We start from the raw sequence: 43,911 nt of genomic DNA on the forward strand, positions 1-43,911 counted from the left end.
CCGATCGCGCCGCCCAGCGACCCACCCGCCGCGAGACGAGCACCGAACTGGTCCTCGCCCGTGGCACCGCTTGCTGATCACACACCAGCCGAACTATGAGGCCAGCACGCCCAGATCTCAATTTCCCCCGAGGTCGTTAGCATCAGACGATGCCGCAGAATACGCCGTTAGACAGGATCTTCGACGATCTGGCCGATAGCTACGATCACCGCCACCACGAGGAGATAGCTCGGGCTCTGATCGCGTTGGTAGCCCCTGACGAAGACCACGTCATCGCTGATGTGGCGTGTGGAGCGGGAGCCGTTGCCCTACAACTCGCGCAGAGTCGGCCCGCCACTGCCCAGCCCATCCTGGCTATCGATCTCTCTCCCGAGATGGTCGCGGTGGGCAAGACCCAGGCCGCACGCCTTGGATGCGACACCGCGATCGACTGGCAAGTTGCCGACGCCGTTCCCTTGCCAGTCGCCGACCAGTCCCTCGACGTCGTGCTCTGCGCGTCCTCGCTCCACTTCCTGGGACGCCGAGCGCTTACCGATTGGCGGCGTGCCCTGCGCCAGGGGGGCCAGCTGGGTTTCACACTGCCGCTGGCCACGCGCTTCCATCCGTCAGAACTGTTCTCGGGCCACGTCGCTCGGGACGTGCCGCTGCCGAGCACCGCGCAGGAAGCGAGCGATTGGGCGACGGAATGCGGATTCGCTCAGGTCGAATCCCGTGTCCACGCTGTCGGTACGCGCGGCGTGATCGTGACCTCGGCGGTCGTTCGGGACTGAGGGCGCTGGCGGTACAACTCCCCCCAGAGTCCGGCCGGTTTACCGAAACGACGCTGTCCGCGCCTGGTTCGCCACCGCCGCCCGGGCCGCCGCCGAATCCGGCGACCCCCAGCTGCACGCGTGGGTCCTCGCCCGGGAGGCGATGGTGCCGCTCAACTACGGCGCTCCGAGGGCGGCAGCAGACCTCGCCGAAACCAAGCCCGGCAGGCGGCCGGCGCCAGGCCGACCGCCGCCGCGGTGCTGGCGGCCGGCGTTGTTGGGGAGAGCAGCTTTGCAATAAGGAGCCGCGTATCGGCGACGAGGTCGTGCGGCCGCCGAGAGGGTCGATTGCGATAGGCGCCGCGCTTGACCGATCACTGGGGGTGCAGACTCCTCGAGCGGGCCACCCGGCCGGGAGCACCCGATCCGGGGGTGGTCGTCGAGGACGAGGGACCCGAGTTCGGCGCCTTGGAGAACGCCGTCGAGGCCGCGCTGAAGAAGCCCGCCAAGCGGGCTCGCTACGTCCGCCCCGGGACCCCGGCGGACGCCCTGCCCGGCAGCTGCGACGGCTGCGCAGCAGGGAACCCCACCGCCGCCGCGGACCAGAGGTGTGACGTGTACACCTCTGGCCACTTGTTCAGCGGAGGCTGGGGCGACGGCCGCGGCTTCATGAACGCCGGATACGCCCCGCGCTTCGGCGCCAACCACAACCCGGCCGCCGTCGCCACCGCGCGCGCCAACGCCCCGGGCCTCTACGTGCGCGAGGCCGCGATCCAGACGATCGACATGCGCACCCTTCCCTACGCGGACGTCCTGGTCGGCTCTCAGATCTGCCGGGAAGCCACCCCTGCAGGCGGCAACTCCGGGCCCGCGTCCAGGAAGAGTTCGATGTCGGCGACGGCAAGGGGCCAAGCCGAGCCGGTGGGCGCAGACCCGGATGACGGCGTGGGAGCCGATCCGCTACGCCGACGTCCACGGACCGCTGGCCTACGTCGGTGAGAACGTGCCGGGTTTCTTCACCAACAATCCGAGGATGTTCGACGCCTGGTTGCGCGTGTGGGACGCCCTCGGGCCCCACGGCTACCACCCGACGATCGCCTGCGTGAACTCCGCGCACATCGGCGTCGACACGCCGGACGGCGTCCTCGGTCCGGTCCCGCAGTACCGCGACCGGCTCGTGTGGGTGATGGTCCGCAAAGACCTCGGCGTGGTGCCAGACCTTCGGCCAAGGCCGGATGCGCTCTGCCCGTCGTGCGGCCTGGTCAAGGGCATTCAGCATTGGCCCGGTGTCGAACGCGGCCGCCGCATCGGCGGGTACCTGCGCCGCAAGCCCGTATCCGGGCGCCCGTCCTCGGCGAAACAGTCGTACTACTACGTGTGCCCGACACCGCGCTGCCATGTGCGCGTGGAGCCGGTCATGCGCGGCATCGGCGAGGTCCTCGACATGGACGTGCGAGGCCACCGGTTCGGCGACGGTCGACAGGACCGCAAAGAGTTCGAGGCGTACTCGGCCGCGGCCCGCGCCCAGGTCGAGGAAAGACACAGGAAATTCGGCGGCAAGCCGTTCATCGTCACCCGCCGCAACCACGGTCGGCCAACCCCGCTCAACGAGCCGATCAGAACTGTCACCGCGCAGGGCGGCGCCCACCACTACCTCGCGCGCCCCGCCGCGAACTTGGACATCGACGAGTGCGAGTACCGGCCCCTGACCGTCGTGGAGAACGCCCGTGCCCAAGGCTTCCCCTCACACCACGTCTTCGCCGGCAGCGAGGGCGACCAGAAGCTCCAGGTCGGCGACGCTGTGCCGGTCACCGTCGCCACCTGGGCGGCACAGAAGACACTGAAGGTCCTGCCGTCGTCGGCGGCTGCGGCGTCGAAGGCGCGCACTTGGCTGTCCGGACCGATGCAGACGAGGGCTCGCGCGATCTCGGGCAGGCCGAAGCTGAGGGCATCGCAGTTCCCGGATCGGACGAGCTGCAGCAGGTCGATGGTGACGCGCTCCCAGTCGCCGACGGTCGGCCAGTCGGCGCAGCCGTTCAGTTCGTGGGTGAGGGTGGCGAGCGGGATGATCTCGCCCGGCTGGCGCCCCTGGGTGAGAAGGTCGTGGATCCGGGCGCCGTCGGGCTGGAGGACCTGCGGGTGGAGCAGGGTGTCGGCCGCCACTACTGTGGTGTTGATCTCCTGGGTGCCGGGACCGGGGTAGTACGGCTCGTGCGCGAAGAGCAGATAGACGCCGGTGGTGCGGACAGCCGGAGTGGGTTCGGGCTGGGTCATGACGGGTGTTCCCTTCAGCGGTGATGTGCCAGGCGTGTGCTGGGGCGTCGGGTGAGTTGGCGGCCGGACGCCGGGCGGGTAGGGGCCCAAGGGCCGCTCAGGTTCGCGGGTCTGGTCCGTGCCCGTTGTGCCGTCCTGGGCGGTGGTGCGCTTCAGGAGTTGAGCAACCTGGTCGGCGAGTTGGAGCATCAGCCGTTCGCGGGCGATGAGGTCGGCTGAGGCCGAACGGGGGTCCCGGGTCTGGAGCAGGTCCGCGGCGTCCCACATCAGGTGTTGGCCGATCTCGGCCGATCGGCGCACCTCGTAGCCGTCGCTGCCGGCGGCGGCCCGGACGAGCGAGGTGTGCAGGGCGGCGAGGCGTTGCATGTAGCGGACGGCGTCTTCGCCTTCGACGCTGCGCACGTGTTCGCGGGCCCGGGCGTCGAGTCGGCTGGTGAGGTGCTCGGCGAGTATCGGAGCGAGCAGCATCGCCGGGAGGGCGATGTCGACGGGGACGCCGTAGCCGATAGCGAACAGGCCGGCGATCAGGCTGAGGAGGGCGACCGCGGCGGCGGAGAGCCGCAGGGATCCGGGGACGGGGTCCAGGGTGATGCGCTGGGCGGGCCGCCTGGTCAGCCAGCGCAGGGCCAGCCGCTGGGTGCGGGTGGCGGCCGGGGGGAGCACCCCGATCTGGTGGGGAGTCTCGGGCGGGAGGCCGTCACCGGGGACGGTCCACGCGATCCAGCCCCAGGGAGTGTGTTCGTGGACGAGTACGAGTTCGCACGCGGCCGTGCAGGTGCTGTCGCGGACGTGGCCGGTCCGCAGGGCGCGGGCGTATTCCTTCTCCCACTGCCCCGGATCGCGGGTAAAGGGACGCGCGTGGTGCGCCGCGGTCGGGGGCCGGGTGTGGAGCGTGTCGGTCACGGGCTGCTTCCTTCCGGTTGGTCGGTCAAAGCGGAGGCGCACGTGGTGCAGCGGCCGTCACCGTCGGGGTGGGCTCGCCGGGGGGTGGGGCCCGGGCAGGTGCGGCACGACGGCCAGCCGAGGCAGGCCGGGCAGAGGTCCTCGCCGGGGGCCCTTCCGGGAACGCCGCAGCCGGCGCACTCGACGAGGGCCCGGTAGGTGAGGGCCTCGCTCACCGACCGCGCGGCGGCAGAGCTGGTCGACTGCGGCGGCGGGACGTCCCAGGCGGGTGTGTCGTGGTGGTCGGCCGCGATGGCGGGCGGCGGGTAGGCCTGGGCGGCGCGCAGGCGGGCGGCAATGATCGCGCCGACCGTGGTCCGCACCGGATTCGGCAGGGGCCGGGCAGCGATGACGTGCCGCAGCTGCTCGCGGCTCCAGCCGGACTCCAGCATCACCGTCACGACGCGGCCTTGATCGGTCAGCGCCTGCCCAGTCAGCAGCAGCTCGGGGCGAGCCGCCCCGAGTTGGAGCAGCAGCAGGATTCCCGGGTGCATCTCATCCGCCACGGGCGCGGCTGGCGGAGAAGTCGGCATGTCCGGCTGGCCCGTCCGTCCAGGTGTTCGCGACGGTTCGCCGCGGCACGGACGGAGGGGTCTGGTGTTCTGCTTGTTGGTCTTCTTTCTCTTGGTGTTCTTAGTGCCGGGATCAGCCAACGTAGGCTCAGCCAATCTTGGAAAACCCGACTCTGGTTGCGACCTGGGGTTTTGCAGGCCGGGCAGGTCGGTGATGAAGTACAGCGCCTGGCCGAGCGTGCCGTCGGGGTTCCGCTCGCGGGTGCGGTAGAGGAATCCGTGCCGCTCCAGCTGGTGAAGCCCGGTGGCGACCGCGTCGACGCCTTCGCGACCCCGGCGCACCAGTTCGGCCACCGTGACCTGCCAGCCGTCCCGGTGCGTGCTGACGTACCCGAAGATCCCCTTCGCTTTGAAGGACAGCCGACTGTCGCGGAACAGCCCATTGGCGATCTGGGTGAACTGGTCGGCCGCCATCACCCCCCGCCGGATCCCCGCCCCGAAGCCGACGTCGTGTTCGTCTTCGATCGCGAGGGTGGACGTAGCTTCCAGCAGGGCGACGTCGAGGGTGGCAGGGCGGTCGGTGATCGAGTAGACGACCTCGCCGAGCGTTCCGTTCGGGCGCCGCAGGCGTTCGCGGATGAGGTAGCCGTACCGTTCCAGGTCCTTCAGGCCGGCGCGGACCGCCTCCCGCCCGTCGGGCCCGACGGCAACGAGGTGGGCGAGGGTGACCTGCCAGCCGTCCTGGTGCGTGCTGACGTACCCGAAGATCCCCTTCGCTTTGAAGGACAGCCGACTGTCGCGGAACAGCCCATTGGCGATCTGGGTGAACTGGTCGGCCGCCATCACCCCCCGCCGGACGCCTGCCCCGAAGCGGCTCACCGCCGTGCCCCTGAAGCGGGCCGCGCGTGGTGGCCAAGGCAGCGCACCGGGCCCGCCGAGGTGGGGCGGTCGGCTGACCCGGGTGCGCGGGCATGCGTGTGTTCCATGTCGTCAGCTCACCCGCCGACCCCGACCAGGCCGACGGCCACGAGCCCCGACCATCGATCACGATCCAGCAACGGAGCCGCCCAGCTGCCGTGGTCGGGCTCATGGTCGGGCCGACCACGCACCTTCAACCCGGGCACTCAGCGACTGCGCAGCCCCGAACGGGCGTTGCGCAATCGGGCTGCGCAACCGGCCGAGGATCCTGCGCAGTCGAGTTGTGCCAGGGAGGCTGCGCAGTCCGCCCGAGGATTCCTGATCTTCTCGTGCGCAGGTCCGTCTGGCGCACTGCGCAGGCATCTGTCGCGGCCCGGTCGGCTTCCGTGTGCACATCGGTGTCCGGGTCCGGTGGGCGAGCGGCACGTGATCGCACAGCGGCCCCGGGTCCGGGGAACGTGCGCCGGGGGCGATGGCCTGTCGACAGCCGGCGCCTGATCCATGGTCGGGCCCGTGGTCGGGCCGACCATGACCCCGACCATGGACTTCGTGTCCCCATCGTGACCATGGTCGGGGGTTCGTGGTCGGTGGTCGGGTCGGGGTCGACGGGTTTTCTCGAGGTCAGCAACATCCGTTCTGACCTGGGAGTTTGACCATGTCCCCTGGCAAGCAGGCCTCACAGACCGAGGCCGCTGCTCCGATGGTGGCCGGCGCCCGGCTGGAGGCGATGCGCCGCCGCGTACGCCTCTCACGCGTGGCGGTCTGGACCGTCATCGCGGCAGGCCCCATCGCCCTGTGTGTCGCCGTCGCCTCCACCCCGACCACGGTCGCGGCGGCCCCCGCGACCAAGCCCACCGCCGTGCGCAGCGCGACGGCCGCCACCGACCCGGGCGGTTATGCGCAGGTGTTCGTCGGCGCGTGGCTGCGCAGCGACGCGAACGACGAGACGAGTGCGCAGGCGCGGCTTGCGCAGTCGATGGCGCCGGACGTCGAGCTGCCCGACCCGGCCGCCGATGCGCAATCGGCGCCTCAGTTGGTGACGGCGGTGCGCAGTGCGCAGCGCGCAGGCGGCGCGTGGTCGGTGACGGTGGCTGCGCAGTACGCCAACGGATCGGTGCGGTACTACACGTTGCCGGTGGCCTCCGACAGCACGGGCTCCTCGTTCGCGGTGACCGGTGCGCCCGCAGTGGTGGCCAGCCCGGCCCGGGCCGAGGTGGCGAAGTCGTCGTATGCCGTGACCGTCCCGGAGGGTGATCTGTCGTCCGCGGTCGGAGAGTTCCTCACCGCCTATCTGACAGGTGCCGGCGAGGTCGACCGCTACCTCGCGCCCGGTGTGAAGCTCACCGCCGTCTCCCCCGCCCCCTACACGGCGGTCGCCGTCCAGCAGGTGTCCTCCATCGAGGAGGCCGCGGCCGCCGAGCGGGTGCCGGCGGACGGCACCAAGGTGAGGGTCCTCGCCTCGGTGGAAGCCCGGGACGCCACCGGTCGGTGGCCGCTGGCGTATGAGCTCACGCTCAGGGCCCGCTCGGGCCGGTGGGAAGTCGCCGCGCTGGAGTCCGGGACTGCCCAGGACGGGGGTTCCCGATGAACACGGTGCACGGCCTGGTGCTCGCCGGGCAGCTGGACGACCTCGGCAACTCGTGGATCAACATGTTCAAGGAGTGGGCGACCAAGGGCCTGCAGGCCGGGCTGATCTGCCTCGTCGTCGTCATCATGATCCAGAAGTTCAGCCTCAAAGCGGGGATCGGTGCCCTGCTGCTGATGGTGATCGCGCTCGGTCTGTACAACTCGCGCAACGAGCTGGCGAACATGTTCACCGACGAGGTGAAAAACCCGTCCAAGGGCGCGCCCGCGGCTCCTGGGATCGTCCAGTCCGAGCTCCCGGCCTCTCGTGACCACTCGCCGGGCGCCGGGGGCTGGCTGTGACCGCGGCAGCGGCACGGGTGGGCCGCTTCTACACCGCTGCCCGCCGCCATCCCTGGGTACTGGGCAAGGTCGCCGACTGGAAGATCCCGCTCGGCCCGTACACGCCCGCGCAGATCGCGGTCGCTGTCAGCGGCGGCTTCCTCCTGATCAAGACCATCGGCTGGTGGTCGTGGATGGGGCCAGTCCCCATCGCCGCGTGGGTCCTGTTCATCTGGATGGTGCGCCGGCCGAAGATCCGGGGCCGTGCCCCGATGCAGGCCGCTTTGGGGTGGGTGCTGCTCGGCTGGCAGCCCCGCGGAGGGCGGATCGGCGGGCGGGCCGCCCGCGACCGCGCTCCCCACCCGCTGCTAGGCGGCTTCACCATCGAGGCCGCGCCCGCGACCGGCCCCACAGCGCAGACCGCACCCTCCCCTGGGGTTCAGCAGCGTCCAGCCCGGGCGCCGCACCCGAGCCCGCGCCCGGCCGCAGACCGCTCGTCCGCACGCCGCCGCACACAGCCAGGTGCTCCCGCCGTGGCGGCGGGGCCGGTGTCGGGTGTGCAGCAGCTGCTCGCGCTCGCCCAGCAAGGGGGTGTGCGGTGAGGGTTCCGATCCGTCACATCGCCGGGCACCTGGTGTGGTCGACGCAGGGCAGCGTGTGGGCCGTCTACCGCCTTCACCCGGGCCCGGACGCGCAGGGCCGTCGCGAGGAGACCGTCCAGGGCACCTACGTGCCCGCCGCCGTCCGCGACGAACAGCTGGCAAAGATCACCCACTTGGTGCGCTCGCTGTCCGGGGCCCCGCGCCTGTACGGCATGTGCGCCCAGGTCGACCCGGGCGAGGTGGCCCTGCGGATGATCGAGGGCATCGAGCCGGCCGAGCAGCCATCCGGTGCGGGCCGGCACCCGTGGGTGGAGAACGTCGAGACCACCCTCGACCTGCTGGACGACCAGGAGATGCACCGCCGCACCCTGTGGCTGGCCGTGCCCCTGCAGACCGAGACAGGCGGCCTGCAGGTGTCGGCGTCCCTCGGCGCGGCGTGGGCCGAGGTCGCGCCGATGCTGGGCATGCGCCCGGCGCCGGTGGCCCGGCGCGAGGTGAGCGCCTACCGCGAGCAGGCCTCCCGGGTGGAGACCGCGCTCGCCGGTGGCATCGCCTTCCGCCCGGCCCGTCCGGCGGAGATCGTGTGGATGATCCAGCACGCCCTCCACCGCGGCCTTGCCGAGCCGCTGCTGGCGGAGGCCGAGACCAGCGAGATGTACGGCGGGCAGCTCCGTGACGGTGTGCTGCGCTCCCCCAGTTACGCCGACCTGGGCCAGGTGCGCCTGCAGGAAGGTGGCATCGACCCCGAATTCGACGACGTCGACGAGCTCAAGAGCGCGGGCCGGATCACGCGGTCGGGTCGCAAGGCCTGGTGGCGAGTGAACACCGGCTCGCCGCTGGGGCGGCGCTGGCTGCAGGTCGAGTCCGACACCGGGGTGGGCTACCAGGCGCAGTTGGCGCTGGCCGAGTGCCCGCCCGCGGTCAGCCAGGACGCCGCCGATCTGTTCGCCCAGCTGGAAACCCTCGACTTTCCTGTCGACTACACCGTTGACCTGACGCTCGTGCCCGCGGAGAAGGCCCGCGACCAGGTGCGGCGCAAGAAGAACGAACTCATCGACCAGGCCGACCAGTACGACGCCCGCCCGACCGGCATGCCCGCCTCCTTGACCGAGGCTGCCCGCGACCTGGGCGAGCTGGATGCCCGTCTCTCCCGCACCAGCGTGGAGGTCGAGGTGCAGTCGGTGACCGTGCTGACGGTGTGGGGGCCGACGGCGGCCGTCTGCGACGCCCGGGCCCGGGCCCTGGCCGCGCTGCTTGGCGGCGCCGACTACCGGGCCGTGCGCCCGGCCGGCCTGCAGGAGGCTTTGTTCACTCTGGGGCTGCCCGGCACCGTACGGCCAGGTGTCGTGCGGGAGTTCACCCAGCACCAGGTCTCCGAAGACTGGGCGTTGGGTGGGGCCTTCACCGCTGCGGAGGTCGGCGACCCCAACGGGATGTTCCTGGGCATCGACCTGGACTGCGGCACCACCCGCCCCGTCATGATCAACGTGGCGGATGCGCCCAAGGTCGATGCGTCCGCCTCCATGGGCATCGTCGGGGATCTCGGCGCGGGCAAGAGCGTCCTGCAGAAGCTGATCGCGGAGGCGGTGTGGGCGCGCGGTGGCTGCGCGATCTGCATCGACCGCACCCCCGTACGTGAGTGGGCCACCTTCGCCCGCACCGCGGCCAAGGGCCGCGTCCAGATCATCGACGCCGCGCAGGCCGAGGTGTCCATCGACCCGCTGCGGATGTTCGACGGACCGGAGGGCCGCCACTACGCCCTGTCCTACCTCACCCTGCAGCTCGGCATCGGCCCGATGAGCACAGGCGGCGAGGTCCTCTACCACGCCGTCGAGCAAGCTGCCCTCAGCGACGCCCCCTCCATGCACCGCGTCCTTGGGGTCCTCGAGGAGATGGCCACGAGCGAGGCGGGCAAACGGCAGGACGCAGCCGCTACCCTCGCCGGCCTCATTCGGGTCGTCGCCACCAACTCCCTGGCACGGATGGTCTTCGACCCGACGCTGCCGCCGGTACGGCTGGATGCCTCCAGCACCTCCGACATGATCGTGATCACCACGACCGGGTTGAAGCTGCCGCCGAAGGCCGCGTTCGCCCAGCCGGAGGTCCTGCACCAGCAGCCGCTGGAGGCGCTGATCGGCCGCGCAGTGCTCTACCTGATTGCCGCGATCGCCCGGCAGACCGCGTTCGAGGACCCTGAGCGGTTCACCGCGGTTGTCCTGGATGAGCTGTACTGGCTCACCTCGTCCGCTGAGGGCACCGCCTTGGTCCATGAGATCCTCCACGACGGTCGCAAGCACGGCGCCGGCCTGCTCGCCGGATCCCACGACGCCGAAGAGCTTGGCCCTGACCGCGGGCTGATGGCCTACCGGGCACTCGCCCGCACCGCCGACCGTGAACGTGCCCGCCGAGGGCTGGAGTTCGTCGGGCTCGATCCGAACGACCCGGAGCTGCTGCGGCTGGTGACCACCGGGCTGTCTCCCGTCGGGCAGAAGGGCCGGGAGGGCGAGTTCTTGCTGACCTGCCCGCGGCAGAACACCGGTCGCATCAAGGTCTCCATCCCCCGCATCGCCCGCATCACCACGTCTATCACCACGACGCCAGGACGCCGCACGAGTGCTGCCTCGCCTTGTGCGGCTGAGCCGCTTGCCGGTGAGGGTGTGGATGCCCGTTTGGAGGAACACGCCCGATGACGTCTCCTTCCTGGGACCGCTCCCGGCGCGTGACTGCGGCCGCGAGCGTCCTCACCGTGATCGTTGTCGTAGTCGGCGCAGTCGTCCTCGCCATCGGGGTGGATGTACCAAAGGCGTGGTGGCCGCACACCGGGCAGGCCTTCGCCACCGATTCCCGCACCCGCTCCGTGCGCCAGGACCCGTGCGAGCGGATCTGGGGGCCGGCCAAGGCGTACTGCGAGCGCGGCACCACCACCTCCCAAGGCACCGAGGGACACGGTGGTGCGGCGTGGAAGCTGGTGCCGCCCGCCGCCGGCCTGGCCGCCCTCGTCCTGTGGCGGCGCCGGAGCGCCGCTGGGCAAAGGCGGCACTGAATGTGGCGTCCAGACCGCGGCCTGCTCCGCTCGGCCGGCTTCGTCATGCTGCTCACCGGCGTGTTCGTCGTGGTGAACACCCAGGTCGTGTACGCGGCGAGCAGCGGCAGCGAGACGGGGGACCTGCTCTCCCCTCTGAACATCACCTCCTCGGAGGGGGTGCCGATCGACGGATACGAGCTGAACGCATCAGGTGGCTCCATCGTCGCGTTCAAGTCCCAGGCCCTTGCCTTCGCCCTGTCGGGGCTGTTCACGCTGATCCGGCTGCTGGTCGGGCTGGCGGGGTGGGCGATCGAGATGGCCTTCCGGTTCCCGCTGCTGAAGATTCTCATCCACCCGGCGCAGAAGGTTGCCGATGCCTACAACCACGTGGTCGTCGACTCCCTCGGGCTGAAGGGTCTGCTGCTGGCCTGGGCGTTCGTGTTCACCGGCTTCATGCTGGTGCGTGGCCGGGTGGGACGTGGTCTGGGCGAGATGTTCCTGACGCTGCTGATCGGTGCGGTCGCGGCCTCTGCCTTCGTCCGTCCCGACTACCTGCTTGCCCAGGACGGGCCGCTGGGCCAGAGCCAGCAGGTGGCTGCCGAGGTCGCTCAGCAGTCCGTCAACTCCTACGACTGGGGCGGCAAGATCGCCAGTCAGGGGCCGTGCGATGGCATGGCCGGCCACGAGGAGATCAAGTGCGAGCAGTTGCAGGGCGAAGGCCCGGTCTCTGCGGCCGAGGTGGCCCGCCCGGTCCAGGACTCGATCACGAACGTGCTGATCGTCAAGCCGTACATGCTGCTGCAGTACGGGCGCATCCTCGATCCCGCCAAGGAGTCCGACCGCAAGGCCTACGCCGTCCACCTCAAGTGGATCACTGGCGGATACACGCCGACCACAGCCCCTTCAGAGAAGGCGAAGGATGCCTGCAGCCGGATCAAGGGCGTGGCGAAGAAGTACTGCGAGCGCGGCGTCGACAACAACCCGAGGGTTGGTGCCGACAACACCAAGAGCGACACCCTGCCGTCGCTCACCCCTGGTGGCGATCTCCTGGACGCTTCCAATGCCATCGTCAGCGATGAAGATCAGAGGTTCGCCGCGTTCCTCGCTGATCTGAAGAAGGCCGGGCCGGTGGGCAAGTCGTGCGCTGCTTATGCCGAGAAGCCCACCTGGTGGCGGGTTGGCGGCGCCGCCCTGTTGCTGATTGCCGCGCTGTTCATCTGCGGCATGCTCCTGTCCTCCGTGATCGTCCTGCTCGGCACCCAGGGCATCTGCGTCGGGGCCGCCGCCGCGGGCGGCGTCACCTTCGTCGCTGGCATGCTGCCAGGGCCCGCGCGGCAGTCGGTGTGGAAGTGGCTGTCGCTGTGGGGTATCGCGATCCTCGCGATGATCGGCATCTGCGCCTTCGTGCCCTTCTTCGGTATCGCCGTGGACGCCACCATCACCAACGGCCCCCAGCTGATGGTGGAGCGGATCCTGCTGATCGACGTGCTCGCCATCGCTGGTGCTGCCGGACACCGCCGACTGCTGACGTCGATCACCTCCTTCGGGCGACGCATGGCCATGCGGATGCGCTACGCCAAAGTCGGCGGCACCCACATGCCCGGCGACACCTCCGAGCTCGGTGCCGCGCTTGCCATGAACTCCCCCGCCGCGCTGGGCGGATACGGGGGTGGGCTGCGTGCCTTCACGGGTGGCGGTGGCGGCCGGTTCGGGGTGCTCGGCACCCGCCAGCGGCTGATGGGCGCGCTGACCTCTCTGTTCGATGGTGCGGGCATGCCGGTGGACACCGGTGGAATCCTCGCGGACGCCACCGCTGAGGCTGGGCGCGGTCTCGCTCCGGTCACCGCCGCGGGGGCCGTCGCCGGGTTCGGGGCGCGGTATGGCGTGAAGGGCGCGCACTGGCTGCTGATCGGCCGCCGCCCGGACAGGGAGCAGTTGGCCAAGTGGCGCAAGCCCACCGCCGACGGCGACCCGGGCGCGGGCGGGATGCCGGACGGCGGTGGCGGTGGTTCAGGCGGCGCAGGTCCGCGTCGTCGCTCCGGGCCGCCCGACCCGTACCGCAATGAGCTGGGGCAGGTCGTCGACCGCAACACCGGCCAGGTGCTGCACGACCAGAACAGTGGCCGCACACTGCTGTCGACCCGGGCCCACAACCGGCTGGTCCGTTTCCGCGGGTACCGCATCCTCAACCGGGGCGGCCGGGCCGCGTACGGGGCGACGGTCGGTCTGCCGGCCACTGTCCGCAGGGCATGGTCGGGGGGCTCGCGCTACTCCCAGGACGCCCGCCAGCAGGTGCGGGTATGGGGCAACACTGTCCGCGAGGACGGCCGGGCCTGGGCAGACACGGGGCGTCACGTGGCCCGTGTCCTGCGGGAGAACAGCGACAGCGGCGGGCCCAGTCCGTTCGCCAACCGCCGCCTACCGACTGCAGCCACGCCGGCGCCGTCCCCGCGCCCGGCAACGCCTGCGCGTCCTGCACCGTCCGGCCGTCCGTCGGGGGGCCGTCCGGCTCCTGCCCCCGCTCGGCCCGCTCCCTCGGCGGGCGGTCCCGCGACCACTCCGCCTCCGGCACCACTCCCGCGCCGGGACGGCCCAGCGCCGCGGCCTCGGCCCGATCTGGGCGGGCCTGTTCTTCCCGGGGGCGGGAGCGCGCGCAACCGGGCGCGTGACGAGGCGCGGGCCCGAATGCAGGAGCTGATGCGGCGGACCGCGCCCGAGGCCGAACGCCTACGCCAGGAACGGGCCCGGCGGCGGGACGAGGACGGTGACGACGAGTGAGGCCGCCGGGACACCGCGTCCGGCGGTGGGGATGGGTCGTGGCGCTGCTGATGTTCGCCGCGGTGTGCTGTGCCGCACCGGTGGGGAACGCGATCAGCGCGTACGTCGCGCTGAAGACGGGTGCACAGGACGACAGCAGGATCGCCGAAGGGGGCAGCGCTGCCGATATCCCTGCCCGGATGCTGACCGCCTACAAGAAGGCGGTTCAGCAGGTCGGGAAGTATGTGCCGAAGTGCCAGGGCATGCGCTGGCCGATCCTGGCCGGGATCGCCAAGGTTGAGTCCAACCACGCCATTGGACGGAACATCGCCGACACCGGCGACATCCGCCCGAAGATCTACGGGGTGCTCCTCAACGGCTCCGGCCAGGGCGGCAACACCACCGTGTTCCCGGACACGGACGGCGGCAAGTGGGACGGCACGGCGAATGGGGAGCGCGCCGTCGGCCCCTTTCAGTTCCTGCCCTCCACCTGGGAGTCGATCGGCAAGGACGCAGGCGGCGACAAGATCGCCGACCCACACAACGCCGACGGTGCCGCCCTCGGCGCCGCGATCTACCTGTGCGGCAACGGCCGTGACCTGACGAAACGGTCGCAGCTCAAGGCCGCGATCTGGCAGTACAACCACTCGAGCGAGTACGTAGCCAACGTGCTGGGATGGATCGACCAGTACACGGCGGCCGCCAAGGGCCCGGACCTGAAGAACGTCACGGGCAAGGTCCGCACCGTCATCGAGGCCGCTCTCTCCCAGCGCGGTGTCCCCTACTCGTGGGGTGGGGGCAACGCGAGCGGTAAGTCGTACGGGTTCTGCTGCTCGCCCAGCGGCAAGAGCGGCGCGAACATCCAGGGCTTCGACTGCTCGGGGCTGACCCAGTACGCGTACGCGAGGGCTGGCATCAACCTGCCGCGCGTGGCGGCCGCCCAGGCCGGTGTCGGCCAGCGGATCCCGGCCAGCCTCGGCACGAGCGCGCTCCAGCCTGGTGACCTCGTCTTCTACGCCACCGCTCCCGGTCGCGATTCCACGATCTACCACGTCGGGATCTACCTGGGCAGCGGACAGATGGTCAACGCGGCCCGCCCAGGCACGGTGGTGCGCCTGGACGCCGTCAACGCGATGTCCGGCTATGCGGGGGGAGCACGCCTGCTGTGACCACCACCGAGCGCTCACCGCGCCTTCTGTTGCTGAGCACCGTCCTGCTCGCCGTCGCGGGCGTCACGCTGCTGAGCATGCCGCACGGTCAGGAGCCACCGGCCCCGGTGACGCCGTCGACCGCGCATGCGACCACGGATTCGTCATCGGCGGCTGCTGCGCCTCCCGCCAGGCAACCGGCCGCCGGCACGGCTCCCTCCGCGACGCACGCCGCATCGACACCGTCGGCCATCGCTTCCTCTCTGCCCCCGCACGGCGAGGGCGTGGCCGGCGACCAGGCCATCCAGCGGAACCTGGAGGCAACCTGGCCTGCCGACCTTCCCGCCACCGACCAGCGGGAGTTGCTCACCGCCGGCCGCGCGCTGCTGCGCGCCGACGCCACCGGCATCGGCCGCGCGAAATGGCCCATGGTCTTTCCCAACGCGCAGTCAGTGGCCCCGGCGTTCGCCACCGCTCGCTTCCGCATCCAGGCCGTGATCGCCCGCCGCGACGGCAGCCCCAACAAGGCGGTGGTCCATCTGGTGTGGGCCGGCACGGACCGCGGCGGCACCTTCACCGACCTCCGTATCACCGACTGGCGCTTCACCCGAACAACTTCGAAGAAGGGAGCAGCGACGTGGACTCCGCAGCCCCGTACCTGACGAACCGGGCCGATGACACTGCCGCTGATCAGGTACTCGGCCTGGTCACCGGCCTGGTCGACGCCACCGACTGGATCTACGACCACTGGTACCTGCTCGCCCTGGCCATCGCTGTGTGCTGGGGTGTAGGCGAGCTGGTGGTGCGTCGGCTCGCGGCCAAGGCTTCGGCCGAGCGGATGGCCCTGGAGCTCGTCTCCAACCGGCACTTCGACCCGAGCCTGGAGGAGATCTTTAGGCGCGGTGTCCAGCTCGCCCGCGCTTCCACGGCCATGCCCTGGTGGGCGCCCCGCAGGGCGAAGGCCGTGCAGATCCGGCTGCGCGCGGACGGCAGTGCGCCGCTGCGCTACCGCATCGAGGGCCCAGCGGGCGGTGAACGGCTGCTGTCCATAGCGCCGTTCGGGCCGGACGTCACCGTCAACCGGGCGAGGCCCATCGTCGACAAGCCGAGGACGCACACCGTGCGGGCCGAGTTCATCCTGCGCGGCAAGCTCATCTCTCCGCTGCGCCAGGTGCCGCTCACTCCTGATCCGCTCCAGCCGCTCGTCGACGCCGTGGCCGACCTGCGCGCCGAGCTCGGCGACCTCGCCGAGATCCGGCTCGACATCCAGCGCGCCCCGAAATGGGCGCTGAGGGCCCGCCGCATGCAGCTGATGGGTGCCGCGCGCCGGTCCGAACGCCGGGAGGCTCAGCGGGCCGCGCGCTGGCTGCGGCAGGACGCCAGCGGCATCGAGGACTCCCTGGGCTGGCAGCTGCAGCAGATACTCACTGACAAGCCCGCATCAGGGGCCGGACGGCGGCTGGTGATGCCACCGGTGCCCCGCCGGGTGGAGCCGACCGAGGCACTGGGCAAGCTCGCCGAGGACGACCACCTGGTCCGCATCCAGCTGCTGGTGATGTGCGCATCGAACACCGAAGGACGCGCCCAGGCAAGGCTCGCCCAGCTCCAGGCCGCCTTCGACGTGTTCGGCGGCCGCTCAAGGTGGGCCATGCGCGGCTGGCGCCTGGGACCGTGGCGGATCGGCGCCGACCACTGGCCCACCAAGCGTGGTTTCGAGCGCCGCTGGAATCTGGGGCACTGCCAGCCGCCCCGCGCGAACTGGGTGAGGTTGGAGGAGCTGACCGGCCTACTCAAGCCCCCCCACCACACACTGCCGTCTGCCGGTGCTCGCCGGCGACCTGCCGACCTTCTCCTTCGGCGAGCCCGAGCTGCTCCTGCAGGGCATCTACCGGAGCCCGGACGGCAGGGAGCGGCTGGTCGCCACCTACGCCGAGGAGACCCTGTTCGAGATCGGGGTCGGCAAGGCGGGCGGCGGCAAGACGGAGCGCGCCCTGGCGCAGGCGATCGGCTGGGCGCACTCGGGCGGAGGGCTGATCTTCGTCGACCCGCACCGCGACTCGTGGCCGCGGGCCACCCCGTTCCTGGCACACGACCACCTGATGCCACGGATCGCACTGGTCGACCTCAACGGGCTGGGCTCCAACCCGCGGGTGAGCTCGTGGAATCCGCTCGCAATGCACCAGGGCCAGACGGCGCACGAGGTCGTCGAGGCCATCGCCGACGCCTACGCCTCCGCGCTGGCCTGGGACGACGCGACCGCGCCGCGTGCGCTCACCATCCTCACCGCCGCGCTCGCCGTCCTGGTCGCGGTCAACGAGGCGGCCTGCCAGGCCGGCCGACCCGAGGACCAAGCCACGATCTTCCACGTACGGGCCCTGCTCACCGATGCCGGATTCCGCAAGGCAGCGCTCGCCGCAGCGGCGGGCAGGCTGGATGAGGAAACCCGCGCGTGGTGGCAGACCGTGTTCCCGACCCTTCCGCCCGACGCGTTCGCCGTCGTCCTCAACCCGATCGCCCGCCTGGCCGCCAATCCGGTAACCCGTGCCTTCCTCGGCCAGCCAGTCGGCGTCTACAACATCCGCGCGGCGATGGACACCCGGATGATCGTGTGGGTGTGCCCGGGCGGCAACGGGCCCACCGACCGCCTCTTGACCGCACTGCTCGCCCGGGATCTGCTGCGGGCCGCGCGCTCGCGGCGCGACACACCGGAGGAGAGGCGGGTGCCGTTCCGCCCGTACTTCGACGAGCTGATCACGCTGACTGGTGCGGCCCCAGAGACCATCGCGTCGATGTTCGAGGATCTCCGTAAGTACCGGTGCCACATCCACGGTATGACGCAGCTGTTGTCCCGGCTGCCCATGCCTGTGCGGCTGTCGCTGGTGCAGAACGCGTCCACCCTGGCCACCACCGCCGGGTCGAAGTCTGCGATCGCGCCGATCACCGCCGAGTGGGGCGATGACCCAAGTCCCGACCGGGTCGCCACCATGGAGCGTTTCGAGCACTACGTCTCCATGAACGTGCACGGCCGCCGCATCGGACCTATCCAGCTGCGCGGGCCCCATCTCGACGACGTCTTCGCCGCCCAAGCCCGCCCGCAGCAGGCCGGTGCGCTCAAGCGTGCCGCACAGGCGAACGCTGGGGCGCTCCCGCTGAACCAGCTCACCGACCGCGCCGCAAAGCAGCTCGGCCGCGTCACCGCCTTCCTTGCCGAGCACTCCCCCGCCGGTACACCCGTCCAATGGGAGAAGGAGAAAGAATTCGGATGACAACCACCCAGCCGAAGAACCGTACGGCGGAGGGGTTCACGCCCAGCCCCGTCGAACCGCTCAAGCATCAGATTCTGGCCACTCTCGCCCAGCACCGCATGGCCTCCACCCATCAGCTGCACATCCTGCTGCGGCCCGACCGCTCCCGCCAGTCGGTCTCCGAACGGCTGAACGACCTGCTCGGGGAACGCCTGATCGACTTCGTCGTGTTGCCCCAGTCCCATCGCACCCGGGTCTGGTACCTCACGCCGAAGGGTGCCCGTCTGACGCGGGACTGGCCCGCGCTGCGGGGCCGTCCGCCGTATCCGATCACCTCGGCAACGGCCGCCTCACTGAAGACCCCGCACACCCTTACCGTCCTGCGTACGCACCTGACTTTCGTCGCCGATGCCCGCCGCCGCGGCGACGAGCACGGTCACCTGGACTGGACTCCTGAAGTGTTCCACTCGATCGGCGACGGAGAGAGGGTCGTGGCCGACGCGGTCATGCACTACACCCTGGTCGAGGGTCAACAGCGGTGTAAGCTACGGGCGTTCGTCGAGGTAGATCGCGCGACCATGAGCAGCGAGCGCCTGGCGGCGAAGCTGATCGAGTACGCCCGTTTGTGGGCGTACGAGCCACAGCCCGTCGGTCGGCGCCGCCAGACAGGCGGGCCCGGCTGGCTGCGCTGGTACCCGGTGTTCCCGCGGGTCCTGTTCGTGCTGACCGGCGCTTCCCGGCAGACGATGGACAACCGGATCAGCGACCTCAAGGCCATGGTCGCCCATCATCCGCTCGTGGCTGACCTGGCCCGTGAGGTACTACTCGGTGCCGTCGTACTCGAGGTCCTGGAGGAGAGAGGCGCCACAGGAAGCGTGTGGGTGCCGCTGGCTGGCGGTGAGCCCTGCGCGTGGACTGAGTTGTAAGCCGTCGCCCATGGAGACGGTTCCGGCTCAGCAGATCCCATGAACACAAGGGCGTCCGTCTCTGCCAGCGGCGCCGTACTGCGGGGCCAACCTCGGGACTGCGAGTGCCCCTGCGCCGTGGTGCTCGTTGGCTTGGTGTGTTGTCGGCTCCAGCGTCGAGGCTCAGACGGGTTGTTAACGCACGTGATGCGCGAAGAGACAGGACTCCAAATCGACTTCCAGTTTCGAAAGTGACCGGAAACATCTTGGGTTGTACGAGTGAACTCGTCTATAGAGCTGGGAAGTTGACCGTCCATATGCGTAATCTTGCGGTCACGCAAACGCATTACCGCAGCTTGACCAGGCCGCGGACCTGGGCCGCCGCATGCCGGAAGTCAGGGCGGCGGCCATGTCACACCGCGCCGTACGGGGAGACACCGTGACACGAGCACCACGACGCCCGGCAGGGCGCACCGCCTTCCACACTCGGAACCATGCAACCGCATTGCTGATCGCTGGCAGCCTGGTGGCACTCACTGGCTGCGGTGACAACGACAGCCCGTCACAGGACAAGGCCAAGGCCACAGCGTCCTCGCCGGCTCCCGCGCCGTCGACACCGGGTGCGACATCAGCACCCGCCAGTGCAGATGATCCCGGAGCTCCTGTCGAAGCCGCCTATCGCCATTACTGGGACGAGAAGGTCGCTGCGAACGCTAAGGCCAGCATGCAGGGCACGCAGTTGAAGAAGTACGCCGTTGCCGAGGCCTATGCGGCTGCCGAGACGGAGGTGAAGTGGCTGAAGTCCAAGGGCTTTGTGACAACAGGCCAACCTACGTTGTCACCCAAGGTGACCTCCGTCGACCTCCAGCGCCAAGTGCCGCAGGGCTCGCTGACCGACTGTACGGACGTGTCGCGGTGGAAGGTGGTCAAGGCCTCCACCGGCCAGGAAGTCACCCTGCCCAAGGGCCGACGGACGAAGTACGTCACGAAGGCCCTTGCGGAGAAGTGGTACGGCCATTGGGTGATCGTCAAAGTCACGGCGGAGAACCAGGCATGCTGAAGCGTCATACCGTCATCAGCATGGTGGCCGCCGCTGCCTTAGTTGTCGCTTGCGCTTCCTCCGCCCGGGCTGGCGACGGCCCCGACATCAGCACCGGCGACTGCGACGGAATGTCGTTTTGCGTGGGCGTCGGCACTGATGGGCACAATGGCGGGCACAGCCAGGGCGCTGGGAAAGGACGGAAGGCCTCCAGCGGCGGCAAGAAGTCCGACTGCACTGTGCGCCGCGCGGACCCCCAGCCGCCCCCTGGCAGCACGTTCTACGTCGGCGACGGGAAGATCGCCTACGAACGTAGGTGTCCGAACGGGCTCATGACTTACTTCGGTGCCGAGCCGGGCGCGAACGCGCCGACCGTTGACCCCGCGGTTCTCGCACAGCAGGCCGTCGACAAGATGAAACTCGCTGGGCCCGACATCGCCAGTCCCCGCGCGGCCGGCCGGTACACAGTGGGTGTCCCTGTGTGGATGTGGGTCAATCGGAGCGCGACCACGTACGGGCCGAACTCGGCGTCTGCGACCGCTGGCGGAGTGACCGTCACCGCGACCGCTGAAGTGTCGAAGATTGTGTGGAGCATGGGTGACGGTTCCTCGGTGACATGCACCGGTCCCGGTACTCCCTACAGCGCCTCCAACGGCATGGCCGAGTCACCAACCTGCGGACACGTGTACTCCCAGACCTCGGCTGGTCAGCCCTCCGGCAAGTACCAGCTAACCGCGACGTCGACCTGGGCGATCAAGTGGCAGGTTGCCGCCGGCGGTGGCGAGACGGGTCAACTCACCGAGACCCGGCAGACCCAGATGCAGGTGGCGACCGGCGAAGTGCAGGTCGTCAGGTAACGCCGCCGGAAGGAACCAATGTTGAGTAAGACCCAAGAACGTGTAAATACCGCCGGTTCCCACGAATTTTCCTCGCAGGGACGCGTGGCCGGTCCCGTGGCTCCCCCGCGGGTGTCGGCCCGCCGACGTCGTCCAGGGATCCTTGCCCTGTCACTGGCGCTGATCGCGGCCGGTGGAGCCGGTGTGGCCGTGCTGTTGCTTCAGGTCGGCCATCGCACGGAGGTGGTGACCGTGGTCCGTGACGTCCAGGTCGGCCAGGTCATCACCGAGGACGACCTGGGCAAGGCGTCCGTCGCCCTGGACCCAGCCGTCAAGGCGGTGCACTCGGACGACCTGAAGTCGGTGATCGGCAAGCGTGCCGCCGTGGAACTCAAGCCCGGCTCCCTGCTCGCCCTCTCGCAGGTGACAGGGGACACGCTGGTGAAGGCCGGTGAGCAGTTGGTGCCGATCGGCCTGGAGCCCAAGCAGATCCCGGCCACCGCTCTGCTGCCGGGCCAGAAGGTCAAGCTGGTGCACGTCCCGGCTCAGGGCACGACGGATACCGGCAAGACGTCCGACGCCCTGCCGCAGACCATCGACGGCCGGGTTGTGAAGGCGTCCGGTGCCGCCCCGGGTACGGGCATCGTGGTCGTCGACGTCGCGACGTCCGCCACCGACGGTCCCACGGCCGCCGCGTGGGAGGCGGCGGGCACCCTGCGCCTGGTCCTCGCGGCTCCGGACGGTAACTGATGGCTGTCATCGCGCTCGCCGGCTGCAGTGGCGCTCCCGGCGTGACCACCAGCGCCCTCGCCCTGCTCCTGTCGTGGCCGCTGGAGGCGGGTCGGCGGATGATCCTGGCCGAGTGCGACCCGGACGGCGGTGCCGTCCTGCACGGGCTGCTGCAGGGCACGCTCGGCGACCGGTACGGGCTGCGCAACCTCAGCGTCGCTGCCCGCAAGGGCGAGTTCAGCGATGCCTTCTGGCGGCAGCTGATCGACCTGAGCAGCGAGGACAGCAAGAAGGAGTCACCGCGCGACCGGCTGCTGCTGCCCGGCCTCACCGACCCCTCGCAGTCGGCGAGCCTCGGCCAGGTCTGGAAGATCCTCGCGCAGATGTTCCGCGGCATCGAGGCCGAGAGTGGCCACGACGTCCTCATCGACCTCGGCCGCCGCGGCACCTACGGGCCCTCTGGAATCCTCGCTGAGCAGGCCGACGCCACCTTCGTAGTCGTCCGCAACACCCTGCGCTGCCTGCAAGCAGCAGAGGGCCGGGTACGCGCACTCGAGGAACGCGTAGGTGACATCAGCGTGCTGATGATCAACGAGGGCCCGTATCCCGCAGGCGAAGTACAGCGTGTGCTGCAGGTGCCCGTAATCGCCACCCTGCCGTACGCGCCGAAGGACGCCCGTGTGCTCTCCGACGGCGCCGAACAGCCCCGCCACTTCACCAAGTCGCCGCTGATGAAGGCCGCCCGCACGAGCAGCACGCTGCTTCTCCAGCAGGCCGCCATGCGCCGGGCCCGCCTCGATCCACGCGTCGGACGCACGGCAGGCGGGGAGGTGACCCATGCAGGCTAGGCCCCTGCACCCCGACCCCACGGTGACACCGCCGCCCCAGGAGTGGAGGCGTCAGACCAACGGCGCTCCAGCGCCTGCCGGCGCTGCCACGAGTACCCAGGTCCTCGGCACGGCAGCACCTCAGATCACCGTCGACTACCGGGTGGCCAGGGACATCGCGTCCCAGGTCGCCAAGCAGCGCGAGGAACTCCTCAAGACCAAACCCGACATGGACCGGGCCAGCGAAGAACAGCGCTGCCTGAACTGGATCGCCGAGGCCGTCGCGCTGTGGTCCGACGCCCAGGCGATGACGCCGCAAGAAGACGAGGCGCTGCGGCGCGCCGTGTACGACCTGCTCTTCAGGGCCGGCCGGCTCCAGCCGTACCTGGACGACGAGCGGGTCGAGGACATCATCATCCAGGGCCCGCACGAGGTCTGGCTCGACTACGCAGACGGCGAACGCAGCCGAGTCGGCCCCATCGCGGACTCGGAAGAGGAACTGCTGGAGCTGCTGCGCGAGTTGGCCAGGGGATCTGGGCACAGTGAGCGGACGATCTCCACCGCGAACCCCACCCTCGCTCTGTCGCTGCAGGACGGCTCCCGCCTCCAGGCCATCACCGGGCTCGGGCCCATGACCTATGCGGTCATCCGCCGACACCGGGTCTCCCACGCGAATCTCGACGACCTGGTCCGGCTGGGCACCATCGACCCGATCCTGCGCGAGTTCCTCGGCGCCGCCGTGCGCGCGGAGAAGAACATCATGATCGCGGGGAAGCAGAAGGCCGGGAAGACCACGCTGATGCGGGCGATGCTCAAGGAGTTCGACCCGGAGTGCCGGTTCGCGACCATCCAGACCGAGGACGAGCTGTTCGCCCACGCCAACGGCTACCACAAGCAGGTCGTCTCCCTGGTGGGCCGTGAGTCCAACGGAGAGAAGGACGTCACCGGCCGCGGCGCCGGCGAGGTCACGCTCCTGGACCTGATGCATCCCGCGCTGCGGATGTCGCTGGAGCGGATCGTGGTCGGCGAGGTCCGCGGACCCGAAGTCGTCGCCATGATGCAGGCTCTGACGAACGGATCGGGCGGCAACCTGTGCACCATCCACGCGCGGCGCCCGGACATCATCTTCGACCGGATCGCCGAGCTGTACGCGCTCGCCCAGGAGAACCTCTCCGAGCAGCTCGCCTACCGGCAGACCGCCAACGGCCTGGACTTCATCGTCTACGTCGACATGACAGACGAGACACAGATCGGCGGCCGCCGCCACCGCTACGTCTCCCATGTCCTGGAGCTGACCGGGATCGGCGAGAACGGCCGGCCCGCCACCAACGAGATCTTCTCCCCCGGCCGCGAGTGGGGCGAACTGCGAGCGGTACCGCGGATGGACCCGAGCTGCGTCGATGACCTGCGCCGCGTCGGCTTCGACTCCGGTCTGCTGCAGCAGTCGTACGGGGCCTGGTCGGCGCCGCTGCCGCTGAAGGTGGGGGTAAGCCGATGACGCTGCTGTTCGGGCTGCTGTGCGGCATGGCCGTGGTCGGCGGACTGATCGCTGTCGTGGCGGGACTCGTGGGCACCACGGCGCCGCGCCGGGCCCCGCTGCTCAAGCGCTGGCAGGCGGCGCGCGGCGGGAAGAACCAGAGCGAGGACGCCCGGCTGCGGAGACGTACTCTCCTCGCCGCGGCCGTCGTGGTCTTCGTCGCTGTGTGGCTGGTCTCGGGGAACTTCGTCGGCGGGGTGCTCCTGGGTGCGGCCGTCATCGGCGTGCCCTGGCTGATCAGCCCCGCGCAGATGGCGCAGGACCGCATCGGCCAGCTGGAGGCGCTGAGCGAGTGGACGCAGCGGCTCGCCGGCCTGCTGAGGCTGGGCATGGGCCTGGAACAGGCGATGATCACCAGCCGTCAGGGCGCGCCGAATGAACTCGCCCCGCAGATCATCAACCTGTCCGACCGGCTGCGCCTGGGGTGGCGGCCGGACGGAGCCCTGCGAGCGTTCGCCGAGGAACTCGACGACGTCACAGCCGACAAGGTGGTCGCCGCGCTCATCCTGTCCGTCAACGACCGCGGCCCCGGCCTGGCTCAGGCACTGGAGGATCTGTCGGGCACCGTCCGCGAAGAGGTCGCCCGCAAGCGCGCCATCGAGGCGGACCGGGCCAAGCCCCGCACCACTGTGCGGTGGATGACCATCATCACGGTGGGCGTCGTGGTGGCAGGGTTCTTCGTGCCGTCCTACACGAAGCCGTACTCCACCCTCCTCGGACAGCTCGTACTCGCCTTCCTGACGACCGGTTTCGTCGGCGTGCTCGCCCTGATGCGGCAGCTGGGCAACTTCCGCCGCGTCCCCCGCTTCCTGATCACCGACCCGACCAGCACTGTCCGGCTGCCCGCTCCCGCGCCGGAGCCGGAGCTGCCGGTCGCCGCCCGGGAACCGGAAGGAGCCGCCTCGTGAACCTGCTCCCCGTCGTTGCGACCGGCGGTACGGTCGGCGCCGGTGTCGCCTTGCTGATCCGGGAACTCCTGCCGCCTCAGCCCGCGTTGGGGACGGCTCTCAAACGCAGCGCACCGGCCACGCTGACCATGCCCGAACCGGAACTGGACCGTGAGGAAGTCTGGGGCCGGTGGCTGCTGGCCCGCCTCGAGCGCCTGCCGGGCGTGAGGGTCCCCACCACGAACTTGGCCCTGCTCGGGCAGGGGCCGGGCCAGTTCATGCTCAAGAAGACCGCGCTCGCCGCGCTGGGTCTGCTCTGCCCGGTGATCGCGACGATTCCGTGGATCATCGCGGGTGTGGGCCTGCCGTTCTATGTGCCCGCCGGTGTCGGACTCATCGTCGCCGCCCTGCTGTTCATCACGCCTGATCTTGCAGTGCGGGACCAGGCCAAGCGGGCCCGGGAGGAGTTCGCGCACGCCCTGTCCGCCTACCTCGACCTGGTCGCCCTCAAGCGGGCCGCCGACGCCGGCCCCGCCGAAGCTCTGGAGAAGGCCGCCGAGGTCGGCGAGGGCTGGCCCTTCCTGTATCTGCAGGGCGCACTGCGCCGGGCCCGGCTGGAGAAGATCCCGCCGTACCAGGCCCTCACGGAACTCGCCCACGAGTACGACCTGCCCGTCCTGGACGACGTCGCCGACATCATGCGTGGCAGCGCCACCGACGGCGCCGCCGTCTACAAAGCACTGCGGGCCCGCACCGCGGCGCTCAACGCCGAACTGCTGGCCGACCAGGCGGCCGAGGCGAACGCGGCCAGCGAAAAGATGACCGCGCCGGGAGCGCTCCTCGCCGTCTTGGTGATGCTGCTGATGGCCTTCCCTGCCGTGATCCGCATGCTGACCGTCTAAAGACCACTCCGACTCGTTCAACGCTCCAGAGAGGCAAAGGAACATGAAGCAGACCGCAGCCCGCACCCGCCGTGCTGTGCTCCGGGCGACCACGCACCCGCACACCGCCGCGCCGTTCACCACGTCACGCGGACCGGGGCGTGGCCGCCGGGGCGCGCACACCTGGGCACGCGCCAACGGCGCGGTCCTCCGGCTCACCACCCGAGTGCAGGAAGGCCTTCAGGAGGCCTCCCGCCGGCCGGACCGGGGCGACATCTCCACCACGACCGTCATCATCTGGGTGGCCGCGGTCACCGGTGCCGTTCTGATCGCGGGGACCATCGCCGTCGTGATCGCCAAGTACAACGGCAAGCTCAACGGCCTGTGATGAAGCCTCCCGAGCGGCTGACGGCCTGGTGGCAGGGGCGCCGATGGCGTGACGACCGCGGGGACACGAGCATCCAGATAGCGATCATCTTCCCGTTCGTGCTGCTTGCCACGGTCGCCGTTATCCAGGCCTCCATGTGGTACTACGCCCGGCAGATCGCTTTGACCGCTGCCCGTGAGGGCCTCACCGCCGCCCGCGCCTACCAGTCGAGTCCGGCCGACGGTGCGGCCCAGGCACGGAACGTGCTGGGGCGCACAGCGGGCGACAGCTTGAGCGGTTACAGCGTCTCCGCCGGCAGCGACGGGCAGCGGGTGCGGGTCCAGGTGTCCGGCACGGCTCTGTCGATGATCCCGGGTGTGCCGGGCCTGCAGGTCACGCAGTCGGCATCTGGCCCCGTGGAGCGTTGGACTGTCCCGGGGGAATGATTCAGGTGCGATCCATGGCCCCTTGGGCACGCAGACTACGCAGCGATGAAGGCAGCGCCGCGATCGAGGCGGCGATCGTCCTCCCAGCCTTGATCATGTTTTTGTGCATGGCGATCGCGGGCGGCCGGATCGTCACCTCCGGCGCGAAAATCGACTCCGCGGCGGAGGATGCGGCAAGGGAGGCGTCCATCCACCGCACAGCGGCGGCCGCGCAGAGCGCCGCGCAGTCGGCGGCTGCCGAGTCCCTGGACGACCAGGGCATCAAGTGCGCGTCGACCAGCGTCAGTATCAACACTGGCGGTCTCAGTGTGCCGGTGGGACAGGTCGGCACGGTCACCGTGACCGTGACCTGCACGGTCAATCTGTCCGACCTTCTACTTCCGGGTGTGCCGGGAGCTAAGACGCTCACGTCGACGGCGACCTCGGTGGTGGACCAGTACAGACAGCGGGGTGACTGATGATCTCCCGCCAGATCTGCCTGCGCCGAACGCGGCTGGACGACCGGGGAGGCGTCACGGTGTTCGTCGCCGTGTGCGTCATCGCGCTCATCGGGATCATCGGCGTCGCCGTCGACGGCGGCAGCAAGATGCGCGCCACAGAACGCGCGGACTACATCGCCGGCGAAGCCGCGCGGGCAGGCGGGCAGGCCATCGATCCCGCCGATGCGATCAGCGGGAGGGCGATCGTCGTGGACCCGCAGGCCGCAGCCGCAGCAGCCCAGGCCTACTTGCGCTCCGCCGGTGCCACCGGCACGGTCAGCGTGTCCGGCGACGGCAGGACACTCACCGTCAATGTCACCGGCACCTACAACACCAAGTTCTTGTCTGTGGTCGGGATCGGCTCTCTGTCGGTGACCGGCCATGGCAAGGCCACCCTCCTGCATGGCGTCACGGCTCCCGAAGGAAACTGATGCGCACCACACCCTCCCCCGCCGCAACCGCTGGCCGCACCCTGGCGCGGGTTCTCAAGGCCGTGCTGAGTCTTCTGGTCCTGACGGTCGCGGTCGCCGGGCTGCCGCTGCTGCTGGCGTGGGCCACCCCAGTCATCTGGGCTGCCACCCACAACGACATCATGCACCTGCTGGACCGGCAGGACACCGGCAGCGTGTTCCTGCTGCTGCTCGTCGCGGTGGGATGGATCGGGTGGGCCCAGTTCACGTTCTGCGCCGTGCGCGAGCTGATCGCACAGGTGCGGGGCCGTACCTGGCATGCCCCTCGCGGGATGGGCGCCTCGCAGCGCGCCGCGGCGCTCCTGATCGGCAGCATCCTGGTGCTGCTGCCCACGAGTTCGGCACTGGCCTCCGACGCCCAGGCCGCACAGGCCACCACGGCGGCGCACGTCCCCGGGCAGCCCCAGACGTCGCAGGCCACCGAGACGGAGCAAGCGCAGACGCCCGCGGCAAGCACACCGGCGTCCGGCAACACGTACACGGTGCGCGAGACGCGGCCCGCGGAGAGCCTGTGGGGCATCGCTGAACGAGAGTTGGGGGACGGTGAGCGGTGGCGGGAGATCGCTGCCCTGAACGAGGGCCACACCATGGTCGACGGCACCGTTTTCCATGCGAATAGCTTTCTGCAGCCCGGCTGGCAGCTGGAGATGCCCGACACCTCAACTGGGGTGGGAAGTCTCCATGCGCAACTGGGTGACAGTGCCCCAGCTGCCGGCGAGACGAGTGAGCACGTCGTCACGGTCCACTCGGGCGACTACTTGTCGAAGATCGCGGAGAAAGAGCTCGGCGACGGCGACGAATGGCCGGAGTTGTTCAAGGCCAGCCGGGGCAAGGAACAGCTGCACGGCCTGCCCGCGATCACCGACCCGAACGTCATTTACGCGGGTCAGCAGGTCACCGTGCCCGGCTCCCAGCCCGAGCAGCCGCCCCAGGGCCGTGACCAGGGTGACAAGGCGGGCAGTCAGGAGACCACTCCCCCGGCCAGCCAGAAGCCCGACGGTGAGCAGAAACCGGGCGACGGCCCGGGGGACGAACAGGCATCCGCGCCGAACACCACCACACCCGCACCAGAATCCCCGGCCCCCAGCGCACCGGCCAACCGCCCTGCCGAGCAGCCCGGGCAGGATCAGTCTCCGTCGGCACCGGCCTCTGCGACCTCGAAACCCAGCGTCAGCGCGTCGCCCTCTGCCGCCTCCCCGTCGGCGTCAGCTGAAACGTCCAGCTCCGCTGCCGACTCCTCCCCTACCGCGACGGCGGCGGAGCCCGCGGCGCCCGCTCCGGCCAGCACCTCGCTGAACCTGCGCACCGTTCTCGGCGCCGGCGCACTGCTGGCGGCCGCCATCACCGGTGCTCTTGCCCTGCGCCGTACGCTGCAGCGCCGCCGCCGCAAGCCCGGCGAGAAGATCGCCATCGCGTCGGAGACGTCCACGGCCGAGGCCCAGTTGGCGGTGGCCGCCGAGCCGGGCGGCGCTGCCCGCCTGGACGTGGCACTTCGGACGCTGGCCCACCAGGCGGCTCAGGAGGAGGACGCGATCCTGCCGCCGCTGCGGGCTGCCCGGATCGGCACCCGCGCGGTGGAGGTGCTGCCCGAAGATCTCGCCCAGGACCCTGCGGCGCCCTTCGTCTCCGGGCAGGGCGGATGGTGGGCCCTGCCCTCCGATGCCGTCCTCCTGGACGAAGAGGACGCCCGCGAGGTGCCGGCACCGTATCCGGGGCTGGTCACGATCGGCAGCACCGAGGCAGGCGACCTCCTGCTGCTCAACCTCGCGCAGCTGCCCGCGCTGCTGCTGGACGGCAACCCGGTCCACATCACCGAGGTGTGCACCTCCCTGGCCCTGGAACTCGGAATGAGCCCGTGGGCAAGCGAAGTCGAAGTCGTCACCGTGGGGTTCGCCGATGACCTGCCGCAGCTGTTGCCCACTGCGCGGATCGCCCACATGCGCCAAGCCGCGCACGCTCTGCGCGATCTGAGCGAACGGCTGCTGGAAGCGCACCAGATGCCTGAAACCGAGCATCAGCCGTATCTGCTGCTGTGCGCTTCGTCTCTGGACGCGGACACGGCCTGGCAGTTCGCCGATGTCATCGACAAGTCGGGCACGGTCCCCGTCACTTTGATCGCCCCCGCGAGTACGGCGGCCGCGCACTTCCCCGAGGCGGAGATCCTCAACGCCTCCCGCAGTGATCCGCAGAACCTCGACTACGCCGGCGTCGACATCACGGTGCAGCGCCTGGAGCACGCCGCGTACCTGCAGATCGCCACAGCACTGAAGGTATCCGGGCAGCCGTCCCATCCGGCCGAGGGGCCCTGGCAGGACGTCCCGGACGAGCTCGACCAGATGCAGCAGCGTGAGCAGACCGCTCCGGAGGAGCCCATCGCGTCCGCAGCCACCACTGCCCCGAACGTCTCGCTGGCGGCTCCATCGGATGCGGGCAGCGACGTGTTCCCGGCCCTGCTAGCCGCTAGCGCCGACCCGTCCGGACTTCGACTCCTACCCGCCGCCACGACCGCAACTCCGGCAGGCGACGGCCCCGCCACAAGCGCTGAAGCAGTGCCCCCGCCTCCGGCTCCAACACCCCCAACCGCCGCGGAGTCCCCCGCCAGTGGCGAGGACGCGGAGGCCGACGACCATAAGGCCTCGACCGAAGACCCGCCGGAGGCGGAGGAGTGCGAGGCGCATGACCTGCACGCGCCGGAGATCAGGGTGCTGGGCCCGGTCGAGGTGACTGGCGTGGCCAGCACCGGCCACGGCCCGCGAATGGCACAGCTCGCCGCATTGCTGTTCTTCCGGCCCGGCCGGAGTGCGGACGTGCTATGCGCCGACATGGATCCCGTCAACCCCTGGTCCTCAAGCACACTCAACGCCCGCTTGCAGGGACTGCGCCGCTCTCTGGGCAACGACCCCGCAGGCAACCCCTACGTGCCGCGCCGTAGTTGCGGTGAGGACCCGTACCGGCTCGCGCCCGGGGTGCGCTGTGACTGGAGCCGCTTCCTGCAGCTCGTCGAACGCGCTCTTCCGCAGGGTCCCTCCGGCCTGACCGATCTGGAGAAGGCGCTCACTTTGGTGCGCGGCCGGCCGTTCGGAGGCAAGGCCCTGCCCTGGGCCGAGCCCTACCAGCAGGAGATGGTCACACGCATCATCGACGTGGCGCACACGGTGGCCACCTACCGCACGCCCGCGGGCCCGCACCACGACCTCAGCGCGGCCCGCCAGGCCGTCGCGACCGGTCTCGACACCGACGACACGGCGGAGCTGTTGTATCGGGACTGGCTCAGGATCGAATATGCGGCCGGGAACCGGCAGGGTCTGCACATGGCCATCTCCCGCGTCCAGCAGGTCAACCGGGCGCTCGACTGCTCCCTGGAGATGGAAACTACGCAGCTCATCAACGAGCTCCTCAACAGCTCGGGCACGGCCGTGCGCAAGACCCTCTAACCGATGGCTCCGCAAAGGCGCAGCGTCAGAGAGTGTCTAATCAACGGCGGATCTGCTGATCAAGGGAGATACGCCAAGTGAGCGATTCGACGTGCACGCCCGGCGCGATCTCTCCAGCCGTGACTCAGGCGAACCTCTCGTCGACGATCTGCCGCAAGGGCAGCTACACCGCCAGCATCCGGCCGCCCGTCTCGGTCACGAGCAAGGAGAAGCAGCTGAACGCCGCCGCGTACGGGCCACCGGACGCCTGAGCGACGCCGAGTACGACCATCTGCTCAGCCTTCAGCTCGGCGGCGACCCCAACGACTCCCGTAACTTGTGGCTGGAGCCGCCGGACCCGGGCCACAAGCCCGGTACGGGAGTCAACAACAAGAAGGACCCGGTGGAGACGAAGCTGCACACCGCGGTCTGCTCCGGTCAGGTCACCCTCGCCGCCGCCCAGCGCGCCATCGCCAGCGACTGGACCACCGCCCTGTCCAAGCTGGGCCTGAGCTGACACGTGCTGGGCGATCACGCCGCCCGTGGCGTCATCCCACGAGGGTTGGGCGGGCGACGGGGCGTTGTGCACTCATACCGCGGAAGCGACCCACCTCTCGGCGGCAGTGGGGCCTACCGCGGCCTTGAACCCATGGGCGACATCATTCATACAGCTCCGCGTCACGTGGTCTCAGACGCCATCCGCTTACCGATCAACGCGGTTGCCTGGTCGAACAGGGTTCCTGATCGGGTGATCGTGGTGTGGTTGGCGCATGAAGGCAGGGCCTCTTGGTAGCTCGGGGTTGTCGAAGCCAACGAGCAGTTCCAGGAGGCCCTGTTGCCGCAGTCTTTCGTGCTCACGCCCGCGGAGTCCAACGCGCCGTCTCCGTCGTGTGACTGCCTCGCGCACAGGTTCGGCAACGCGGCGGACGGGCCGGACCGTGTGCGGTGTTACGGCTCGGACTTGACGGACGCGGAGTGGCAGGTCATCCGGCCGTTGCTGCCCGTTCCGGCATGGTTTCAGGGGCGGGGCGGCCGGCCGGAGGGCTACTGCCACCGCGTCATGCTGGACGCAGTGCGCTACGTGGTCGACAACGGCGTGAAGTGGGCCAACCTGCCAGCGGATTTCCCGCCGTACCGGCGTGTGCACGCCTTCGCCCGCCCCTGGCAGGTGACGGGCTTGCTCGCCGAGTTCCACGACCGGCTGCGCGACCGCGTGCGGGAGAAGGAGGGCCGTTCACCCGACCCGACAGCCGCGATCGTGGAATCGCAGTCGGTGCGGGCAGCGGCGAACATCCCGCGTTCCACATCCGGCTGGGACGGTGGCAAGAAGGTGGGCGGACGCAAGCGGCACCTGGTGGTGGACTGTCTCGGCCTGGTCCTGGCCGTGCTCGTGACCGCGGCGAGCGTGCAGGACCGCGACGCCGGCGTCGGGCTGCTTCAGCGGATGCGCGGGCTGTACTTCTCCATCCGCCTGGTGTGGGCGGACGGCGGCTATTCCGGCAGCCTGGTCGACTGGGCCCGCGAGAAACTCCGCCTCACCCTGGAGATCGTCAAACGCACTGATGACCTGAGCGGGTTCGTGGTCCTGCCGCGCAGGTGGGTGGTGGAGAGAACGCTGAGCTGGCTGATGCGTTCACGTCGCCTGGTGCGCGACTACGAGACGCTGCCTGTCATGCACGAAGCCATGGTGCTGTGGTCGATGACCATGCTCATGAGTGGCCGTCTGACCGGACGCCGCCCAGGTGCCTTCAGCCGACCGGCACCGCGAGCGCGGTGAACACCCCCGGCCGCACCTGCCGGGCCCACCCCCGCTCCACCAGACGTTTCGCCTTCGACCGCAGCCCCTCGACCTTCGCCGGGACCGCCTCCAGCCCCAACGCCGCGGCCAGCTGCTGGCAGCGCATGCCCTCGCGGCCCGCTTCCGACTCCAGCACCGCCACAATCCGCTGGTAATCCGGCGCCAGGACCGACACCGCCATGCCCTCGGCCCACTGCGGCACGGGCGAGCCCGCTACCGTGCTCCGCGCCGGCTCTGCGACCGCGGACGGCGGCTCGGCCAGCACCTCGACCACCGTCTCACGGGCTTGGGCCAGACGCAGAAGCGTGAGCTCCGCCGCGACGAGCGTGGCCTGCACCCGCTCGGCCTCCTCCCGCAACCGCGCGACTTCTTCCCGGATCTTCTTCTCCCGGGCCTCCAGCAGACCAAGCACCGACGGCACCAGCCACCTCCACAAGCGACGCGAGCGAACGAACCACCCCATCTCTCCCGCCACTGACCGGAGTTCATGCCCACCCAGCCTGAACCAAACGATCACGTTCGGAAAGCGGATGGCGTCTCAGGCCAAATACAACACTCACCCGCGACCTAAAACGCTCAGTCGCATCGGCTGTGCGAGCCCTGTAGTTGGCCCGTCTGGCCAGGTGCGTGCTCAGCTTTGCGTCACTGGATCAAAACCAAGAGTCCTGCGTTTGTATGGCGTCAGCGCTGACCCTTGGTGATCAAGCTGAAGCTTGGTCGGTTCACTCGATCGAGTCAACCGGATCCCTACCTGGCTCGTATCGCCCAGCGGGCATGGGAGCGTCCTGTCGGCCCGAGGTATCGAGTGGGGGGTTTCGTGCTGGTACGACGGTGGTTGGACGTGGCCGGGGTCTTTGATCCGGCGTTGAGGGCGGCTTACACCGTCGCATGCCGCAGGGCTCTGAGCGATCGTGCCGGCGTTACCTGGCTGGGGATTCTGTCAGTACCGTCCCGTGCGCGTCCCTTGACTGCAGCCGCGGCAATGGTGATCTTGGAGGCTGACGCCCGGGCAGACGAAGGGCCCCACGAGCAGCGTCTTGAGCGTTTCGAAGAGTGGGTCGACGCCTGGTATGCCGCGCTGGACTCCGGTTCCAGTGCCGAGCCCATTCTGCACGCGGCGGCGCACGCGCACCGCGTCGCTCCTGTAAAGCCGACGCGGGCGCTGATGGATCAGGCCTTCGCGGCCGCGCGCAGCGATCTTGATTTTCGCGAGTTCCCCACTTATGCCGACTGGCAGGTTTATGCCTCCGGCAGTGCCGGCGCCGCGATGCTGTGGACGCTGTCCATGCGGGGGGAGTACGGCGAGAGCGGCGAACGCATCATCCGGGAATACGGGTACATGGCTCAGCTGGTGGATTGCCTGGCCGATGTGTCCGAAGATGCGAGGGAGGGCCGGCTGTACCTGCCGCTTGAGGATCTCGACCGGTTCGGTGTCCGCAGGGAGGATCTGGCGGCCGGACGCTGGACGTCGGCCACGGCCGACCTGGTCGCCTTCGAAGTAGCGCGCATCACCGGCCGCATGCCAGCCGTGCTGGAGATGGCACGCGCTCATCCATGGCTGTATCCGTTCTGCTCGGCCCTGGACGAGTACATCCGCCCCTTGTGCGCGGCCGTGTTGGAAGCGGGGCCCTCCCTGCTGCGTCGAGTGGCCGTTCCGCCCACAGGACCGATGGTCCGGGGAGGGATGAGTTTGTGGCGCTCCGCCCACGTGACCTCCCGGTGAATGAGATGACGTTGAGCAAAGTTCTGGGAAGGAACTCATGACCACGACGAAGGGGCCCTACACCGCGGATGGGGTGCAGTCCTCAGAGGATGAGAGGGCGGTCAACGAGCTGGTGGAAGGTGAACTTCGGCGGTGGGCGGGCGCCGAGGAGGATCTGATGGGGGTGGCCTGCCGCGACGCGCTGTTTCCGTCGGGCAAGCTGCTGCGGCCGCGGTTGTGTCTGTGGTCGGCGGCCGCCGTGGGCGGCAGCATGGAGCAGGCCCTGGCCTTCGCCTCGGGCCTGGAGTGCATGCACGTGGCGACGCTGATGCACGACGACGTCGTCGACCGTGCCCCCGAGCGTCGCGGGCGGGCCTCCTCGGCCGAGCACTTCGGGATCAGCGTGGCTCTCATGGCCGGCGACGGGCTGGCCTCCACCGCCTATGAGGCCATGCTCGCGTCCACGGAGGCAGGCGTGCCGGCCACCCGTGCCGTGCGGGCGACTCGCGTGGTGGCAGCCGCGGTCAAGCGCACAGTGGCCGCCATCGGCGAGGAGACCCTGGTACGCGAGGACCTCAGCTGCACGCTGGAGAAGGTTCTGGAGATCATCCGCGGCAAAACTGCGGCGTTGTTCGGCGCAGCGTGTCAGGCCGGAGCGATTCTGGCCGACGCGCCCGCTGCCCACGAGGCGGCGCTGCGCGCCTACGGTGAGGAACTGGGCATGGCGTTCCAGATCCGTGATGACCTTCTTCCCTACGTCGGCGCCGCCGAGTCGGGGGGCCTGACCGATGTGGCCAACCGGCAGCCGACCGTGCCGGTCCTCCTGGCCCGGGACGCCACCAGCGCGGAGGACTTGGACAGGCTTCAGGAGCTGTTCTGTGACGACTCCGACGCCGTCACCGCCCACCGCCTGCTGGCTCAGATCCTCGCCCGCAGCGAGGCTGTCGATCAGGCCGCCGAGATGGCTCGCGGGTACGCGGTCAAGGCCCGCGAAGCGCTGGCCGCACTTCCCCCATCGCAGGCCCGGGACCTGCTGGAAGCGCTGACCGACACGGTCGTCGACCGTGTCAGCTGAGCGATGAAGGTCCGGGGTCTGCGGCACGCCTACGGCCGGCGGCAGGTGCTGCGCGGTATCGACCTGGACCTCGGACCGGGGGTGCTGGTCGGCATCGTCGGAGAGAACGGAGCCGGCAAGTCCACCTTGCTCAAGATTCTCTCCGGCGAGCTGTGCCCGGATGCCGGAACAGTGTTCCACCAGGGACGCTTCGGTTACTGCCCGCAGGACGTCGCCCTCAACGACGCCCTGACCGTCCGCCAGCACCTGAAGTTCTTCCAGGCCGCGTATGGCCTGACAGACCTTCAGCGCGCCGAGGAGATCATGGATGAGCTGCGCTTCGCCGAGTACGCCGACGTGCGCGCTGGAGTGCTCAGTGGCGGCACCCGGCAGAAGCTCAACCTGACGCTCGCGCTCATGCACGATCCGCAGGTCCTGCTGCTGGACGAGCCCTACCAGGGCTTCGACTGGGACACCTACCAGCGGTTCTGGCGCCTCGCCGACGGCCTGCGCGCCGAGGGGCGCTCCGTGCTCGTCGTATCCCACCTGGCGTACGACCTGGAACGATTGGACGAACTGTGGCGCTTGGACGGCGGCATCCTCGTGCTTGATCCGGCGGTGGTGGCATGAGGAGACATCTCACCCTGTACACCACCGCGACCCGGTACGACCTGGTCGAGCACGCCCGCAACCGCTTCGCGATGCTGCTGGTCGTCCTATTCGTGCCCGCGTGGATCACGCTCGTGTACCTCAACATCCCTGACAGGCCCGTGCCGTTCCGGCTGGACGCCACCGGGGAGCGGCTGGCCCCGGCCGGCAACCTGCTCACGCAGATCACGGGGGCCATCAACGCCGTCACGCTGATCACCGGTTTCATGATGTTTGCCGCCACCTTCAGCGGAGGCCGTTTCGACCGGCGCCTGGCCATGGCGGGCTACCCCCGCATTCACCTGGTCGCCGCCAAGACCACCTCCCTGACCCTCGCCTCCACAGCGGTCGCCGCCTACGCCACCGCCGTCATCTGCGCCGCCTGGTCACCTGTGCAGCCACTCCAACTCGGCGCAGCCTTGTTCGGCGCCGCCCTAACCTACGGAGCCCTCGGCGTTATTTACGGCTCCGTGCTGCGTCGGGAAGTGGAGGGCATGTTCGCGCTGATCATGACCAGCGTCATCGACGTGGCCATGCAAAACCCGCTGGCGAGCTCCGGGGCCAACAGCCCCTTCATCCGGCTGCTGCCCTCCTACGGCACTGTCCAAGCCGCCACCGCCGCCTGCTTCTCCACCCAGCGCACACCCGCCTACCTGCTAGCTCAGCTGCTGTGGTTCGCGGCAGTTGCCTTGATCAGCCTCCTCACCTTCCACCACCGCACCCGCTCGCGCACCGCCGTCACGCTGGACGACAAGGTGCCCGTGCCGGCCGCCCCCACCCAACCGGTCTGACCCTCGTTGCTGGCGGGTATCGGCTGTCATCGCTTGTGCACAGCGGCCCCGGGCCCGCAGGTTCCCACTGGCAGTAGAACGTAGTGGCTGTCGGCCCGGAACGTGCTGACCGCAGTGTCAGTGATGAACGCCAGCAACCGGGCCTTCGTGCAACCCGTCACTCGGCGAGCCACGGCCACCTCTGTCAGCCACCTGAAACGCACACGCCAGCCAAGTAGACCGCTCACTCGCCACCTAAAACGCTCAGTCACACGAATTCGGTGTATAGCAGGTCCGGAATTTGGTCGCGTCAGAACTCGAATTCTATCGACTGGACGTCCGTGAAATGTGCGACCAGTCCATCGCACTGGGAACCCCAGTCCGTGAAATAGGACTCGGTGATGGCCTTGGCGATGATCGGATGCAGATCCTCATCCGTCGCACCGGCCTCCTGAAGCTGAAGGATCTGCTTCGCGTAATTGGGTGAGATCGCCGTGGTGACGTGCCGTACGCGGCCGTCGTCCGAGGACCCCGAGGCGGTGAATCCGAAGTGGGCGACGACGCGCACCATCATGCCACTGGAGGTGGCAGCCTGCTGGCGTGCTTGTGCCCTGACCTGCGGTTGCCACTCGGACTCGGTCGCTTCCACCAGGGCGGCCCGGAGGCGATTCTGGGGCCTCATCAGCTTCCCTGCACGGTAGCGCTCCACGGTGCGGCGTGAGGTGCCCAGGCGGGCTGCCAGGTCCTTCGTTGAGTCCTTTGTCCGCGTGAGAAGGAATTTCACCTGAGCCGTTGCTGATTTCGGTGCGGGCCGGGTGAAGACCTTCCGCTCCGCCCGTGTGAGGGCCTCCAGGACCTTGCCGCGGCCCGGGGCCGGCTGCTGCTGCTCGTGATCGCTCATACCTCCTAGGGATCACGGATCGCCTGTGGACAGATTCCGGGCGCCGCAGCCCCAAGTCGCCCGCCAACGAGGGGTGTTAGGTGGCCGCCAGATGGAGCCGATGCCCACCCCTTACGGGCGGCAGCTGGTCATCCGTGGTGTCCTGCCCGTCCCGGCGCGCTGACTTCAGCGGCGGGTGACGGCATAGCCCGCGTCGTTGACTGCACGCGTCCATACGTCGCGGTCGAACCACTTGCTGATGTTCGGCTGCACCTCGGTGATGGTGCGCATTCGGGCCTCCCAGTCGTGCCCGGCCGGGCCGCGGCTGTCGTTGCATCCGGCGCAGCCGTCCTCGCCGTGGATGTGGCCGGCCATCCATGCGTTGACCGCCACGTTGATGATGACCGCGTATAGGTCGCCGCCGGTCTGGGCCAGGGAGTCCGGGACGCCGGCGAGGACCAGGGCGAGTTCGGGGTTGTCGATCGGCGGCATCGGGGCCTGGGCCACGCCCTTCTCGCTGCTGCTCTCTTCGTAGGAGGACAGGCTCTGCGCGAGGTGATCGGCTGTGGCCTTAGGGTCGAAGTACCGCCAGGCGGAGCGCACGGCTTCCTTGAACGCCTTCGTGTTCCGCACCATCGCATCGTAGGTGTGCTGGAGCCGCTGCCGAGCGGGTTCACCCGCATTGGCCATGCGAGGACGTGCAGTTGGAGAGGTGTTGTCAGTGGCGGCTGTCACCATCCGGCCATGCCCATCAGCCGGGAGTACGCACGCTCCCTCTTCGCGGACCTGACGCAGAACGCCATGGTGCCGCTGGACCCTGACGAGCTCCTCCACATGCCTGGCCTGCGACAGCACGGCCATGTCTTCTTCGGCGACATAGCGGTGCGCTGCTACAAGTACAAGGCCCACTGGACGTACGACGAACGCGACATCCGCGCCGCCGGCCGGACTTTCGCGGAGATGGACGTGGACCTGGACGACGTCGTCGACGTGCACCTGCCCGTGTACCGCGACGTCCCGGAGCGCGATCCGGAGGAGTGGCACCGTCCCAACTGGTGACGCCGACTGATGTCGTGGATGTGCGATCAGGCCCGCAACAAGCTGCTCCAAGAGGGCCGCCACCATGACGAGTGGGGCTCCTGGCGGGACATCGGCGCGAACGGGCTGCCCGGTGACCTGACGCGGGAGGAGTTCGTCGCGTCAAGCAGCCACCGGCACCTGCAGAACATCGCCGGCACCCGGCCTCTTCAGCTCCTGACGTGGTCCGGGGAGAACTGGCTCCTCCCGCGGGTCTACGCGGGCCTCCTGGACCGCTGGGAGCGGCGGGAGGGGGAGCTGGTGACCCGAGCCCGGTTGTGTTCCTCCTGCGGCGATCAGGGCCCGTACTGGGGTGGCTGGCGGACTCCGACCACGTACGGGTACGTCACCCGGTGCCCGCCGTGCTCCGGGGCGGCCTTCCAGCTGTACACCGGCCACCTGCGTGGCGTGGAGTGCGAGAAAGTGCGCCGTCGCGGCACGCAGGCCGATGACTACCTGTGCCGGTTGTGCAAGGCGAGCCAGGCGTCCGCGTGGGATCACTGCCATGAGCACGGCCATGTTCGAGGCCCGCTCTGCGGCAGCTGCAACACCCGCGAGGGCAAGGCCACGCCGTACTTGTTCCTCCAGCTCGAGGGCGGCGCTCTGCACCTTCTGGAATGCCGCGGCTGCCTTGAAAAGCGGACCCTGCCGCGCCGCTTCCACTTGGACGTGGTCCGCGCGCACCTGGAGCAGACCGAGCGGCACGGTCGATGCGGCAAGAAGCCGTACGCCCGCGAGCTGGAGCGCACGCATGGGGTCCACCGGTTCCAACTGGAGTGCAGCGGCTGGCACGCAACCGGCAACTGGACGAAGGACGTCACGGCATCCGAGGTGGCCGAAATCGTCGCGGTCGCTGGCGCCAGCCTCGTGGGCCTCGAAGAGGCGGGCGGCGTGTCCGTCGCTCGCACCCCAACGATGTTCCTACGGAGGGGGCGACGGGCGGACCGCTCAGCAATAGCCAATCTTCTTGTAACCGACCCAGAACTCGCCCTTGGCATTCAGGCTGGCATTCGTCCCCAGGGATGTGAAGTTATGTGCCCCCGGGATCCTGCCGATCCATCCTTGAACGGGGCTGTCGATGTCCACATAGGGCACCCCGATAGGGTTCAGATGGAAGGTCGCCGAGGCGTTCGTACCGCGCGTGCCGCTCGCGTAGCACGCAGTCAGGTTTGAGCGGCGGAGCACGAGGTCACCGTTGTCCTGCATCGTCAATTTGTAGCCGGCGTTGCAGAGAGCCTGATTGGTGCCCAGCGTTCCAGAGAAGTAAGTGCCAACGCAGGTGACGTCCGCCTGCGCATTCTGCTCGCCAGATGCAGCTTGGGCGGTCGCAGTTCCGCTCATGGCGCTCATTCCCGCGGCTCCAGTCGTCAATACCACGGCCAGCGCTCGCATCGTGCGGCCCATAGATTCCTCCTTCGTGGATCGGGCACGAGGCCCGGATATCGGTCGGGGCATCCAGCGCCGATGGCCAGTGGCCTGCCCCTGGCTGCTCGACCATGTTGTCCGGGGGAGCAGCCGGAAAGCATGCGAGGAACCTAAAACTCGCAGGTCAAGGTGATAGCTGGCCGGGATGCTCCTGCGGGGCCGGGCGGCCCTGTATCGACCCATCGCGCCGTACGAGCGGGATGATCTCGTCCTCGACGGCCCCGGCCTGGCAGACCACCGACCGGCCGGCGCCATTCGATGCGGACGTGCGGATTGGGACCGATCGCTTCTGCACCGGAAAGTGCCCCGGCAAGATCGGAGGAATCTTCCGCTTCGCTAGCCACCTGCCGGATAGCCCGCTTCATGAAAACCAGAAGTTAGGGAGGCGAGCTTCAGGCGGATCTGGTCGGCGTGAGGGTGATCGAGTTCGGTAAGGACGTCCAGAGCATATTGCCAGGCGTCATGGGCAGCATCGGGTTCGTACGCGGCCTGGTGTGTATCGCCGAGTCGATTGAGGATGTCGGCCTCCAGGTATCGATCAGCGAAGCCGCGGCAGAGGGCGAGCGCGCGTTGGTAACTCGTCACAGCCTGGGAGTAGTTGCCCAGGTGGTGGTGGGCGTAAGCGATGGTGTCCCAGGCGTAGGTCTGCCCTTCGAGGTCGTCGAATTCATCAAGTAGAGGCAGGGCCTGTCGGCAGCAGGCCAGGGCCTGTGCATGGTCGCCGAGGCGAGCATGAGACCAGCCGATAGCGGTCAGAGCCTGGGCCTCCCCCAACCGGTGGCCGAATGACTGGTACAGAGTGTGGGCCCGGCGGACGAGCGGGAGCATTTCAGGGAGGGCACCGGGGCCCTGCTGAACCCGCACTCTGGCGAGGTCGATGTGGGTATCAGCCTGCCCAGGCAGATTGCCGGCCTGGGTGAACAGGTCCAGGGCGTGGCGGAGGTGGAAGTAGGCGTCGTCGAAGTTGCCATGGCGGCGGTGGGCGCGGGCGACGATGCGGTGGGCGATGGGCTGCCCGAGGGGATCCGCCACTCGGTCGGCAGCGACTACCGCGGCGTGGCCCACGACGGCCAGGTCCTGCCAATGTCCGCGCCGATCGAGGAAGGTGGCAAGGGCCTGAGCGAGCTGCCAAACGTGGGCGTCGAATCCGGCGGTAGCGGCGTGGCCTACGGCAGCTAGCAGCACGACGCGTTCGGTGGCGAACCAGGCCAACGCGTATTCGTGGTCGGCAGGGTCTTCCGGGTGGACCCCGGGCTGCGGCGCGGGCAGAGGAAGTGAGTCTCGGGCCGGTTCGAGCATCCGGGCAGCGGTGTGTGCAGTAGCCAAATAGTGATCCAGCATCCGATGCACTGCGGCGTGGCGTTCCTGGTCGGAGTCGGTGGAATTGGTCTGCTCAACGGCGTAGTCGTGTAGCAGGTCGTGGAAGGCGTACCGACCTGCGGCGTGCTCGGTGATCAGGCTGGCGCCAGTCAGTTCGGCCAGCAACTCCCGCACTTGGCGTGAAGGGAGGGCAGCCAAGCTAGCCGCTACCGCAGCGGAGATGTCTGGGCCGGGATGCAACCCCAGCAGCCGGAACAACCGAGCCGCGGATGGAGTGAGCGCGGCGTAAGACCAGGAAAACACTGCCCGCACTTCACTGGCCGGGTCACCGGTGGTCAGGACGTCCAACCGTTGGCTGGCCGAGGCCAGCTCCGCCGCCAGGGTGGTGAGGGGGAAACCGGTCTGAGAGGCGCGGGTGGCAACGATGGTCAGTGCGAGCGGGAGCCGGGCACACTGGGCGATGATCTGCTCCACGGCCTGGGGTTCCCCAGCTACACGCCGAGGCCCGATCCGGCGAACCAGTAGCTCCCGCGCTTCATCCTCGCTGAGCAAGTCAAGACTGATCGGGTGCGCGCCGTCTGTGGCGATCAGTCCGGACATCCGATTACGGCTGGTCACCACGACCACCGCTCCCGCGGTGCCAGGCAGCAGCGGTCTGACCTGCTGGGCATCTCGGGCGTTGTCCAGCACCACGAGGATCCTCTTGCCGTCCATCAGGCTGCGGTACAGAGCAATCTGCGCATCCGGGCTCAGCGGGATGTGCTGCGGGGTAATACCGAGGGCGTTCAGAAAACCACGAACCGCTTCGGCCGGATCCATCGCCTGTGCCCTCGGGTCAAACCCCCGAAGGTTCACATACAACTGTCCGTCGGGGAATCGATCCCGAACCCGATGCGCCCAGTGCACTGCCAGGGCGGTCTTACCGATTCCGGCACCCCCACCCACAGACGTGATCACCACGGTCCCCGAACCGGCGGCCGAATCGACCTCCCCAGTGAGCGCGGTCAACTCGCGTCGGCGACCGACAAGGTGGGGGACCGCAGCGGGAAGCTGGTGCGGCACCACACCGCCTACCAGCTCAAGGACGGACGGGGCGGGCAGCACAGTCAGGGACGGATCGGCAGTAAGTATCTGGTGGTGTAAGCGCTGTACAAGCGGACCGGGATCGGTGCCCAATTCATCGGCGAGCTGACGGCGTAGCCCCTGATAGCGCTCCAGTGCGTCAGCCTGGCGGCCACTGCGGTACAGGGCGAGCATCAGCTGGCCAGATATGCGTTCGTCCAACGGGTACTGCATCGCTCGGGCAGACAGGCTCGAGAGTAGTTCGGTATGCCGGGCGCAACGCAACGCGGCATCGACGTAGTCAAGCTCAGCAGCCAAACGTTCGTTGTCGAGGGCGTCACGAAGGGCGTTCGCCCACGGCGTGTCCAGATCGGCCAGCGGCTCGCTCCGCCAGAGTTTCAGAGCCTGCTCAAACAGGCCCAAGATTTGATGATCGTCGCGACCGCTTCGGGCTTGGGCGACTAAAGAGCGGAACTCATGTACGTCCACCGCCTGTTCGTCAACGGCGAGTAAATAGCCGCCGGAACAGCGGTCCAAACGGATCTCGTCGTCAACGGCACGCAGCGCTGCGCGCAGCCGGGATACGTAATTATAGATGGTTTGTCGTCCCCGTTTTGGACCACGCTCGCCCCACACATGGTCGATCAACCGGTCGGCGGAGACAGGGCGGTTGGCCTCCATCAGTAGCACTCCCAACACCGCGCGCTGCTTCGGATGCCCCAGCTCTACCGTCACACCGCCCAGCTGGGCTTCGACGTTACCCAGCAACCGAAACCTCGCCACCATCGCAGCTCCCAATCTCGCAGCCATTCCTGCATGGTGCACTTAGACCGTGTCCTACATGGTGAGGTTGCGGAAGCGCTTGTAGCATCAGCGGAAAACTGCCAGTCCGAGAAAGGACAGGTAGTTGCCTGGTTTTCGTTCGTATCGGTGGTTGAGACGCCGGTATCCGGTCAGCCACGACATGGTGCGTTCGATGACCCACCGTCGGCGGCCGAGTCGTTCGCTGGAGTCGATGCCCTTGCGGGCTATGCGGACAGCAATGTGCTTACCCCAGAGCCATCGCCGCAGGTGAGGCGTCATAGGCCTTGTCCGCGTAAAGCCGCACAGGCTTGGAATCCTGTCGCATGGGATTCGTGCCCCATGTGGAAGTGGGACAGCATCGGCTTCAGGGCGAAGCTGCCGTTAGAGCTCGTAACACGATCATGGTGAGACGCGGTCTACCCTTGTTGGGGTGTCGTCCCTCGCTGTTACTGCTTTTTCGCACTCATCGGCGTCTGCC

General features: G+C 69.1%; 37 protein-coding genes and 4 pseudogenes. 34 read left to right on the plus strand and 7 right to left on the minus strand.

All coding sequences use genetic code 11. The features are described 5' to 3' along the window. The first annotated feature begins 149 nt into the window (after nt 1–149). The 4 genes from ACWDEX_RS32600 (at nt 150) to ACWDEX_RS32615 (ending at nt 3,242) form a co-directional block, all read left to right on the plus strand. On the plus strand, nt 150–770 hold the full coding sequence (locus ACWDEX_RS32600) for a class I SAM-dependent methyltransferase (RefSeq protein ID WP_450468079.1): 621 nt from the start codon (nt 150–152) through the stop codon (nt 768–770). Nucleotides 771–1,115: 345 nt separating this feature from the next. Then, on the plus strand, nt 1,116–1,748 hold the full coding sequence (locus tag ACWDEX_RS32605; protein ID WP_450468080.1) for a hypothetical protein: 633 nt from the start codon (nt 1,116–1,118) through the stop codon (nt 1,746–1,748). 445 nt (nt 1,749–2,193) lie between these two features. After that, nucleotides 2,194–2,952, plus strand: coding sequence for a DNA cytosine methyltransferase (locus ACWDEX_RS32610; RefSeq protein ID WP_450468115.1), 759 nt, complete (start codon nt 2,194–2,196; stop codon nt 2,950–2,952). Between the two features lie 122 nt (nt 2,953–3,074). Continuing rightward, nucleotides 3,075–3,242 carry a hypothetical protein gene (locus ACWDEX_RS32615; protein WP_450468081.1) on the plus strand — a complete coding sequence of 56 codons (168 nt, stop codon included), beginning with the start codon at nt 3,075–3,077 and terminating at the stop codon, nt 3,240–3,242. A gap of 680 nt (nt 3,243–3,922) precedes the next feature. Here ACWDEX_RS32615 and ACWDEX_RS32620 read toward each other — a convergent pair. Further along, complete coding sequence (locus ACWDEX_RS32620; protein WP_450468082.1) at nt 3,923–5,356, minus strand: hypothetical protein; 1,434 nt, start codon at nt 5,354–5,356, stop codon at nt 3,923–3,925. Between the two features lie 694 nt (nt 5,357–6,050). On the opposite strand from ACWDEX_RS32620, the gene ACWDEX_RS32625 reads away from it, so the two are divergent. From ACWDEX_RS32625 to ACWDEX_RS32740, 24 genes and pseudogenes are all read left to right on the plus strand, one after another. Next, nucleotides 6,051–6,983, plus strand: coding sequence for a conjugal transfer protein (locus tag ACWDEX_RS32625; RefSeq protein ID WP_450468083.1), 933 nt, complete (start codon nt 6,051–6,053; stop codon nt 6,981–6,983). Continuing rightward, a complete protein-coding gene (locus ACWDEX_RS32630) occupies nt 6,980–7,321 on the plus strand; it encodes a hypothetical protein (RefSeq protein WP_450468084.1) in 342 nt (113 codons plus the stop codon). Before ACWDEX_RS32625 ends, ACWDEX_RS32630 begins: the two co-directional genes overlap by 4 nt. After that, nucleotides 7,318–7,902: a hypothetical protein gene (locus ACWDEX_RS32635; RefSeq protein ID WP_450468085.1), complete on the plus strand. Its 585-nt coding sequence runs from the start codon at nt 7,318–7,320 to the stop codon at nt 7,900–7,902. Before ACWDEX_RS32630 ends, ACWDEX_RS32635 begins: the two co-directional genes overlap by 4 nt. Beyond that, nucleotides 7,899–10,592: an ATP-binding protein gene (locus ACWDEX_RS32640; protein ID WP_450468086.1), complete on the plus strand. Its 2,694-nt coding sequence runs from the start codon at nt 7,899–7,901 to the stop codon at nt 10,590–10,592. The genes ACWDEX_RS32635 and ACWDEX_RS32640 overlap by 4 nt, the downstream gene beginning before the upstream one ends. Continuing rightward, nucleotides 10,589–10,945 (plus strand): hypothetical protein, encoded by a 357-nt coding sequence (locus ACWDEX_RS32645; RefSeq protein ID WP_450468087.1) that lies wholly within the window; start codon nt 10,589–10,591, stop codon nt 10,943–10,945. The genes ACWDEX_RS32640 and ACWDEX_RS32645 overlap by 4 nt, the downstream gene beginning before the upstream one ends. Next, nucleotides 10,946–13,705 (plus strand): hypothetical protein, encoded by a 2,760-nt coding sequence (locus tag ACWDEX_RS32650; protein ID WP_450468088.1) that lies wholly within the window; start codon nt 10,946–10,948, stop codon nt 13,703–13,705. A 38-nt stretch (nt 13,706–13,743) separates the two neighbouring features. Next, nucleotides 13,744–14,853: a C40 family peptidase gene (locus ACWDEX_RS32655; protein WP_450468089.1), complete on the plus strand. Its 1,110-nt coding sequence runs from the start codon at nt 13,744–13,746 to the stop codon at nt 14,851–14,853. Beyond that, complete coding sequence (locus ACWDEX_RS32660; protein WP_450468090.1) at nt 14,850–15,494, plus strand: hypothetical protein; 645 nt, start codon at nt 14,850–14,852, stop codon at nt 15,492–15,494. Before ACWDEX_RS32655 ends, ACWDEX_RS32660 begins: the two co-directional genes overlap by 4 nt. Next, nucleotides 15,470–18,098 (plus strand): annotated as a pseudogene (locus tag ACWDEX_RS32665) (ATP/GTP-binding protein). Before ACWDEX_RS32660 ends, ACWDEX_RS32665 begins: the two are co-directional and overlap by 25 nt. After that, nucleotides 18,095–19,003: a replication-relaxation family protein gene (locus tag ACWDEX_RS32670; protein ID WP_450468091.1), complete on the plus strand. Its 909-nt coding sequence runs from the start codon at nt 18,095–18,097 to the stop codon at nt 19,001–19,003. Before ACWDEX_RS32665 ends, ACWDEX_RS32670 begins: the two are co-directional and overlap by 4 nt. 484 nt (nt 19,004–19,487) lie before the next feature. Continuing rightward, nucleotides 19,488–20,042: a hypothetical protein gene (locus ACWDEX_RS32675; RefSeq protein ID WP_450468092.1), complete on the plus strand. Its 555-nt coding sequence runs from the start codon at nt 19,488–19,490 to the stop codon at nt 20,040–20,042. Nucleotides 20,043–20,062: 20 nt separating this feature from the next. Then, entirely contained in the window at nt 20,063–20,878 is an 816-nt protein-coding gene (locus tag ACWDEX_RS32680; protein ID WP_450468093.1) for an ATP/GTP-binding protein, read from the plus strand. A gap of 84 nt (nt 20,879–20,962) precedes the next feature. Then, nucleotides 20,963–21,607 (plus strand): SAF domain-containing protein, encoded by a 645-nt coding sequence (locus tag ACWDEX_RS32685; RefSeq protein ID WP_450468094.1) that lies wholly within the window; start codon nt 20,963–20,965, stop codon nt 21,605–21,607. After that, nucleotides 21,607–22,434, plus strand: a complete 828-nt coding sequence (locus ACWDEX_RS32690) for a hypothetical protein (protein WP_450468095.1) — start codon at nt 21,607–21,609, stop codon at nt 22,432–22,434. Before ACWDEX_RS32685 ends, ACWDEX_RS32690 begins: the two co-directional genes overlap by 1 nt. Further along, nucleotides 22,424–23,911, plus strand: a complete 1,488-nt coding sequence (locus ACWDEX_RS32695; RefSeq protein ID WP_450468096.1) for a CpaF family protein — start codon at nt 22,424–22,426, stop codon at nt 23,909–23,911. The genes ACWDEX_RS32690 and ACWDEX_RS32695 overlap by 11 nt, the downstream gene beginning before the upstream one ends. Continuing rightward, nucleotides 23,908–24,858 carry a type II secretion system F family protein gene (locus ACWDEX_RS32700; protein WP_450468097.1) on the plus strand — a complete coding sequence of 317 codons (951 nt, stop codon included), beginning with the start codon at nt 23,908–23,910 and terminating at the stop codon, nt 24,856–24,858. The genes ACWDEX_RS32695 and ACWDEX_RS32700 overlap by 4 nt, the downstream gene beginning before the upstream one ends. Continuing rightward, nucleotides 24,855–25,739 carry a type II secretion system F family protein gene (locus ACWDEX_RS32705; protein ID WP_450468098.1) on the plus strand — a complete coding sequence of 295 codons (885 nt, stop codon included), beginning with the start codon at nt 24,855–24,857 and terminating at the stop codon, nt 25,737–25,739. The genes ACWDEX_RS32700 and ACWDEX_RS32705 overlap by 4 nt, the downstream gene beginning before the upstream one ends. A gap of 43 nt (nt 25,740–25,782) precedes the next feature. Further along, on the plus strand, nt 25,783–26,106 hold the full coding sequence (locus tag ACWDEX_RS32710; protein ID WP_450468099.1) for a hypothetical protein: 324 nt from the start codon (nt 25,783–25,785) through the stop codon (nt 26,104–26,106). Next, nucleotides 26,106–26,531 (plus strand): TadE/TadG family type IV pilus assembly protein, encoded by a 426-nt coding sequence (locus tag ACWDEX_RS32715; RefSeq protein WP_450468100.1) that lies wholly within the window; start codon nt 26,106–26,108, stop codon nt 26,529–26,531. The genes ACWDEX_RS32710 and ACWDEX_RS32715 overlap by 1 nt, the downstream gene beginning before the upstream one ends. A 14-nt stretch (nt 26,532–26,545) precedes the next feature. Continuing rightward, complete coding sequence (locus ACWDEX_RS32720) at nt 26,546–26,989, plus strand: TadE/TadG family type IV pilus assembly protein (RefSeq protein WP_450468101.1); 444 nt, start codon at nt 26,546–26,548, stop codon at nt 26,987–26,989. Beyond that, complete coding sequence (locus ACWDEX_RS32725) at nt 26,989–27,441, plus strand: TadE/TadG family type IV pilus assembly protein (RefSeq protein WP_450468102.1); 453 nt, start codon at nt 26,989–26,991, stop codon at nt 27,439–27,441. Before ACWDEX_RS32720 ends, ACWDEX_RS32725 begins: the two co-directional genes overlap by 1 nt. Further along, nucleotides 27,441–30,914, plus strand: coding sequence for a LysM peptidoglycan-binding domain-containing protein (locus tag ACWDEX_RS32730; RefSeq protein ID WP_450468103.1), 3,474 nt, complete (start codon nt 27,441–27,443; stop codon nt 30,912–30,914). Before ACWDEX_RS32725 ends, ACWDEX_RS32730 begins: the two co-directional genes overlap by 1 nt. 77 nt (nt 30,915–30,991) lie before the next feature. Next, nucleotides 30,992–31,410, plus strand: a pseudogene (locus ACWDEX_RS32735) (hypothetical protein); the annotation flags it as partial. Between the two features lie 318 nt (nt 31,411–31,728). Next, the gene (locus ACWDEX_RS32740) at nt 31,729–32,670 is read left to right on the plus strand and encodes an IS5 family transposase (RefSeq protein WP_450468104.1); all 942 of its coding nucleotides are present in this window, start codon (nt 31,729–31,731) and stop codon (nt 32,668–32,670) included. Here the strand turns inward: ACWDEX_RS32740 and ACWDEX_RS32745 are convergent. Next, nucleotides 32,642–33,112, minus strand: coding sequence for a hypothetical protein (locus ACWDEX_RS32745; RefSeq protein WP_450468105.1), 471 nt, complete (start codon nt 33,110–33,112; stop codon nt 32,642–32,644). The genes ACWDEX_RS32740 and ACWDEX_RS32745 overlap by 29 nt on opposite strands. Nucleotides 33,113–33,532: 420 nt before the next feature. Here ACWDEX_RS32745 and ACWDEX_RS32750 point away from each other — a divergent pair, with 420 nt between their 5' ends. The 4 genes from ACWDEX_RS32750 to ACWDEX_RS32765 are packed head-to-tail and all read left to right on the plus strand — an operon-like array spanning nt 33,533 to nt 36,886. Then, nucleotides 33,533–34,414 (plus strand): phytoene/squalene synthase family protein, encoded by an 882-nt coding sequence (locus ACWDEX_RS32750; RefSeq protein WP_450468106.1) that lies wholly within the window; start codon nt 33,533–33,535, stop codon nt 34,412–34,414. Nucleotides 34,415–34,451: 37 nt separating this feature from the next. Beyond that, nucleotides 34,452–35,468, plus strand: a complete 1,017-nt coding sequence (locus ACWDEX_RS32755; protein WP_450468107.1) for a polyprenyl synthetase family protein — start codon at nt 34,452–34,454, stop codon at nt 35,466–35,468. Between the two features lie 3 nt (nt 35,469–35,471). After that, nucleotides 35,472–36,077: an ABC transporter ATP-binding protein gene (locus ACWDEX_RS32760; RefSeq protein ID WP_450468108.1), complete on the plus strand. Its 606-nt coding sequence runs from the start codon at nt 35,472–35,474 to the stop codon at nt 36,075–36,077. Next, a complete protein-coding gene (locus ACWDEX_RS32765; protein WP_450468109.1) occupies nt 36,074–36,886 on the plus strand; it encodes an ABC transporter permease in 813 nt (270 codons plus the stop codon). The genes ACWDEX_RS32760 and ACWDEX_RS32765 overlap by 4 nt, the downstream gene beginning before the upstream one ends. Before the next feature lie 289 nt (nt 36,887–37,175). Here ACWDEX_RS32765 and tpg read toward each other — a convergent pair whose 3' ends face one another. Together tpg and ACWDEX_RS32775 are read right to left on the minus strand one after the other, a co-directional pair. Beyond that, the gene (gene tpg, locus ACWDEX_RS32770; RefSeq protein WP_450468110.1) at nt 37,176–37,766 is read right to left on the minus strand and encodes a telomere-protecting terminal protein Tpg; all 591 of its coding nucleotides are present in this window, start codon (nt 37,764–37,766) and stop codon (nt 37,176–37,178) included. A gap of 165 nt (nt 37,767–37,931) precedes the next feature. Next, the gene (locus ACWDEX_RS32775; RefSeq protein WP_450468111.1) at nt 37,932–38,435 is read right to left on the minus strand and encodes a hypothetical protein; all 504 of its coding nucleotides are present in this window, start codon (nt 38,433–38,435) and stop codon (nt 37,932–37,934) included. Nucleotides 38,436–38,489: 54 nt separating this feature from the next. On the opposite strand from ACWDEX_RS32775, the gene ACWDEX_RS32780 reads away from it, so the two are divergent. Both ACWDEX_RS32780 and ACWDEX_RS32785 read left to right on the plus strand, forming a co-directional pair. Beyond that, nucleotides 38,490–38,804 carry a hypothetical protein gene (locus ACWDEX_RS32780; RefSeq protein WP_450468112.1) on the plus strand — a complete coding sequence of 105 codons (315 nt, stop codon included), beginning with the start codon at nt 38,490–38,492 and terminating at the stop codon, nt 38,802–38,804. 18 nt (nt 38,805–38,822) lie between these two features. Beyond that, nucleotides 38,823–39,332 (plus strand): annotated as a pseudogene (locus ACWDEX_RS32785) (hypothetical protein); the annotation flags it as partial. 438 nt (nt 39,333–39,770) lie between these two features. On the opposite strand, the gene ACWDEX_RS32790 reads toward ACWDEX_RS32785, so the two are convergent. The 3 genes and pseudogenes from ACWDEX_RS32790 to ACWDEX_RS32800 form a co-directional block, all read right to left on the minus strand. Beyond that, nucleotides 39,771–40,226: a hypothetical protein gene (locus ACWDEX_RS32790; RefSeq protein ID WP_450468113.1), complete on the minus strand. Its 456-nt coding sequence runs from the start codon at nt 40,224–40,226 to the stop codon at nt 39,771–39,773. 357 nt (nt 40,227–40,583) lie between these two features. Continuing rightward, nucleotides 40,584–43,439, minus strand: a complete 2,856-nt coding sequence (locus ACWDEX_RS32795; protein WP_450468114.1) for an AfsR/SARP family transcriptional regulator — start codon at nt 43,437–43,439, stop codon at nt 40,584–40,586. A gap of 60 nt (nt 43,440–43,499) precedes the next feature. Then, nucleotides 43,500–43,822 (minus strand): annotated as a pseudogene (locus tag ACWDEX_RS32800) (transposase); the annotation flags it as partial. Between the last annotated feature and the right edge of the window lie 89 nt (nt 43,823–43,911).

It is taken from the genome of Streptomyces sp. NPDC001020 (genome assembly GCF_053599115.1).

Excerpts from the sequence above, each read along its gene's own strand:
- ACWDEX_RS32600 (WP_450468079.1), top strand. The coding sequence starts at position 150 with ATGCCGCAGAATACGCCGTTAGACAGGATCTTCGACGATCTGGCCGAT.
- ACWDEX_RS32610 (WP_450468115.1), top strand. The coding sequence starts at position 2,194 with ATGGACGTGCGAGGCCACCGGTTCGGCGACGGTCGACAGGACCGCAAA.
- ACWDEX_RS32625 (WP_450468083.1), top strand. The coding sequence starts at position 6,051 with ATGTCCCCTGGCAAGCAGGCCTCACAGACCGAGGCCGCTGCTCCGATG.
- ACWDEX_RS32630 (WP_450468084.1), top strand. The coding sequence starts at position 6,980 with ATGAACACGGTGCACGGCCTGGTGCTCGCCGGGCAGCTGGACGACCTC.
- ACWDEX_RS32645 (WP_450468087.1), top strand. The coding sequence starts at position 10,589 with ATGACGTCTCCTTCCTGGGACCGCTCCCGGCGCGTGACTGCGGCCGCG.
- ACWDEX_RS32650 (WP_450468088.1), top strand. The coding sequence starts at position 10,946 with ATGTGGCGTCCAGACCGCGGCCTGCTCCGCTCGGCCGGCTTCGTCATG.
- ACWDEX_RS32670 (WP_450468091.1), top strand. The coding sequence starts at position 18,095 with ATGACAACCACCCAGCCGAAGAACCGTACGGCGGAGGGGTTCACGCCC.
- ACWDEX_RS32680 (WP_450468093.1), top strand. The coding sequence starts at position 20,063 with ATGGTGGCCGCCGCTGCCTTAGTTGTCGCTTGCGCTTCCTCCGCCCGG.
- ACWDEX_RS32690 (WP_450468095.1), top strand. The coding sequence starts at position 21,607 with ATGGCTGTCATCGCGCTCGCCGGCTGCAGTGGCGCTCCCGGCGTGACC.
- ACWDEX_RS32695 (WP_450468096.1), top strand. The coding sequence starts at position 22,424 with ATGCAGGCTAGGCCCCTGCACCCCGACCCCACGGTGACACCGCCGCCC.
- ACWDEX_RS32700 (WP_450468097.1), top strand. The coding sequence starts at position 23,908 with ATGACGCTGCTGTTCGGGCTGCTGTGCGGCATGGCCGTGGTCGGCGGA.
- ACWDEX_RS32710 (WP_450468099.1), top strand. The coding sequence starts at position 25,783 with ATGAAGCAGACCGCAGCCCGCACCCGCCGTGCTGTGCTCCGGGCGACC.
- ACWDEX_RS32715 (WP_450468100.1), top strand. The coding sequence starts at position 26,106 with ATGAAGCCTCCCGAGCGGCTGACGGCCTGGTGGCAGGGGCGCCGATGG.
- ACWDEX_RS32720 (WP_450468101.1), top strand. The coding sequence starts at position 26,546 with ATGGCCCCTTGGGCACGCAGACTACGCAGCGATGAAGGCAGCGCCGCG.
- ACWDEX_RS32725 (WP_450468102.1), top strand. The coding sequence starts at position 26,989 with ATGATCTCCCGCCAGATCTGCCTGCGCCGAACGCGGCTGGACGACCGG.
- ACWDEX_RS32730 (WP_450468103.1), top strand. The coding sequence starts at position 27,441 with ATGCGCACCACACCCTCCCCCGCCGCAACCGCTGGCCGCACCCTGGCG.
- ACWDEX_RS32755 (WP_450468107.1), top strand. The coding sequence starts at position 34,452 with ATGACCACGACGAAGGGGCCCTACACCGCGGATGGGGTGCAGTCCTCA.
- ACWDEX_RS32760 (WP_450468108.1), top strand. The coding sequence starts at position 35,472 with ATGAAGGTCCGGGGTCTGCGGCACGCCTACGGCCGGCGGCAGGTGCTG.
- ACWDEX_RS32765 (WP_450468109.1), top strand. The coding sequence starts at position 36,074 with ATGAGGAGACATCTCACCCTGTACACCACCGCGACCCGGTACGACCTG.
- tpg (WP_450468110.1), bottom strand. The coding sequence starts at position 37,766 with ATGAGCGATCACGAGCAGCAGCAGCCGGCCCCGGGCCGCGGCAAGGTC.
- ACWDEX_RS32775 (WP_450468111.1), bottom strand. The coding sequence starts at position 38,435 with ATGGCCAATGCGGGTGAACCCGCTCGGCAGCGGCTCCAGCACACCTAC.
- ACWDEX_RS32780 (WP_450468112.1), top strand. The coding sequence starts at position 38,490 with ATGCCCATCAGCCGGGAGTACGCACGCTCCCTCTTCGCGGACCTGACG.
- ACWDEX_RS32790 (WP_450468113.1), bottom strand. The coding sequence starts at position 40,226 with ATGGGCCGCACGATGCGAGCGCTGGCCGTGGTATTGACGACTGGAGCC.
- ACWDEX_RS32795 (WP_450468114.1), bottom strand. The coding sequence starts at position 43,439 with ATGGCTGCGAGATTGGGAGCTGCGATGGTGGCGAGGTTTCGGTTGCTG.